Origin of the sequence: uncultured Fibrobacter sp., from assembly GCF_900316465.1 — a bacterium.
Lineage (GTDB): Bacteria > Fibrobacterota > Fibrobacteria > Fibrobacterales > Fibrobacteraceae > Fibrobacter.
Map to the genome: position 1 here is coordinate 57,672 of NZ_ONDD01000002.1, position 57,671 is coordinate 115,342.

The 57,671-nt window shown below is 51.4% G+C and carries 49 protein-coding genes and 1 tRNA gene (2 of these 50 cut by a window edge); 21 read left to right on the plus strand and 29 right to left on the minus strand.

Translation table 11 applies throughout. From position 1 onward, the window contains the following. Window positions 1-71 (minus strand) — tRNA-Thr (locus tag QZN53_RS01130) (it extends 2 nt beyond the left edge of the window). 106 nt (window positions 72-177) lie between these two features. On the opposite strand from QZN53_RS01130, the gene QZN53_RS01135 reads away from it, so the two are divergent. Beyond that, on the plus strand, window positions 178-861 hold the full coding sequence (locus QZN53_RS01135; protein WP_163436866.1) for a tol-pal system YbgF family protein: 684 nt from the start codon (window positions 178-180) through the stop codon (window positions 859-861). A 56-nt stretch (window positions 862-917) separates the two neighbouring features. On the opposite strand, the gene QZN53_RS01140 is transcribed toward QZN53_RS01135, so the two are convergent. The 4 genes from QZN53_RS01140 to QZN53_RS01155 are packed head-to-tail and all read right to left on the minus strand — an operon-like array spanning window position 918 to window position 5,158. Continuing rightward, window positions 918-1,913, minus strand: a complete 996-nt coding sequence (locus QZN53_RS01140; protein WP_163436868.1) for a rhomboid family intramembrane serine protease — start codon at window positions 1,911-1,913, stop codon at window positions 918-920. 8 nt (window positions 1,914-1,921) lie between these two features. Next, a complete protein-coding gene (locus tag QZN53_RS01145; RefSeq protein WP_163436872.1) occupies window positions 1,922-3,460 on the minus strand; it encodes a hypothetical protein in 1,539 nt (512 codons plus the stop codon). Further along, entirely contained in the window at window positions 3,460-4,278 is an 819-nt protein-coding gene (locus QZN53_RS01150) for a hypothetical protein (RefSeq protein ID WP_163436873.1), read from the minus strand. The genes QZN53_RS01145 and QZN53_RS01150 overlap by 1 nt, the downstream gene beginning before the upstream one ends. Window positions 4,279-4,303: 25 nt before the next feature. Continuing rightward, complete coding sequence (locus tag QZN53_RS01155; RefSeq protein WP_088627542.1) at window positions 4,304-5,158, minus strand: outer membrane protein assembly factor BamD; 855 nt, start codon at window positions 5,156-5,158, stop codon at window positions 4,304-4,306. A gap of 64 nt (window positions 5,159-5,222) precedes the next feature. On the opposite strand from QZN53_RS01155, the gene QZN53_RS01160 reads away from it, so the two are divergent. The 10 genes from QZN53_RS01160 to tnpA all read left to right on the plus strand — a co-directional run bounded on the left by QZN53_RS01160 (window position 5,223) and on the right by tnpA (window position 17,449). Continuing rightward, on the plus strand, window positions 5,223-6,635 hold the full coding sequence (locus tag QZN53_RS01160) for an LptF/LptG family permease (RefSeq protein ID WP_163436874.1): 1,413 nt from the start codon (window positions 5,223-5,225) through the stop codon (window positions 6,633-6,635). Next, window positions 6,632-7,771 carry an LptF/LptG family permease gene (locus QZN53_RS01165; RefSeq protein ID WP_163436875.1) on the plus strand — a complete coding sequence of 380 codons (1,140 nt, stop codon included), beginning with the start codon at window positions 6,632-6,634 and terminating at the stop codon, window positions 7,769-7,771. Before QZN53_RS01160 ends, QZN53_RS01165 begins: the two co-directional genes overlap by 4 nt. A gap of 10 nt (window positions 7,772-7,781) precedes the next feature. Then, entirely contained in the window at window positions 7,782-9,617 is a 1,836-nt protein-coding gene (locus tag QZN53_RS01170) for a sensor domain-containing diguanylate cyclase (protein ID WP_163436876.1), read from the plus strand. A 1-nt stretch (window position 9,618) separates the two neighbouring features. Beyond that, window positions 9,619-11,112: a sodium:solute symporter gene (locus QZN53_RS01175; RefSeq protein WP_163436878.1), complete on the plus strand. Its 1,494-nt coding sequence runs from the start codon at window positions 9,619-9,621 to the stop codon at window positions 11,110-11,112. 25 nt (window positions 11,113-11,137) lie between these two features. Beyond that, window positions 11,138-11,908: an SIMPL domain-containing protein gene (locus QZN53_RS01180; RefSeq protein ID WP_163436880.1), complete on the plus strand. Its 771-nt coding sequence runs from the start codon at window positions 11,138-11,140 to the stop codon at window positions 11,906-11,908. Window positions 11,909-12,319: 411 nt separating this feature from the next. Then, a complete protein-coding gene (locus QZN53_RS01185; RefSeq protein WP_163436882.1) occupies window positions 12,320-14,650 on the plus strand; it encodes an anaerobic ribonucleoside triphosphate reductase in 2,331 nt (776 codons plus the stop codon). Window positions 14,651-14,676: 26 nt separating this feature from the next. Beyond that, window positions 14,677-14,823, plus strand: a complete 147-nt coding sequence (gene nrdD / locus QZN53_RS01190) for an anaerobic ribonucleoside-triphosphate reductase (protein WP_163436883.1) — start codon at window positions 14,677-14,679, stop codon at window positions 14,821-14,823. A 1-nt stretch (window position 14,824) separates the two neighbouring features. Then, window positions 14,825-15,382, plus strand: coding sequence for an anaerobic ribonucleoside-triphosphate reductase activating protein (gene nrdG / locus QZN53_RS01195; RefSeq protein WP_163436885.1), 558 nt, complete (start codon window positions 14,825-14,827; stop codon window positions 15,380-15,382). Window positions 15,383-15,505: 123 nt separating this feature from the next. Further along, window positions 15,506-16,825, plus strand: coding sequence for a hypothetical protein (locus QZN53_RS01200; protein ID WP_163436886.1), 1,320 nt, complete (start codon window positions 15,506-15,508; stop codon window positions 16,823-16,825). A gap of 186 nt (window positions 16,826-17,011) precedes the next feature. Further along, entirely contained in the window at window positions 17,012-17,449 is a 438-nt protein-coding gene (gene tnpA / locus QZN53_RS01205) for an IS200/IS605 family transposase (RefSeq protein WP_163436888.1), read from the plus strand. A gap of 160 nt (window positions 17,450-17,609) precedes the next feature. Here the strand turns inward: tnpA and QZN53_RS01210 are convergent, their stop codons facing one another. Next, complete coding sequence (locus QZN53_RS01210; protein WP_163436890.1) at window positions 17,610-18,338, minus strand: hypothetical protein; 729 nt, start codon at window positions 18,336-18,338, stop codon at window positions 17,610-17,612. A 262-nt stretch (window positions 18,339-18,600) separates the two neighbouring features. Here QZN53_RS01210 and QZN53_RS01215 point away from each other — a divergent pair, with 262 nt between their 5' ends. Genes QZN53_RS01215 through QZN53_RS01225 form a run of 3 tightly spaced genes read left to right on the plus strand, consistent with a single transcriptional unit; the run spans window position 18,601 to window position 21,373 of the window. Next, window positions 18,601-19,434, plus strand: a complete 834-nt coding sequence (locus QZN53_RS01215) for a TIGR02147 family protein (RefSeq protein ID WP_163436892.1) — start codon at window positions 18,601-18,603, stop codon at window positions 19,432-19,434. Next, on the plus strand, window positions 19,427-20,218 hold the full coding sequence (locus QZN53_RS01220) for a hypothetical protein (RefSeq protein WP_163436894.1): 792 nt from the start codon (window positions 19,427-19,429) through the stop codon (window positions 20,216-20,218). The genes QZN53_RS01215 and QZN53_RS01220 overlap by 8 nt, the downstream gene beginning before the upstream one ends. A 15-nt stretch (window positions 20,219-20,233) precedes the next feature. Continuing rightward, window positions 20,234-21,373 carry a hypothetical protein gene (locus QZN53_RS01225; protein ID WP_163436896.1) on the plus strand — a complete coding sequence of 380 codons (1,140 nt, stop codon included), beginning with the start codon at window positions 20,234-20,236 and terminating at the stop codon, window positions 21,371-21,373. A gap of 187 nt (window positions 21,374-21,560) precedes the next feature. Here the strand turns inward: QZN53_RS01225 and QZN53_RS01230 are convergent, their stop codons facing one another. From QZN53_RS01230 to QZN53_RS01315, 18 genes are all read right to left on the minus strand, one after another. Beyond that, entirely contained in the window at window positions 21,561-24,698 is a 3,138-nt protein-coding gene (locus QZN53_RS01230) for a GH116 family glycosyl hydrolase (protein ID WP_163436898.1), read from the minus strand. A gap of 140 nt (window positions 24,699-24,838) precedes the next feature. Then, window positions 24,839-26,614, minus strand: a complete 1,776-nt coding sequence (locus QZN53_RS01235) for an FISUMP domain-containing protein (RefSeq protein ID WP_163436900.1) — start codon at window positions 26,612-26,614, stop codon at window positions 24,839-24,841. A gap of 42 nt (window positions 26,615-26,656) precedes the next feature. Then, window positions 26,657-28,093, minus strand: coding sequence for an NADH-quinone oxidoreductase subunit N (locus tag QZN53_RS01240; protein ID WP_163436902.1), 1,437 nt, complete (start codon window positions 28,091-28,093; stop codon window positions 26,657-26,659). Then, the gene (locus QZN53_RS01245) at window positions 28,093-29,598 is read right to left on the minus strand and encodes a NuoM family protein (RefSeq protein ID WP_163436904.1); all 1,506 of its coding nucleotides are present in this window, start codon (window positions 29,596-29,598) and stop codon (window positions 28,093-28,095) included. Before QZN53_RS01245 ends, QZN53_RS01240 begins: the two co-directional genes overlap by 1 nt. A 14-nt stretch (window positions 29,599-29,612) precedes the next feature. Then, window positions 29,613-31,568, minus strand: coding sequence for an NADH-quinone oxidoreductase subunit L (nuoL, locus tag QZN53_RS01250; RefSeq protein ID WP_163436906.1), 1,956 nt, complete (start codon window positions 31,566-31,568; stop codon window positions 29,613-29,615). Continuing rightward, a complete protein-coding gene (gene nuoK / locus QZN53_RS01255) occupies window positions 31,561-31,866 on the minus strand; it encodes an NADH-quinone oxidoreductase subunit NuoK (protein WP_072978262.1) in 306 nt (101 codons plus the stop codon). The genes nuoL and nuoK overlap by 8 nt, the downstream gene beginning before the upstream one ends. After that, window positions 31,863-32,441, minus strand: a complete 579-nt coding sequence (locus QZN53_RS01260) for an NADH-quinone oxidoreductase subunit J (protein ID WP_163436908.1) — start codon at window positions 32,439-32,441, stop codon at window positions 31,863-31,865. The genes nuoK and QZN53_RS01260 overlap by 4 nt, the downstream gene beginning before the upstream one ends. Beyond that, window positions 32,441-32,914 (minus strand): 4Fe-4S binding protein, encoded by a 474-nt coding sequence (locus QZN53_RS01265; protein WP_163436910.1) that lies wholly within the window; start codon window positions 32,912-32,914, stop codon window positions 32,441-32,443. The genes QZN53_RS01260 and QZN53_RS01265 overlap by 1 nt, the downstream gene beginning before the upstream one ends. 1 nt (window position 32,915) lies before the next feature. Continuing rightward, complete coding sequence (locus tag QZN53_RS01270; protein WP_163436912.1) at window positions 32,916-34,037, minus strand: complex I subunit 1 family protein; 1,122 nt, start codon at window positions 34,035-34,037, stop codon at window positions 32,916-32,918. A gap of 3 nt (window positions 34,038-34,040) precedes the next feature. Continuing rightward, window positions 34,041-35,183 (minus strand): NADH-quinone oxidoreductase subunit D, encoded by a 1,143-nt coding sequence (locus tag QZN53_RS01275; RefSeq protein WP_163436914.1) that lies wholly within the window; start codon window positions 35,181-35,183, stop codon window positions 34,041-34,043. Beyond that, a complete protein-coding gene (gene nuoB / locus QZN53_RS01280; protein ID WP_163436916.1) occupies window positions 35,180-36,439 on the minus strand; it encodes an NADH-quinone oxidoreductase subunit NuoB in 1,260 nt (419 codons plus the stop codon). The genes QZN53_RS01275 and nuoB overlap by 4 nt, the downstream gene beginning before the upstream one ends. A 4-nt stretch (window positions 36,440-36,443) precedes the next feature. Continuing rightward, window positions 36,444-36,824, minus strand: a complete 381-nt coding sequence (locus QZN53_RS01285; protein ID WP_163436918.1) for an NADH-quinone oxidoreductase subunit A — start codon at window positions 36,822-36,824, stop codon at window positions 36,444-36,446. A 30-nt stretch (window positions 36,825-36,854) separates the two neighbouring features. Beyond that, on the minus strand, window positions 36,855-37,448 hold the full coding sequence (locus QZN53_RS01290; RefSeq protein WP_163436920.1) for a hypothetical protein: 594 nt from the start codon (window positions 37,446-37,448) through the stop codon (window positions 36,855-36,857). Continuing rightward, entirely contained in the window at window positions 37,445-39,589 is a 2,145-nt protein-coding gene (locus tag QZN53_RS01295; RefSeq protein ID WP_163436989.1) for a bifunctional (p)ppGpp synthetase/guanosine-3',5'-bis(diphosphate) 3'-pyrophosphohydrolase, read from the minus strand. The genes QZN53_RS01290 and QZN53_RS01295 overlap by 4 nt, the downstream gene beginning before the upstream one ends. A 437-nt stretch (window positions 39,590-40,026) precedes the next feature. After that, on the minus strand, window positions 40,027-41,103 hold the full coding sequence (locus QZN53_RS01300) for a TIGR04133 family radical SAM/SPASM protein (RefSeq protein WP_163436922.1): 1,077 nt from the start codon (window positions 41,101-41,103) through the stop codon (window positions 40,027-40,029). Between the two features lie 5 nt (window positions 41,104-41,108). Further along, the gene (locus tag QZN53_RS01305; RefSeq protein WP_205428105.1) at window positions 41,109-42,401 is read right to left on the minus strand and encodes a hypothetical protein; all 1,293 of its coding nucleotides are present in this window, start codon (window positions 42,399-42,401) and stop codon (window positions 41,109-41,111) included. Between the two features lie 3 nt (window positions 42,402-42,404). Further along, window positions 42,405-43,010 (minus strand): hypothetical protein, encoded by a 606-nt coding sequence (locus QZN53_RS01310; protein WP_163436923.1) that lies wholly within the window; start codon window positions 43,008-43,010, stop codon window positions 42,405-42,407. Window positions 43,011-43,041: 31 nt separating this feature from the next. After that, the gene (locus tag QZN53_RS01315) at window positions 43,042-43,677 is read right to left on the minus strand and encodes a hypothetical protein (protein WP_163436925.1); all 636 of its coding nucleotides are present in this window, start codon (window positions 43,675-43,677) and stop codon (window positions 43,042-43,044) included. Between the two features lie 412 nt (window positions 43,678-44,089). On the opposite strand from QZN53_RS01315, the gene QZN53_RS01320 reads away from it, so the two are divergent. The 5 genes from QZN53_RS01320 to QZN53_RS01340 all read left to right on the plus strand — a co-directional run bounded on the left by QZN53_RS01320 (window position 44,090) and on the right by QZN53_RS01340 (window position 50,991). After that, window positions 44,090-45,538: an anthranilate synthase component I family protein gene (locus QZN53_RS01320; RefSeq protein WP_072798624.1), complete on the plus strand. Its 1,449-nt coding sequence runs from the start codon at window positions 44,090-44,092 to the stop codon at window positions 45,536-45,538. A 1-nt stretch (window position 45,539) separates the two neighbouring features. Then, window positions 45,540-47,135, plus strand: coding sequence for a bifunctional anthranilate synthase component II/anthranilate phosphoribosyltransferase (locus tag QZN53_RS01325; protein WP_163436927.1), 1,596 nt, complete (start codon window positions 45,540-45,542; stop codon window positions 47,133-47,135). 139 nt (window positions 47,136-47,274) lie between these two features. Next, on the plus strand, window positions 47,275-48,201 hold the full coding sequence (locus QZN53_RS01330; protein ID WP_072798628.1) for a LysR family transcriptional regulator: 927 nt from the start codon (window positions 47,275-47,277) through the stop codon (window positions 48,199-48,201). 109 nt (window positions 48,202-48,310) lie between these two features. Next, on the plus strand, window positions 48,311-49,501 hold the full coding sequence (locus tag QZN53_RS01335; protein ID WP_163436928.1) for a cytosine permease: 1,191 nt from the start codon (window positions 48,311-48,313) through the stop codon (window positions 49,499-49,501). After that, window positions 49,498-50,991, plus strand: coding sequence for a bifunctional indole-3-glycerol phosphate synthase/phosphoribosylanthranilate isomerase (locus tag QZN53_RS01340; protein ID WP_163436930.1), 1,494 nt, complete (start codon window positions 49,498-49,500; stop codon window positions 50,989-50,991). Before QZN53_RS01335 ends, QZN53_RS01340 begins: the two co-directional genes overlap by 4 nt. An 84-nt stretch (window positions 50,992-51,075) precedes the next feature. On the opposite strand, the gene QZN53_RS01345 is transcribed toward QZN53_RS01340, so the two are convergent. Both QZN53_RS01345 and QZN53_RS01350 read right to left on the minus strand, forming a co-directional pair. Beyond that, entirely contained in the window at window positions 51,076-51,942 is an 867-nt protein-coding gene (locus QZN53_RS01345; protein ID WP_163436931.1) for a hypothetical protein, read from the minus strand. Between the two features lie 9 nt (window positions 51,943-51,951). Next, window positions 51,952-53,016, minus strand: coding sequence for a hypothetical protein (locus QZN53_RS01350; protein ID WP_163436933.1), 1,065 nt, complete (start codon window positions 53,014-53,016; stop codon window positions 51,952-51,954). A gap of 584 nt (window positions 53,017-53,600) precedes the next feature. On the opposite strand from QZN53_RS01350, the gene trpB reads away from it, so the two are divergent. After that, window positions 53,601-54,875 carry a tryptophan synthase subunit beta gene (gene trpB, locus QZN53_RS01355; protein WP_163436935.1) on the plus strand — a complete coding sequence of 425 codons (1,275 nt, stop codon included), beginning with the start codon at window positions 53,601-53,603 and terminating at the stop codon, window positions 54,873-54,875. Between the two features lie 5 nt (window positions 54,876-54,880). Beyond that, on the plus strand, window positions 54,881-55,633 hold the full coding sequence (trpA, locus tag QZN53_RS01360) for a tryptophan synthase subunit alpha (RefSeq protein ID WP_163436936.1): 753 nt from the start codon (window positions 54,881-54,883) through the stop codon (window positions 55,631-55,633). A gap of 37 nt (window positions 55,634-55,670) precedes the next feature. Here trpA and QZN53_RS01365 read toward each other — a convergent pair whose 3' ends face one another. The 3 genes from QZN53_RS01365 to QZN53_RS01375 form a co-directional block, all read right to left on the minus strand. Then, a complete protein-coding gene (locus QZN53_RS01365) occupies window positions 55,671-55,985 on the minus strand; it encodes a YbjQ family protein (RefSeq protein WP_072798645.1) in 315 nt (104 codons plus the stop codon). Between the two features lie 206 nt (window positions 55,986-56,191). Further along, window positions 56,192-56,809: a bifunctional phosphoserine phosphatase/homoserine phosphotransferase ThrH gene (gene thrH, locus QZN53_RS01370; RefSeq protein WP_163436938.1), complete on the minus strand. Its 618-nt coding sequence runs from the start codon at window positions 56,807-56,809 to the stop codon at window positions 56,192-56,194. Window positions 56,810-56,849: 40 nt separating this feature from the next. Then, on the minus strand, window positions 56,850-57,671 hold the 3' portion of the coding sequence (locus QZN53_RS01375) for an Hsp33 family molecular chaperone HslO (RefSeq protein ID WP_163436939.1). Its footprint extends 57 nt past the window's final position; the window shows 822 of its 879 coding nt (coding positions 58-879); the start codon falls outside the window, past its right edge; its stop codon occupies window positions 56,850-56,852.

Sequence of the window (57,671 nt, forward strand, 5' to 3'; positions counted from 1 at the left end):
CCACCCAGCAGATTTGAACTGCCGACCTGCTGATTACGAATCAGCTGCTCTACCAGCTGAGCTAGAGTGGCATGGTAGGCCAAAATTAGCAAAACGGCCCTGTTTTGTCAAGGTGTGCTGACAAGACATAATTTTTTTTCTATGATTGGAGCACGAAATTTAACATGGACGTTTAATATGGCAAACGAATCGAATACCAACAATTCTGAAATTAAGGAATTTTTTGTCGCACACGGCTCCAAGGTCATTGCTGCTATCGTAGTTGTGATGGTCATTGTGGTGGGCGTGGTGCAGTTCCGTGATTATCGTAAGGCTGCTGCTGCCGAACAGGCCGAGCTCCTTGGTCCGGGCATGACGCTCCTTTATGCAGATCAGAAGGACTCTGCCTTCGTGGAATTCGAATCCAAAATCAATTCCGGCAAACTTTCCGGTGTGGCTCTGGCTAAGGCTGCTCTCTATGCAGGCAACATCAAGTACCAGGCTGGCGACTTTGACGCCGCTGCCGTGTTCTTCCAGAAGAGCCTCGACAATGCCGGTTCTGTTGCTCTGGTCCGCTCGGCTGCCATGCACGGTCTTGCCTCTGTGAAGATTGAAAAGGCTGACTACTCTGCCGCTGCCGGTCTGTTGGAAAAGTACATCTCTGAATTTGCCAAGCGCACTGGTGACCAGGAAGATCGCTTCCAGAAGGACGAACCGGTGGACGAGGTCCCGATGGTTGCAGATGCCATGTGGAAGCTCACTCTCGTTTACGACCAGCTCGGCGCAGCCGACAAGGCCAAGCAGACTGCTGAACGCATCCTGACGGTCTATGGTGACAACCAGGCTGTCGCTGACAAGGCAAAGAAGTTCTTAGCTCAGTAATATCTGACTGCGTCATTAAGACTTTAAGAAAGGCGGCTCGTTTGAGTCGCCTTTCTTTAGCCCATCGCAATCTTCCAGGCGATTACGTATAGCGCGTAGTAAACGAGCAGGCCGACTCCGTCGGCGGTAGCAAGCGGCGTTCCCCAGCGGAGCGCTTTTTTGCTCGGAATGAATCCGCAGAATAGTCCGGCGATAAATCCGTAGGCATGTCCGAGAATGTCGGCGTTCTCGCCGAGTCCGAGGAACACGGCGAGCGATGTCGCGCCGCAGAGCGGCGCGAACCTGCGAAGCAGGCCGTGCGTTTCCTTGGGCATGAGCCTGAATTCAATAACAGAAAGACAACCAATCGCGGCGAATACAAAGGTCGAAAACCCGAGCGAACGGAAACTCGTCTGTACGGTCAAGGAAACGCACAGGTTCGCGATTGCTGACGCAATCGCGATAAACGGCGCGAGCCGCAAGAGCGGTATGCGGAAGGTAATCATGTTCATCACGATGTAGCCGCATATTAAATTCGAGGCCAGGTGCCTTACATCGCCATGCAATGTCTGCGCGGTCAGCGAACGCCACCATTCGCCTTTAAGAACCTTGGTCGCGTCTGAAACGCCGGGCGTATGCAGGTTCATGGCGTCTGTAAAATCAATCAGCGTGACAATCAAGGGCGCAAGCAAAACCCAGAGCGGCTGCAGGCTAAAGCTCAAGGGAATGGGCGGGTTTTCTTCTTTGGGCGGATTTTCCTTGCGGTAAAGCGCCAACTGCAGGCGAGCGAATTCTTCGTGCTCGGGCAGGACAAAAATCAGAAACGGGCCTTCAATGCTGCGCAAAAGTCGGTGAGAGATTCCCTGCGACAAAAGCACCAAACTGTCGTCTCGAATCTGGCGGAACGTGCCCTCGGACACGCAGACAATTTCAGGATATTCCGGTTCCTGATTCTCGGGCTCTTGTCCGTTTGAAGAACCTTCGCTTGCGCTTGGCGTTGGCGGTTGTTCAGGCGGAATGTCCGACGGAGAACGCATGTAGCGCGGCCGTAAAGGCGACATAAAGCGTGGCATGGTTCCTCCTAAAGTACGGCGGCCGAGGTCATGGCAAATTTGCCTGTGGCGGTTTCGCATTCGGCGCGCAGGTAGGCAAAGTTGTCGTTGTTGACGGTAAGGTCTGTGTTTGCGCGGGCGGCTACGACGCTTTCGATGCACAAGGATTCTTCTTTGGCGAGCTTGCCATTTGCAGAACGCTTGCGTCCGAAAATGCGGATGTAGCGGAATGCGCCTCCAAAATCTTGCGTATTGCGGGCATGGAATGTCACGGTCTTTTCGCCGCGTTTCCACCAGAGAGCCGGGCCATCGGTAATGTAGCAGTTATCGCCCGCGAACGCCTCGTTAAGCGACTCCAGCGAAACTGCGCCTCTCTCGTCTAACTTTACGACTGTTCTCACTTTTCCGAAAACATGTTCTTGGCTATTCCCGAGCGAAATCAGCGGCATGCTCACGAAGGTCGTTTCGTTCAAGTCGCCATGCGCATCGTTTCCGCCAATCGGGAGCAAGTAATTCCCTTTGCCGAGTTCTTCGATCCACCATTCACGCCCGAGCTTAAAGCCTTCATCGCGAATACCGTTCCAGAACTGGATTCCGCGAATCTTGTGGGCGGCGTCCAGATTCAAGTCCTTATGGCTCCAGTAGCCGCGGCGAAAAATAAATTTCTCGAGGTAGCCCATGGGCTGCATGGGGTGTGCGGCAAAGCAATGCGCCTTTGTCATTTCCAATAGCTTGGGAATCTTGAAGGTCGGCTTGTTGTCGAGCCAGTTGCGCCCGCAGTCGCCGAGCCCGGGCAAATAGCCTTCGGGGCCGAGGGCGGTCATGTGCACGTTTTCGCCCTTGGAATTGCCGGCCGAAACTTCTTCGCCGGCAATCAGGAGCGGCATGCTTGCATTCTGGTTCAGCTTGCGGACTTCTTCGCGGAGCGCATCGAAGCGGGTGAGCGGAGTGTCCGCTTCTTTGGTATAGTCTTCGGTGGTGTAGGCAAAGTCGTAGGCGTGATCGGTACAGCTCACGAAATCGAGCCCGACGGCTTTGGCCGCCTGTTGCATTACTTCGGGCGAGGCGCCGTGTTCCACGTGGTCAGCCGAGTAGTGCGTGTGACAATGCATTTCGCCGGCGACAAATCCCGGCGCCTTAGGAGGCTCTTCGGCAAGCATATGAATCTTGAGCGACTTGGGCTTTAATCCGGGGTAATTCCAGCGGGTAAAAACTTTAGTGGCGGAGCGTTCACCACTTTCGCTGATTCGCTGCGCGTAAATCTTGCAGTCCAGTTCGTGAACGCCTGGCTCCAAGTGTCCGAGCTTGATCGGGTAAAAGCCAAATTGCTCCTTCGCCTGTATCTGTAAGTCAAAGGTCTTGCCGTTGATTTCCGCCTTCTCGATAAGCGTCGGGAACCGATGCGCGTCGCGGACCACCACCCATAAAGTCGGTTCTACGCCCGGCACAAACTGGAACGGGGCGTCGACCAATATTTCGGGCCACGGCTTGTACAGCAGCGACCACGGAAGCTTAAACTTGAAATGCGTCTCGGCGTAATGCAACTTTTCGCCCGGAATAAAGCTCATTATTCCTCCGGCTTGTCATCATCATCGTCGTCTTTATCTTCAACCGGCTCCGGTTCGTTCCAGAGCCCAAAACCGATACGCACTTGCATGGTGAGTCCGCCAATGTTCCACTTGGCCTTTTTATCGGGACCATCGGGGACAATCTTAGAGAATTTCTTATCGGATTCAACCTTGATGCTGCTGAAGCCGATATCGCCGTAAATGTTGAAACTTTTCCAGTTTGCAATCAAGTAGCCGACGCTTACGCCAAAGCCTGCGCCAAGGAGCGGCGTCTTTGCGTCCATTTGGCCCCAGGTCGTATAAATTTCGGTGCCGGGCAATACCCAGTACCAGCGCACGGCAATGCTGAACAGGCTTTCGCCCGAAAGCGTCATGAAGTTGCGGGGAATGCCGAGTCTGTATTCCAAAAAGAGCGGCATGCCCTGAATGGTATAGCTGTAATTGTGCGTGCGGTTCTTGCGGTCGGTCAGCACCACCGATTCGTTGTCGTAAATGAAACTGACGCCCGCGCTAATGAAGTTGTCCTTGAAAAGCTGGTATTGGAGTCCTGCCGAAATCGGGAAACAGAAGTTCACCTTCTGAAAATCCTGCTTGGCGACACTCAGCGATTCGCTTTCGTTAACGGCGTCTTCTCTAAAGCTGCGGTAGAGCGTGTCGATGGCGTTCTGGAAGTATTCACGTTCCGGAAAGTCCAAAAAAGAAACGGCAGGCTGCAAAAAAATCGAAAGCCTAGAACGGTCGCGGGTCGATGTTTCTTCGGCGGCCATCGCAGATGCGGCAAGAATTGCCACAAGGAGGATGTTTAAAAGAACTTTCACCTGTTTGCGACTTCCTCATCCCACATTAGTTCTGCATTTCGCGGTCTTCTTTAAAGAAGCGCTTTTTCTGGGAATCCTTTTTCATGCGCTTGGCAAATGCAATTTCGGCCTTGTCGATTTTCTTTTCGGTCTTTGCAATCTGCTTCTGGATTTTCTTGTCGTCGGGGTTTGCTTCGTTGCGGGCAATGTTCAGGTAGAGCTTGGCGGTTTCAAACTGGTCAAGTTCGTTGTAGGCCTGTGCAATCATGAACAAAGCTTCGGTGCGGCGCTTGCTCTTGGGGTAGGTTTCTAGGAATTCCTTGAAGTAAATCACGGCGGCCTGGTACTTGTCCATGCGCAGGTAAAGTCTTGCGGTCTGGAATTCCTTTTCGGCCAAGCGTTCAACGAGCAGGTCGTAGTAATAGTTCACCGAGTCGCGCAGCGGAGAATCGGGGTAGTTCGACAGGTAACGTTCAAAGTCCTTCATGGCGATCGTCGTGTTCGCTTCGTCGCGGCTCACGCGGAATTCCATGTTGAACGAAGAGATTGCCTTACGGAATTCGGCGGTTTCGATAAACGGCGAACCCGGGAAGTTCAAGATGAAACTACCGTATTCACCGCGGGCTTCAATCCAGTCTTCCATGTTAAAGTAGCTTTCGGCCATCAAGAATTGGGCCTGTTCCATGTAGCCAGTGCCGGCGCAAGTCGAAAGGATTTCTTCGAGCCTGTCTGTTGCACGACCGTACTTTTCTTTCTTGAAAAGTTCCTCTGCACCTTCATAGCGAATTCGGCACCATTCGGTGTGTTTCATCTTGCTTTTACCGCTAGAAGAACAACCGACCAAAAATGCAGTTTCAGCTAAAATACAAAGGAATAAGGGAATCTTTTTGAACAGGTTCATTTTTTTTCTTTGGTTAATTCTAATTTTACCCCCGTAAAGTAGAAAATTTTGTAAGTTCAGAAAAATGATTTTAGTCCGCTACGTGTTGAAAGAGCTCATAGGCCCCTTTTTGGCGGCTCTTTTTGGAATCACGTTCCTGTTCGTGGTGGACTTTTTGGTCAAAATCCTTGATAATGTGCTTTCCAAGGGGCTTCCGGCCTCGACCGTTCTTGAAATCTTCGCGCTGAACCTGGCGTGGATGCTTTCGCTGTCTATTCCGATGGCCGTGCTTGTGGCAAGCCTGATGGCCTTCGGTCGACTTTCGGGCGACCAGGAAATTACGGCCTGCAAGGCGGCGGGTATTTCTCCGCTTTCGCTCATGCGCCCGGTGCTTTTGGTATCGATGTTGATTTCGGTTTTGATGGTGGTGTTCAATAACTGGGTGCTGCCCGAAGCGAACCACCGCTCGGTAGAACTCATGAATGCCGTGTCGCGCAAAAAACCGCATGTGTTCATTGATGCCGGCCGACTCATTACGCAGTTCCCCGACGTGCAATTGTGGGTGAACCGCATTGACCCGGTATCGGGTACTTTGTACGGAATCCAGATTTTCGAAATGGAAAAGAAGGGCGCACCCCGTATTGTGTATGCCGACAGCGCCACCATGGAATACGAAGACAATGGCGCAACGCTGATGCTCCGCCTGCGTAGTGGCGAAACCCACATGACCGATGCCGATAACCCTGAAAACTATTTCCGCATTCGTTATTTCTCGCAAGACCTCGCCATGAAGAACGTGGATGACCGCTTGGAACGCCGTAGCCGCAGTTACCGAAGCGACCGTGAAATGCCTATCGAGATGATGACCGAAGTGGTGGAAGATGCCGAAAAGCGCTATGTGGAATTCAGGGATCAGGCTCTCGAAAAGAGGTTGAATACGCTTGTGACATTGCGTGATGATGTCATGGGTGATTCCATTGTCCCGAAATCGGTCGAAAGCGGAACAAAGATTGATTCTATCCAGCGCAGGCGGTCCTTGCAGCGACTCCGTGTTCAAGAAATTGCGTCGCTCCGCTCGACCGAAAGACTGTATGGCCGCATGGAAACAGAACTCAAGCGCAAGGCGCAGTACACGGTCGAAATTCACAAGAAGTACAGTACCGGTTTTGCCTGCTTTATCTTTATTCTGATTGGAGCCCCTCTTGGAATCATGGCTCGTAAGGGCGGTATCGGTACGGGTATTCTTTATAGCCTTGCGTTCTTCGTGATTTATTGGATTTGCCTGATTGGTGGCGAAAACATGGCGGACAGGCTCTTGATTGATCCGGTGCTTGCCATGTGGGCGTCGAACATTATCATTGGAACCTTCGGCATATTCATTACGGTGGCCATGGTGCGCGACCGTTTCTCGGGCGATTCCAAGTTCTTTAGGGCGATTCGCGCTGTGGGCGGTTTCTTCAAGAAAATATTCGGATTCTTTACCAGGAGGATTGGATGAAATTCTCCCGGTACATGATGTGGAACTTCTTGAAGATGTTCCTGCTGGTGCTCTTGGGCGCAATCCTGATGTTTGCGGTCATTGACTTTGTGGGTAACATCAAGACTTGGCTTGCCCGCGACACCAAGGATGCAATCGATTACTATGTAAGCTACCTGCCTTACATGATTTACTTGATTTCGCCGGTGGCCCTGTTTATTGCGGTCCTTGCCTCGATCGGTAACATGACTCGCCACCTTGAAATGAGCGCCATGCAAAGCTCTGGCCAGGCTCCGTTCAAGACTTTGATTCCGATTTTTGTGTTCGGCGTGATAGTGTCTATTGCCTCTTATGAAATGAGCGAACTCTGGCTCCCTGACGCCAACCACAAGCGTCTAGAGACCATGGAAACGAACGCCCAGAAAAAGAAGAACCCGCGCATCAAGGAAAAGCGAGACTTTACTTTTATCGATAGCGAACACGCGAGCTGGTTCTTTAGGCATTATTCCGGCAAGGGCCGCTTTGGTCGCGACGTGGTTTTGCTCCTTCGCGAAGATGGCCGACTGGTAGAACGCTACGATGCCAAACTGGTCCGCTGGATTGAAGAGCCGCCCAAGGATTCGCTCGATTCTATAGCAAGGCTTTCTAGCATTGACCCGCCGCCGGGCTGCTGGCAGTTTGAACGCGGGCACCGCCGAGAATTCCATAAAGACGGTACGGTGAACGTGTTCCCGATTCATCGTGAAAAAGTCTGTGACAAGATTACGACTCATCCGGGCGACTTGATTAACGAACGCCAGACCGCCGACGAAATGGATTCCAAGATGGTCATGGCTAGAATCAATGTGCTGCGCCGTTCGGGTGAAGACACGCGCGCCATGGAAACCGCACTCCAGTTTAAACGTTCTGCCCATTGGATGAATTTGATTGTACTACTCATCGGTGCAGCTCTTTGCCACCGCTATAGTCGTTCTGGGGGCCTTTCCCAGAAGTTCGGGGTTGGCCTCTTGATAGTTTTTAGCTATTATATTCTTGAAAGAATTGGCTTAAAGATGGGAGAAAATGGTGCGCTTTCGCCTTTTTGGGCGGCATGGATTAGCCACTTTGTATATGGCGGCGTCTCGGTCGTAATGCTGTACCGTTCCTTCCGTTTATAGTGGGATAGATATGTCTGTTGCAGAAATTTTATTCGTGGTCGCTGGCCTTTTGCTTGGCCTTGCATTCCAGGGGGGAATGTTCCTGTTCCTGATTCCCTTCGCCGTCGTTGCGTTTGTGCTTGCCTGCATGAACCGCCCGCGCCTTGCCGGCCCGAATGCCCAGCAGCCTGCAACGGCTCCCATTCCGACGATTTTCAAGAATCGTTCGACGACGAATACCCCGGTGATTACCCCGACTTTGCAGAACGAATTTTCCAATGCGCCTAGGGGTATGGCTAATGAACCCGAAGCCGCTCTTAAGGTAAGCCAGGTCTGGGCTCGTGCCAATGCTGACATTAATCGTTCCATGACGGACATGCTGCTTGCACTCAAGATTGTGGTTCCGCATGTGAATTCTGTCATCGTGTTTACGCAGATGGAAAACCAGAAGGAATGGGGTATCCGCAATTTCGCAAACGACAAGGAAATTTCGGTGAACCTTCGCACGCGCATTACCGAAACGTCTGGCCTTTTGGGCCAGCTGTTCCGCAGCAACGTGAACCGCCTTTTGGAAGGCGACCTTCCGGGTGCCAAGAGCGTGATGTACTATGTGGACAATCCGGCAATCAAGTCGGTGGTGGCCGTGCCAATGATTGACCATGCCTCTGGACTCCGCGTGGGAGCCTTGGTCATGGATTCCGTGTATCCGAATGCGTTTAACGACATGACGGCCAATGCGCTCAAGTTTATCGCAAGCGCTATTTCGATGCTCGACTACAAGGGCTTCTATTCGGCCCAAAAGCACATTGCCCTGCAGCAGTACGGCGGACTTTACAGCTACCTGCGCAAGTTCTTCCAGAATATGTCGGTCAAGGATATCTACAAGCAGATTATCAATTACGTGAAGGCAAACATGGCTTACGACCGCCTCACGATTCTAGCCATGGATCCGGGCGACGACATGAATGGCCGCGTGGTGTACTGCGACGGTGTAGATGCCGAGCAGTTTGCGAACAAGAAGTTTACGCTTTCGGACAAGGGCGTGTTTGTGCTCGCCCTGATGCGCAACCGCCCCATGGAACGTTCGTTCTTGCCGGGCTTTAAGGATTACCTGCCGCGCTTGAACGATTCGGAACGCAAGAACTTGAACCTGCGCCAGATTTTGGTAATGCCTATTGCGGCAGAACATGGCTCCGATACGGCTGAAATTGCGATTTGCCTTGAAAGCAGCAGCTCCATGCCGTACAATGATCACGAAAAGGAACTGCTCAAGGCCTTTGCCGGCGTTGCAGGCTTTGCCTACAATCGCGCCCGCAAGTTTGAACTGGGTTGCGACCAGGCCATGCGCGACGGCCATACGGGCCTCATCAACAAGAAGACCATGTTTGAAAAGTTGCGCTCCGAAAAGATTCGCGCAGACCGCGGCAAGTATAGCATTGGCCTCTTGATGATGGATATTGACCACTTCAAGCATGTGAACGATACTTATGGTCACCCGATTGGTGATGTGGTCATCAAGGGAATTGCCGACACCATCAGTAAAGAAATCCGTAGCGAAATCGACGTGGTGGCACGCTTTGGCGGCGAAGAATTCGTGGTTGCTTTGATTGATACCGATGCCGATGGCATGATCGAAACTGCAGAACGCATTCGCAAGTCGGTCGAAAAGCTCGTGTTCGATGTACACCAGGCAGAACCCTTGCGCGTGACGGTAAGTATCGGCGCGTTCTTGCTGACATTGAACTTTAACGGCGATTTGGAAAAGGCCATCAATAATGCAGACCAGGCGCTGTACCGCGCTAAGGAAGGCGGCCGCAACCAGGTCGTGCAGTTCGAAAAACAAGAATCTGAACCCGTGAGTGTATAGCATGTTTACCGCGCTCGATTGGATTGTCTTAGTCGCATACTTGTTACTCTCAATCGCGATCGGCTTGTTTGTCTCGCGCGGTAATAAGAATCTTAAAGAGTACATGCTGGGCGGCGGCTCCATCCCGTGGGTGGCCGTAGGCATTAGCCTTATTGCAACGTCTGTCAGTGCCACAACGTTCTTGGGCGCGCCTGCCGATGTTTATGGCGACAACATGACGTTCCTCATGTTCCAGATTGGCGCCTTCATTAGCATTGTGGTGGTGGGACTTGTCTTTATTCCCAAGTTCCGGACTTCTGGCATTAACAGCGCCTATGAACTTTTCGAAGTCCGATTCTCCCGCCCGGTGCGCAGGCTTGCCGCCATATTCTATTGCTTGCACTTGCTGCTCCGTACGGGAATCCTCTTGTTTGCACCGTCACTGGTGCTTGCGCAGATTCTGCATATCGACTTGAAACTTGCGATTATCGTGTCGGCGGCGGTGGCCATATTCTACACTTGGTTCGGCGGCATCAAGGCGGTCATTTGGACTGACGTGATGCAGTTCGTGGTGTTCTTTGGTGGTGGCGTGCTGGTGCTGTTTCTCATTTCGAATGCGGTCGGCGGCTTTGGCGAAATGGCGACCCTTGCTAGCGAAGCGGGCAAGACCAAGTGGTGGGATGCCTCGATGGATATTTCGAATGCTCGCACACTTGTGTCGGCGGGCTTTGCCTATGCGATTCTTGAAATTGCGATTCGCGGTTGCGACCAGCAGTTTGTGCAGCGCTACTTGAGCTGTAAAGATGTGAAGGCCGCGAACCGTTCGAGCATTCTTTCGATGGTGCTTGGCTGTGCCGTTTCCATCTTGTTCTACTGGGTGGGCGCCGCTCTCTATGTTTATTACCAGAAGGCCCATGTGGCAGCACTTCCTGAAGGCTTGGGCCAGAACGACGTGTTCCCCTATTTTATTGTCAATGGACTTCCGGTGGGTGTGACGGGCTTGATTGTGGCGGCTATCTGTGCGGCTGCCATGAGTAGCCTTTCGGGTGCTATCAATTCGCTTGGTAATACGTCGGAACGCGACTTCTTGAACTGGGACGAAAACGCCGGAATCGGTGGCCTCAAGCGTGCCAAGATTTGGACGGTGGTCTGGGGCGTGCTGGGTGTTTTCTTTGCCTTGTTTGCCGCAACGCAGCAGGGGAGTCTTCTTAAGAATGCGCTCTTCTTTACAGGCCTTTTCACGGGCCCGCTTCTCGGTATGTTCGTACTTGCGTTCTATGCCGATAAAGTCTTCGGTACAGGGGCAGGTAAACTCCGCGGCTGTGCCGTTGTCGTTGCCGTGATTTGCGGCATGTGCAGTTTGATTCTTGTTCAGGGAATACCGGCTTTTGGAGTGCCGGCTGTATTGGGTGGAATCTTTAGCTGGCCTTGGATGCCCTTTATTAGCATGACGACGACGATTGTAGTCGCCTTGCTTGTGAATGCGGTTACAAACCTGTTGAAGGTCCGAAAATAAGTTTCAAGATAACTAGGGGTAAGTTATGAACAAAGTAACATTGGGGCTTGTCTTGCTAGTCGTATTGCTTGGCTTCTTGCTGCTTACGACCAACAATCAAAATGCAATGCAGAATGCGATGCCGAAATCCTTGAAGGTTCCGTCTGTAGTAAGCGATGCGCAGATGTCTACGGTAAAGGTGTCTGCTTCGGAATCCCGCAAGTATCAGGCGAACGAATTCGTGACGTTTGCCATGCTTGAATTGCGCGGCCGCGACAAGGAACTTCTCTACAAGCAGCTTGAAACCCGTCGCCAGGCGATTTTTGAACAAATGAATAAACTCGATATCCTGAATTCCGATATCGAACAGAATAGTGTCGACATGCGTAAGGAATGGTCCTACGACAAGGGAACTCGCAGCCTTACCGGCTATGTGGTGAGCCAGTCCTTTGCAATCCGTTGTTCTTCAAGATCTGTGGCCGCTGCTGCAGTAGCTGTCCTTTCTGCAGAACTCGATGTTGAAATCGATCGTACTTCGGCACGCCTCCAAAGCGAAGATTCTCTGCGCAAAGAAATTATCCTTTCTGTAGGCAAGAAGGCCTTGAGCAAGGCGGAAAGCTACGCCGAAAGCGTTGGCGGCAAACTTGGCAAGGTAATCTCGGTCAGTGAAAACGGCGGTAGCGACCTTATGCACGGACGGCAAGTCCTGGGGGCAGCCAAGTTCAACGACTATAGCGAAGACGCCCTTCTTTCGTCTATCGCGGACTCCGTAAGCATCTCTGCATCGGTTCATTTGGTGGTAGAATTGCTCCAATAATACGGGCTAGTCACAAGGTCCTTGTTTGTCAAGACGTAGTTTATAAAAAACTTTTATTTTTGTGTTGATAAGTATCCGAAAGGGTAAAATTCGCTAACTGCTTATAAATAAAGGCGTTAGCTTTTATTTTGCTTACTTTGTAGAAAATTGCTTTTAAAGCCCTTTTTCGGGAATGTTGATAAGTTGACTTTTGTAAGCTTAAATTTACATAAAAAGCGTTATTTTTTTGAAAAATGTCTTCCAATGACACATACATTTGTTATATTGTTTTCCATATCTTGTGCTTCGAGCTTCTTTTGAGACACAAGATATAGTAAGTACCGGAATTGAAAGAAAAAAATATGCTCGATACGAGTTTCGCCCGTAAAACCGCTGTTGGGGGCTGATTCGCCGGGCAGCAAGGATTGGTAGATGATAGTTTCTGTAAGGAAGCGCGACGGCCGTGAGATGCCGTTCAACATTGAAAAGATTGTCGACGCCATTGTCAAGGCATTCCGCGCCTCGGGCGAACTTGACGAACAGATCAAGGCCGCTCAAAGTCAGTTGAATTTGTTGGGAAACGATGACGTGCTCACGAGCACGGCCCTCAAGGTGTCTGCCGATGTGGTGGGCCGCCTTGAATCCGAGGGCAAGAATGTTCCCGAAATCGAAGAAATCCAGGACGCTGTCGAAAAGGCTCTTACCGAAGGTGGTTATGCCGATACCGCCAAGAGCTACATCCTGTACCGTGCCGAACGTACCCGCGTGCGCGAAGTCAACACTCGCCTCATGCATACGCTCCGCGACATTACCTTCAGCTCTGCCAAGGAATCCGACCTCAAGCGTGAAAACGCAAACATCGATGGCGATACCGCCATGGGTACCATGCTCAAGTATGGTTCCGAATCCGCAAAGCATTTCTACACCATGATGATGCTCAAGCCTGAGCACAGCCGCGCCCACATGGAAGGCGATATCCATATTCACGATTTGGATTTCTATTCCCTTACCATGACCTGCTGCCAAATCGACCTCAAGAAGCTTTTCAAGAACGGCTTCAATACCGGTCACGGTCATCTGCGTGAACCCAAGGATATCCGTAGCTACGCCGCTTTGGCCGCTATCGCTATTCAGTCTAACCAGAACGACCAGCATGGTGGTCAGTCTATTCCGAACTTTGACTACGCCATGGCTGACGGCGTGCGTATCACTTACCGCAAGGCTTACCTTTCCAACATGGTCAAGGCTCTCATTCTTCTCACGGGCAAGACCGAAGAAGAAATCCAGCCGGTGGTAAAGAAACTTCACACCGAAATGGCCGAAATGGACATGGTGGCAACGCTTGTTCCGAACGAAAAGTTCCAGGAAGCCGAAGCCCGCGAATTGTCCAAGACCTATGGCGAAGAAGTGACCAAGAATGCACAGAAGTTTGCCGAAAAGATGGCCTACGAAGAAACCGACAAGGCTACCTTCCAGGCTATGGAAGCTTTCGTTCACAACCTGAACTCCATGCACAGCCGCGCCGGTGCCCAGACTCCGTTCTCCAGCATCAACTATGGTATGTGCACCGAACCCGAAGCCCGCATGGTCATGAAGAATTTGCTTCTCACGACTGAAGAAGGCCTCGGCGGTGGTGAAACGGCTATCTTCCCGATTCAGATTTTCCGCGTGAAGAGCGGTATCAACTTGAACGAAGGCGAACCGAACTACGACTTGTTCAAGCTCGCTTGCCGCGTGAGTGCAAAGCGTCTGTTCCCGAATTTCAGCTTCCAGGACGCTCCGTACAACCTGCAGTATTACAAGCCGGGGCATCCCGAAACTGAAATTTCGTACATGGGTTGCCGTACCCGCGTGATCGGCAATAATTATGACCCGACTCGCGAAATCTCGTACGGTCGTGGCAACTTGAGCTTTACGTCTATCAACCTGCCGCGTATCGCCATCAAGATGAAGTCTGTGGATTTGTTCTTCAAGGAACTTGACCGCATGATGCAGCTTGTGAGCGACCAGCTCATGGAACGCTTTGCCGTCCAGAGCCGCCGCAAGGTCAAGAACTTCCCGTTCCTCATGGGACAGGGCGTGTGGATCGATTCCGACAAGCTCGGCTGGGAAGATACCGTGGGCGAAGTGATCAAGCATGGTACGCTTTCGATCGGCTTTATCGGTCTTGCGGAAACCTTGGTCATGCTGACTGGCAAACACCACGGTGAATCCGAAGAATCCCAGCAGCTCGGCCTCAAGATTATCGGCCACATGCGCGAATTCTGCGACAACGAATCCAAGCGCCTGGGCCTTAACTTCAGCCTTTTGGCAACCCCTGCCGAAGGCCTGTCTGGCCGCTTCGTGCGCATGGACAAGAAGAAGTTTGGCATTATCCCGGGCGTTACCGACCGCGATTACTACACCAACTCCTTCCATGTTCCGGTGTACTACAAGATTTCGGCATTCAAGAAGCTTTCTTTGGAAGCCCCGTACCACGCACTCACCAATGCCGGCCACATCAGCTATGTCGAACTCGATGGCGACCCGACGCAGAACTTGGACGCATTCGAAAAGATCGTGAAGCACATGGCAAAGGTGGGTATCGGTTATGGTTCCATCAACCACCCGGTGGACCGCGATCCGGTTTGCGGATTCGTAGGTGTGATCGGTGACTGCTGCCCGCGTTGCGGACGTAGCGAAGGCCACGCCATTTCCGAAGAAAAGTTGAAAGAACTGCGTAGACTTTATCCGGGTATGCCTGCATTCAAGGGTATCCGCTAATTAAAATTTCTAGTAAGGAGAATCAAATGTCTGATAAGGAACTGAACAAATACGGTGAAGGAATCGGATTCGAACGTATCCGCCGCATCACGGGTTACCTGGTCGGTACCGTCGATCGCTTCAACAACGCCAAGCGTGCCGAAGTGAACGATCGCGTGAAGCACGGCGTATAATATGGACGAATACCCTCGCTTGCGGATTGCCGGAATCGAACCCGAATCGTTCGTGGACGGTCCCGGAATCCGTATGACAATCTTTACCCAAGGTTGTCACCATAATTGTCCCGGGTGTCAGAATCCGCAGACCCACGATTTCAACGGGGGTCATTTTATTGATATCGATGAAATCCTCGAAATGATCGAGGAAAATCCGCTGCTTGACGGTATCACGTTCAGTGGTGGAGACCCGATGGACCAGGCGGCAGCCTTGATTCCGCTTGCGCGAGAAATCAAGGAACGTGGGCTCAACTTGGTGATTTTCACCGGTTATACCTACGAACGCCTTATGGATCTTGCGCCCGAACGCCCGGACATGTTCGAACTGTTGACTTTTGCCGATATTTTGATCGACGGCCCCTTCATTATGGCGAAAAAATCGCTTGAAATCAAGTTCAGGGGCTCTACGAACCAGCGCATAATCGATGTGCAGCAAAGTTTGGTCGAAGGTCATGTGGTTCTTCACCAGATTCAACTGGACGAAATGAAAGTCCGCCCTGATTTGGTAATGGCTTAAAATCTCTCTTTTTGAATGTGGAAACTGCTCCGGATGGGGCAGTTTTTTTTGTGTAAAGCATTGTTGACATTATATATCTTGTTTGTTATATTTTGTTTGCATTAATTTTATAGAGGAGGACAAATGCAGCTTAAATATGCATTTTCTTTTGCCGCCGTTGCGGCTTTCCTTGCGGCTTGCGATAGCACTGTCACTAACATCAACGACGATGCAAAGGCCGAAGGCACCATTACAATCAAGGTCGTGGACAACCATTCTGGCGCAGCCCTTTCTGGCGTGACCGTTTATTCCGTTGTTGACGACAAGGCTGTTATTGCGGACTCTCTGGGCCTTTCCGTGTGGAAGAATCAGACTCTGGGCGATCACAGCTACCAGATTTCCAAGGATGGCTATGCCACGGTTCATGCTCTCGTGAATCTTGCTGAACAGGGCCAGGGCGACGTTCCTCGCGTGGGCGATGTCATTCAGACTGTTCCGATGTACAAGGCCGGCGTAAAGGCTAAGGGCATCGTTCTGTTCACCGACGACAAGGGCAAGACGAACGGTGCTTCTGGCGTGACGGTCTATGCTAACCTGCCGAAGGAATTCGTTCCGTGCGAACTGACCACCAAGACTAGCGAAAATGGTGAATACTCGTTCGACAAGCTTCCGGAAGGCGTTGAAGTGCAGATCTCCGTGGGCCAGGAACAGATCAAGTCCAAGACCTATGCAGGTAGCGATATCAGACTCGTGGGCGGCGCTTCGATGCGCGCTGGCGACGTCATTAACGTTGCTTCGATCAGCCTCGTGAAGAGCTCCGCTCAGATCGTGAAAATTGATGACAATACGAACAGCGTTGATGTGGGTTCTGACCTCACGTTCACCTTCGCTGCAGAATTGGATGCCGATTCCGTGAACACCTCTCATTGGAGTGTCACCAAGGGTGGTACCAATGTCTTAATCTCTACTTCCTTGAGCAAGGACAAGCGTACGGTTACAGTTTCCCCGTATACGGGCAAGTGGACTAAGGATGCTTCTTACGCTGTGCGTGCAACGGTTTACTCTGTCGATGGCGCTTATGCCCCGGTGAACGCGACCTTCGTGGTGGGCGGTGGTTCTTCTAGCGCTGGCAAGCCCGAAAATGTCAAAGGCCTCATGATTGCCCAGGATCCGGACTACACTTACTATGCACGTCTCTCTTGGGATGAATCCGATGACGCCACTCGTTACAACATCTACTCCAAGACGAACCTCGACAACGACTTCGCCTACCTGACTTACACGAGCTCGACCTACTACAGAGTCGACCTTGACAACTACGGCTCCAAGGTCAAGACGCTCTACTTCATTGTGCTCCCGGTGAACTCCGATGGCGTCGAAGCCGACATCGAAGGTGCAAAGACGGTGAAGTATACCATCGAGTCTGACATTGAACCTGAAGAAGAATTCGAAGACGATCTGTAGTAATCAAGAATTATAGATACAAGAAAACCACCGGAAAATCCGGTGGTTTTTTATTTGTATAACGAAAACCACCTGCTAGGCAGGTGGTTCCAAATAAGCTTTAGCGATACTGAAAAAAAGTCCTTTGGTTATAATTGAGATGCGGCCTGACAACTGCATAACAATAAAACCAAAGGATGAAATTCAATGGAAAATATACAAACATTAGCTCATACGAGTTGGAATTGCAAATACCACATAGTTTTCGCTCCGAAATTCAGGAGGAAGGTCTTTTACGGGGAGAAACGCCAAGAAATAGGGAAAATCCTCCGGTCACTGTGTGAATGGAAGAAAATCACGATAATCGAGGCGGAGGTATGTCCGGACCATGTTCATATGCTGCTGGAAATACCGCCCAAGTTCGCCGTGTCCAGCGTGGTAGGTTTCTTGAAAGGGAAGAGTAGTGTGCAGTTGTACGAACGGTTTCCCGAACTAAAGTTTAAATACAAAAACAGGGAGTTTTGGTGTCGTGGTTACTATGTTGACACGGCAGGAAAAAATGCAGTCAAGATAGCGAACTACATTCGTCATCAACTGGATGAAGACCGATTTGGGGAGCAACTGACCATGATGGGTAAACTGTAGCCCGCTTGCGGGCATGCCGGTAGGGACCGTACGCCAGTGCCAGACCGTCAACGCGTGAGACGCGTTGCTAGTATCCTAGGGCTATGCCCGTATATGAAGAACCGCCGGCTACGCCGGCGGGTCACTTTTTAAGAACTTGCAGAAAAAAAATTAGGCGAAATTAATTGTCGTCAATTTCAAACGAAGAAGAACTTTCTCCTTCATCTTCTTCGCTAGAGCTGGAGAGTTCTTCCTCGGAGGAGGAGCTTTCTTCTTCTTCGCTGGAGCTGGAGAGCTCTTCGTCTTCGGAAGAAGAGCTTTCTTCTTCCTCTTCGCTGGAGCTGGAGAGTTCTTCGGCTTCGGAAGAAGAGCTTTCTTCTTCTTCGCTGGAGCTGGAGAGCTCTTCGTCTTCGGAAGAGGAACTTTCGATTTCTTCTTCGCTGGAGCTAGATTCTTCTTCGGCTTCGGAAGAGGAACTTTCTATTTCTTCGCTGGAACTGGATTCTTCTTCTATTTCGGAAGAAGAACTTTCCTCTTCTTCGCTGGAGCTGGATTCTTCGATTGAAGAGGAACTCTTGGGCGTTTCGATGGCATCGTCTTCATTGAAGATGGGCTTTTTCGAACTGGAGCTTACGTCTTTGGAAGAGGTGCTGCTGGAGGATTTCGTGAGTTCCTTTTCCCAGCCGAGGGAAATCCATTCGCCATCCACGCAACGGTAGAAGCTGCCGTCGGCGAGCACCTGCATAATGTCGTCCTTTGTAGAAGAGTTGCATTTTCCTAATTCGGCAATGGTCTTTACGACGCCGTCGGGCATCGGTGCAGAAGAGGTAGCGGATCCAGAATCGGAATCGCCGCAACCGCCCAAAATGGCCATGGAAATCATGGATGCGCTTAAGAACGCTTTTTTCATCCTGTTCTCTCCTTTTTAAGTTCCCAAATATTAATTTGTAACGAACAATATACAAATTTTAGGACGATTTTTAAAGATTTCATTGTCTTTTTAAACAAAAATGCTTCATTATACGTTTTCGGGGGTGTATTATACGGTTTGTATAATTTATGTGATTTTAGATTGTTGATTATTGTGAAAATTGCCTATTTTGTGTAAAATTCCGTATTTTTGTATAATAAAATTGTTGACTGTAACCCAGAAAAAAGATATATTCCTTAGTATGAAATCGGTACTTGAATACAAAGACTATCACCTCTTTATGCAGGACTATTACGACGAACGCAAGCGTCTCGGTGCGTTTTCGTGGCGCGAGTTCTGCAAGAGTGCTGGTTTTACCTCGCCGAATTTCTTGAAGCTCGTGTGCATGGGCCAGAGTAAGCTCAGCAAGGTCAAAATAGACGATGTGGCGAAGGCGATGGGGCTTGTCGGCTACGAGGCGGATTATTTCCGCGAAATGGTCTTGTTCTGCAACGCGGATAAAGACGAGGCCAAGAAGGCGGCTCTCCTCGAAATGCAGAGGATTGCGTTGGAACACAAGGTGCGCGTGGTCGATGGTGATGCCTTCCAGTATTATGAATCCTGGAAGTATCCGGTTTTGAGGGAACTCATTCCGATGATGCCGGGAGCGACCCCTCGCGACATCGCTGATGTATGCAAGGAACATGTGTCCGCCGAAGAAGTGCGCGATGTATTGAATTTCTTGGTGAAGGCCGGGTTCCTGAAAAAGGACGGCGAAAAGGTCTATTCGCAGACGGAGCAGACCGTAATCGGTTCGCAAGAGGCGCTGCCTATAGCAATACGTGCCATGCATAAAGAGATGGCGAGCATGGCCGCCCGCGCCGTAGACCGCTATTCCGTAAACGAGCGCCATTTTACGGGCGTCACGCTCAGCGTGAATCAGGAGGCTCGTGAAAGGATTGCAAAAGAGCTTGACGCCTGCTGCAGAAAAGTGCTTGCGATTGCGAACGAATACAACGACCAGGATCAGGTTTGTAGAATCAATTTCCAGTTTTTCCCGGTAACGGACAAAGTTAAAGAGGTGCACCATGCTTAAGAAGTTTGCACTAGCCGTCAGTTTCATATTCTCCATTTTCATGGAGGCCTGTTCCAGCGATAACGTGGCCGGCGGGACGATTGATCCAAATTCCATTGCCGAGGTTAGCAGCTCTTCCGAAAGCGTTCCGGATGTGAATCCGATAGTAACAAGTTCGTCCGCAGGTGAAAAGAATGTGGGCGGGTCCAGTTCGTCCGAAGCCATTGAGGATTCCGTTGCCAAATCCAGCTCGTCTCAAAAATCTGTCTTGTCAAGTTCTAGTTCCTCACAGGTGGGGCCGAAGAACATGAGCAGCAGTTCGATTGAAGATAAAGACCTTGTGCCGGATCCGATACCTGTGTCTTCTTCGTCGGAAGAAGTTGATGGCCGAAGCTCTTCGTCGGAATACCATAATCTTCGCGTCCATACAGAGGATTTCAGTTTGCAGTGCAAGGATTATTCACTCTATAATAAAAACGATATTCCCGTTGTCGACCCCGAAATCGAACCTCCTTCGGCTCGCTTCTACATGGATGGAAATTCAGAAGTGATTCAGTTTGAAAATGTCCAATTCGATGTTCCTTGCGACGAAGAACAACGGACTTCATTCTTGAATGATGTCAACGAATCTGGCGCAATAGTAGGCCTTGATGGGAATACGTTGTATGCTGCTTTTAGTCGGAGCAAGGGCTTGGATTATGGCTGTTTCTGTGTGGTAGATGCCGGATTCAAAATGGACCAGTTCTACCCTGGCATTGATTCTGCAGTCTTCGATAATCAAAGGGCAATTCCGCTAGGAAAATAATTAAAGGAGGAAATCATGAAAAAGAATTCGATTTTTGCAACAGTCGTCTCTGTTGCGGCTGCGATGACACTCTCGTTTGGCTTACTTGCTTGCGGCGATGATTCGTCTTCGGGCACGGCGCCTGAAGCGCCCGTGACAGGGAACAATAGTTCCGCGGTGGAGGAGTCTTCCTCTAGCGAGGAGCAGGGACCTTCTTCTAACGAGGAACAGAGTTCGTCTTCGGAGTTGTCGTCTTCGAGCTTTGATATTCACATGTCGAGCCAGACTTGTTGTATCGATCGTTCGTCTTCTTCGCAAGAAGAAACCGTACAGCAGATTAACGATATCTTTGGAACGTGCCTCGATAAAAAGGTGGACCCTATGATGGATGCGACCTTGCCTCCTGTAGCCTATTTGGGTTATGAAGACGGAGACGATTCGGCGACGGTCGTTGTCGAGAATGTTTCGATGAATTGTAGGTCTATTAGCGGAACAAAAAGTATAATTCGCCAACCGATTGTCGGAAACATCTACCTTTCGGCGTCCGGTGATACCCTTTATATGGAACAGGCTGCGCTTGATACAGTCAATGCCGAACCGGATTGCATGTGTGATTCCCGACTGATTTTTAAGGTGAAGGCTGATCCTGCATTCATCAATGCCACGATATTAGTTGCCGTTAAAGGCGGTGATTATGGCTACAGAATGGAAATTGTTAAGGCGTTTCCACCTGATGAACAGGAACCGCGGGATTCTATTCCTGTCACACAAGATAGTGTTCCTGAATCGACCCCGACGGATTTGGAATTGAAGGGGTTTGAAAGAGGTAAATGCATGAATGATGATCTTGCCGCCAAGCCAGTTGCAAAGTCTGCCGCTACCGAACGCCTCGAAGCAAGGCAGATTACTTACATGAACGGCGAAACTGTCTTGACTTTGGAAAATGTGACGGACTATTGCGGAATTGACGCGAAGGTTTCTCAGAAGATGGTCGGCGATACCTTGATGCTTGACTATTACGATGCAACCAGTGTAACCAAGTGCATTTGCAACTTTGATAAAATCGAATTCCTGATTGAACCGGAAAATGCAACTGCCCGATACGTCAAGTTCAAGGATGTTCTGTACTGGGTCAATGAGATCCGGTATGTGGTTGATCCTAATTGGAAAGGGTAATTACTCCTTGCTACTCACGAAAAACAGGTGCTCCCATTGGAGCACTTGTTTTAATTTCTTTTATTCCCGGAAAAACGGGGCTTATTAGTATAGCGTAGGCGAAAGAGGTAAGTCGTTGAGCGAACATTCGTTGGCCAAAGGCCAAGGCCATGTGAGCGAGACGAGCTCACCTCTGGAGCGGAGCATACTAATATAGAAGAGCGAACACCATGCCGGGGCGGAAGTACTTACCGGCGGTGTACTTCAGTGCTGTGCTGTGGAGCAGCATGAACAGCGCACTTGCTTCAACCTTGTTGGCCTTGGCGATGCTGCCGAAAGCCTTCGTAAAGGCGGGCAGGTTGCGCGGGAGCTTCGGGCTGATGCGGCTGTCGGCAAGGAGGGCGCCCTTCTTCAGGAGTTCCTTGTGCATCTTCTCGGCGGCGGTAGCGCTGAGGCCAAATGCCTTCACCAGAGCTTCCGGGTGCAGGCGGCAGGAGCCGTTGAATCCTTCCGGTGCGGCGAACGGGATGCGGGCTTCTTCGTAGAGGTTGCGAATCATGGAATCGCCCATGTCGGCAGCCTGCTTTTCGAGGCCGTGGTGCATCATGGCGCACATAATGCTGTACTGAATGCCAATCCACACGTCGTGAGCCTGGAAGTTGAATTCGTCGAGCGGAGAGCCGTCCTTGCGTACAAGGTTTGCGGCACCGATGAGCGGGCTGTTGGCCTTGTAGTTCGTGTTGAAAACGCGGAGCAGGTTGGCCTTGGCCTTCTTCTCGTCGCTGATGGGCTTGAGGCCGAGCAGGCGCAGGTACGTGTCGGCGAGCATCGTGTCGGCGAATACGTCGTCGCAGTCGTTTGCAATCTTTGCGTTCCAGCTGGCGGTAAAGGCGTCCTTGCACTGGGCGGTGAGCCATGCCTTCTTGAGACCGCGGAGTTCATTCTTCGAAAGTTCCACGTCGCTCGGGATTTCGCCTGCGTTCAGCCATTCGTTGATGGTCTTGAGAGCTGTCTTCACGTTGGTGCCGTCGATAACGAGCGTTTCCTTGATGGCGTCGGCGAGCTGCGGGAGCTTGTCGGCCACAACGTCCTTCGCTTCCATCGGAGTCACGAAGAAGTGGTAGTAGCCTTCGGCTTCGTCCCAAAGGGCTTCGTCGAATTCCTTATTGGCAGCGTCGGCCTTGGCGTTCCAAGTGTCGGCCTGAGCCTTGTCGCCGAGGATTTCGGCAATCTTTGCTGCAGCGCGGAGTCCTGCAATCCAGAGGCTGCCGCAGTACACGGAAATGCCGTGGCTGGAGAGGTTGTCGAACGTGTCGTCGGTACCGTGGGTGAGCGGGAAGTTTTCGCCTTCGTTCACCATCTTTTCGAGGTACTGCATGGCGGCATAGACAGCTTCCTTGCAATCCTGCAAGTTCTGCTTGTCCTGCGTCTTCACGTAATGACGGAGAACCATCAGCACATACTTCGGGGCGAGATCCTTCCATTCCTTCACGTTGTGCCAGTCGTAGGCATCGGGTTCAGCGTCGAAGGGGCTCCCGAGGTCGTGAATCACGGCGCCACGTACGGCGCGCGGGCCTTCGAGTTTCGGGTCCGGAAGGTCGGCGAACGGGTGGTTCACATATTCGTGGTGACGGCGACGGTTGTCGTTTACGGCGAGAATTGCGTCACCGAAGCGCTTCATCACCACACCGTCGAGGCGCGGCATCAAAGCCATCAGGCTGAAGCTACCGTAGAAGTAAACGTCCAGAGAGTTGAAGAACGGATAGTCGGCGCATTCGCGGACGAGGAAACGGTCATCCTTGTCCCACACGGTGGCTTCGGCGAGGAAGCTGAGGGTGTTGATAGCGAGGCTCTTGAATTCGTCCTGCTTGGCAGCAGTCTTGTAGAGCTTGGCCACGGCCTTCTTCGGGACGAGGGCTTCGAATGCCTTGAGGCGAGCGTCGAAGTTCTTGTCGGCGGCGAGAGCTTCTTCGAGGATGGCGCCCACGCGTCCATAAGCTTCGGGGAAGAATGCGGTGTATTTCTTGGCGGAAGTAAGCTTGTTCAGCTTGATTTCGGGGAAGTCGAGCACCAGGTTGAATTGGAAGCTGACCTTCTGCTTCGGCTTGAGAACTGCGGTAACAGCTACCGCACCGGCCATCGTTTCGCGGCCGCTGTAAACGTTCTTGACCCAGGCTTCGCAAACGCGACCGCTACGGAGTGCGCACTTCAGCACGCTGGCAGCGTCATCCTGGTAGAACATCGGCTTCACGGAAACGTTCAGGTTGTCCTTCTTGTTCCAAGCGACAGACACGCCCATGCAACCGTTGAAGTCGCTTTCGGCCAGCGGCTTTTCGTTGTAGAATTCGAGACCGCGGACTTCGCGACCGTCGTTAGCCTGTTTGCTAAACTTGACGCCCTTCGGGAAACGTGCAGACGGCACGAGCACAAAGCTGGAGTCCTGAACGCCCTGGCGGTCCTTCTTGGCCATGTAACCGGCGATGCAGTCCTGCACCTGCACGATGGTGATTTCGCGGGTTTCCTTGGTGGTATTTTCGAGAGTGAACACGGTAGCGTTCACCGGGAGGCTAGAAAGGCGTTCGTCACCCGGAGTCACGTAGCTGGACTGGGTCTTGGTAATCTGCACGCCCTTGCCTTCATACTTGGTTTCGCTCACCGGATAGAGTGCGGCGTACTGCATCTTGGCGGCATCGTAACCGGCCTGGCCCAAGAATTCGCTGTCGTTTGCCCATGCGGCGGTGAGGGCGCCCTGGCGCACAACCTTTTCACCAACGACACCGTTGAAAAAGTCGATGACGGCGCTGCGGTTGAGTTCGGCACCAGCCTTGTTCAAGAGAGCTGCGGTGCGGTCGCTCCATTCAATGTGCCAGCGTTCAAAGCCGGCAGCGTTGTTCTTGAAGAAATCCTTTTCGGCAATAGCCTTGTTGAGCTTGGCTTCGGCCTTCTTCTGGTTAGCAAGTTCAGCGGCGCTGAAGAGTGCTTCGCCCTTGGCGTCCACCAGCGGGTACTTGGCAAGCATCTGCGTAAAGCCGGCGAAGTCGGCAATTTCGAGAGCTGCCTTTGCGTCGATTACGGATTCGCGGAAGAAGAAGTTGTTGAAACGGAGGTCAGAGGGCTTTTCGGTGCGAACCTGCACGCCCGGCATCACGTTCATTACGGGGGTGGTGCCAGCAGGTGTTGCGGTGAATGTCGAGCCGATACCGCCGACAGCAATACCCGTGGTAGAAGGGGTCGTAGAAAGCGGGGTGTACCAGGGCTGGATAAATTCCACGGCGAGGCCCGGGGTCATCAGCTTCTGGACGGAACCGGCCTGTTTGGCGCCGGCGAGGTAATCTTTAATGCTCATAGTCAATTCCATGAATTGGGGTTAAATTTTTACGGGTATAAAATTAAAAAATGTAAGGGCTGAAAGCCGAAAAGAATATCTAAAATGTGTACACAAAATGAAATAAAAATCCCCGGCTGAGCCAGGGATTAAAAACGGGATTATTCTGACGGGGAATCGTCCATGACGCATCGTACGGATTCCATGCCGCCCCAGTACCATTCTGAAACCATACTTGCAAATAAATTGCTGTTTGTTATTTGTACGCTGCTAAAGGAGATAACTAGTGCCGCAGGCATCAATGCGCCATTCATGCTCCAGTATTTGGCGATTGCGTTTAGACCCTTGAACGGTCCGTATTGTTCTTTTGAACCTCCGGGAATAGCATGAAATCCATATATGTCAGTTCCGTAATCAGAGGTTACAAGCCATTCTGTGGGCGCTCTCATATATCGGGAGAGGTCTTCTATATACATCGAAGAATCTATGATGAATTGTTTTACAAGTGCCTGAATTTCAAATGTGTCGGGCATGTGCCAACCGCTTGGGCAAATGCCTTGAATCGGGGCCTTTAGACTTTGGCAATAGTTCCTGTCGGATCCGGCACCTCCTCCGCGGCATTCGTTATAGGTCTTTCCGACTGCATCGTACCAAAAATAAAGTCGTCCGTATTTTTTGCAGTTTTCCTCTTTGTATGCATAGCAGGCACTCTGGGGAGATTCGTAGTTCAAGTTTTCGGCCATCCATACTTTATCGCCGATTTTGACAGTCTTGTAACTTTGTCCGTCTCGCTCGTCAATGAGGGTTCCGTAGGTTCCGCTGTATTGCGATTTCGGAAAAACGATAGGTTCAGGTGCTGGGCTTGGATTTTCGGCGTCTTCAATGCAACGTACATTAATAAAGTAGTCCGATGCTTTATTGTAGGCGATGTCGATCTTTTTTTCGGAATCAAACAGGATCATATTGCCATCGGCTGTCATTAAACCGGCTCGATAACTTGAAGGATTGGATGGGTACAAACGGCTGCTCTGTGAATAGAGGTATTCACCTCTTGTTAGCGAAAATCCCGACGTATTATGGGCACTGTATATGTCATTGTATGCGCCGCCGATAACGTTTTGGAGATCCCAGCCGCAATAGCATTCTTTAAGGCTTACTCGTGCGGCGATAGATGAGAAAAATGAAGCGCTGTCTGTAATTCCAGTGTAATCAAATAGTTCCTGGTATTCCTTGCGGGTGGGAATGTGGAACCCTTCGGGGCATATACCCTGCCTATGTTCTATGGAATCAGGGCAATTTTCCGGATTGTCGCAATCCGTGAGTTTCATGGCCGCTTGCCATTGGTAATGCCTGCCGACAGCGCCGCATTTGTCAAATACGGCTTGCGCGCTGCTGTCTACAACGCCCGTTTTATCGCTGTTTTGGTAGTAGTTCAGGTTCTGAGCCATCCAGGTCTGGTTTCCGATTCGGATGGTCTTGTACTTTTGTCCGTCACGCTTGTCTGTAATTTCGCCGTAGGGAAGGGTCGGGTTCAGAAATTCCCATGCGTCTTCGGTGAAGCATTTTTCGACATATTCGGAACTTGATGATGTGGCGGAAGAAGACGATACTACTTTTTGAGAAGAACTAGATAAGCTTACGGAAGAACTGTATAGGTATATTGACGAACTGCTCCATAAAGAAGAACTGGACTCGGCCTTGTTGCTCGAAGAACTGTTTTTGGAACTAATGGAGTCGTCGCCTTTTTGACTGCTGCTGGAACCTTTAGAAGAACTGGACTTTGATGAGTCTTCCGAAGAATCCGACTCGGAGGAACAGGAGAAAATCGATGAATCTTCGTCAAAAAGTTCATCGGCTCCCGAACTGCCTGTGCCTTCACAAGCGGCCAAATAAAATGTGGCCGCAAGAGAAAACGTGAAAAATGCAAGTTTTTTCATTAGAATCTCCTAATTGCCCCCAAAATAGGCGCTGGAATTTTGCTAGAAGGTAAATCCAGCAAAAATGTTGTCGCTCAAGAACGGCAGTACACCCAGCACAATCACGGCAACCGTCAAAAGTCCAATCACACCGCGCTGACGCTTGGTCATGCGGAGCGGATTCAGGTGGTCGTCGGTCTCGTCAATCCAAGCGCTCTTGATCAGCTGCAAGTAGTAATACAGCGCGAGCACGTTGTTGAGGACAGCAAACGCCACGATGCCGTAATGTCCGGTAGAAGCTCCGCTGAAGAACAGGTGGAACTTACCGAAGAAACCAGCAAGCGGCGGAATACCTGCCAAGCTGAACATGGCAACAGCAAGAGCGATTGCAAGCATTGGCTTTTGCTTGGAAAGCCCACGCAGAGAATTGAACGTTTCTTCGCGGTGATGCCCGATAATGCCGAAGATAAAGAAGGCGAGGTAGTTCGAAACCGCATACACGAACAGGTAGTAAATGATAGCGGTCTTTGCCGTAGCTGCCGGGCCAAGGAGTGCTACCATGATGTAGCCGGCCTGGGCAATCGAACTGTAGGCCATAAAGCGGCGGAGTCTGAACTGCTTTAAAGCGCCCAGGTTACCGACAAAGAGCGTGGTACCTGCAAGCAATGCTATGAACGGGGCGACCTGTTCCTGAATCGGAGCCAACGGGCCGTAAACGAGAACCACGAGGAATGCGATGGCGGTAGCCTTCGAGGTCACCGAGAGAATGGCGGTTACCGGAGTCGGAGCGCCTTCGTAAACATCGGGTGCCCAAGTGTAGAACGGGAACAGCGTGAGCTTAAAGCCAATGCCTGCGAACAGGAACAGCACTGCGATCCACAGCAGGGGAGAGGTGCCTGCGGCGACGGCTTGCTGAATCGCTTCAAAGTGAATGGATCCGGCAAAACCGTAAAGGTAGCTGAATCCGAACAGTTCGAAGGCGGTCGCGACAGAGCCCATCAGAATGTACTTGGTCGCGGCTTCAGAACCGTATTGGTCGCGCTTGTTCCAGGCGGCAAGAGCGTACATCGGAATGGTTGCGATTTCGAGGCCCAAGAAGAACGTGAGCATGTCGCAGGCCGAAACCACCGTGAATCCGCCGAAGGTGGCGAATGCGACGGTACCGATGAATTCTGCAATCTGGTGCATAGCGGGTTTGCCGTCACCGCTGTGGTCAAAGTAGTCCTTGGCAAGCCAGATGCCGAGAATGGCCGACACCATCAACACTTCGCGCATTAAAACGCCAAAGTCGTCGATATGCCAGTTGGTAATGAAGAACCTGCCGGCGCCGCTAGCAAGCGGAATCAGATTCAGCAGAATGAAAATCAGGATGAATCCGATGTTTCCGATTCTCCAAGGAACCTTGGAACGGTCTGTACAGAATAGCCTGCTTCCAATCACGATGAACGGGAAGAGCAGAAGCAGCAAATCGGGAATGACAAAATTGGGAATGCTGAACATTATAAACCTATCTTGGTAAAGATGGGGGCAATGCTTTGATCAAGCATGTCTGCAATCCATCCGGGGAAAACGCCGATCAAAAGTAAACATGCTACAAGAACAACCACCACGAGTTTTTCGCGGAAACAAGCGTCGGTAAGTGTTTCGTACTTGGCGGGCATATTGCCGTGCAACATGCGGTTTGCCGTCTGCAGAATGTAAACGGCAGTCGTCGTAATCGAAAGGATTGCAAGCACGGTCACCACGCGTGTCAGCGTGGAATCTTGCTGGAATGCTCCGATAAAGATATTGCTTTCGGCAATGAATCCGCTGAAGCCAGGCAGGCCAAGGCCTGCAAAGCCGGCAATTACGAATCCTACGCCGAGGAACGGGAGCTTGCGCATGATACCGCCCATTTCAGTAATGTCGCGGGTATGCGTGCGTTCGTAAATCATACCGATTGTGGCGAAGAAGAGTCCCGTCAAGAATCCGTGAGAAATCATCTGGAGGGATGCTCCGCGAAGACCCACCGGAGTAAGCGCTGCAAGGCCGAGGAATATCAGGCCCAAGTGGCTAATAGAACTGTAGGCTGTAATGTACTTGAGGTCTTTGTGGCGAAGCGCAATGAAAGGACCAAGCACCACGTTAAAGATCAAGAGAGCCACCACATAGGGGAGCCAAATCTTGGCGGCTTCTGGCATCAGGAACATGGCGACGCGCAAGCATCCGTAGGCGCCCATTTTCATCATGACGCCGGCGGCAAGCATCGATACCGCTGTCGGAGCAGCCGAGTGACCATCCGGGCTCCAGAAGTGGAACGGGAACAAGGAACTCGAAACGGCAAAGCCCATGAACATGAGCGGGAATGCCCACATCTGGTAATCCATCGGGAGCGTAATCTTGGAAAGTTCTACAATGCTCCAGCTGTTGATTCCGCTTTCGAAATAGAGACCGAAAAGCGTTGCCAGAATCATCGAAGAACCAAACGCAAGTGTCAACGTCAGTTTTTTACCGCCGTAGTCCTTGCGGCCGGAACCGTAGCCTGCAATCATCAAGTACATGCAGAGTGCTTCCATTTCGTAGAATACGAAGAACAGCACCAGGTCCATGCTCATGAACACGCCGTAAACGCTTGTGGCAAGCAACTGGATGAGTGCGAAGAATACCTTCTGGTTACCCTTGATATTCCAGCTGACCAAAATGCCGGTCCAAACGATGACTGCCGTGAGGAACAAGAGGAACATGTTCAGGCCGTCGGCGCCAACAGAATAGTGGGCGTTGAGCGTGTGGATCCAAGGAATGTCCATGTAGTAATGCAATAGGAGCGGGGCTGAATCTGCACTTGCCGAATTCACGCCGAGCGTGTAGAGTCGGTAAGTCAAATAACCGACTAGCAGCAGCACCAGGGTGCCCGAGAATGCATGGATTGTCTTGAGGAGCGATTCTTTCTGTGAAGGAATCGGAGCGCAGACAAGCACTGTAAACAGCGGGATGATCCAGATTAAGTTAAAAAGCAAAGAATCCATATTCAAACCTTACCTTACAGCGGAAGCTGCCCCAAAAAACGCCACAATATAACGCCAACAATCAGGGTGCCCAGGTAGAAACTCAAATTGCCTCCCTGCGCGTAACGTACGAGGTCGCCCAACTTGTGGATAAACCAGACGCAGAACGCGAGGATACCTTCAATAATGTAGTCTTGAATAAAGCGTGCTACGCGGGCGATACCGCCAATCACGAACTGGCGAACTACGGCGTAGTACATTTCGTCGAAGTAGAACTTGTGATAAATCACTTTGTAAATCGAGCTGCGGTTGGTGGCGTCGAGGGCGCGTTCGATTTTTGCCTTCGGACTTGCATAGAAGAACCAGGCAATTAAAAGCGCAACGGCGGCAACGGCCACCGCCACATACGGAATCCATTCGGCGTGGGGGAGCATCACGAGCTGCGGCACGCGGAGCCTACCCGGCACAAAGTAGTGTTCGAAGAGTCCCTTGCCCAAGATACCGCTCAACAGGGCGGGCACGGCAAGAATCACAATCGGGAGCGTCATGAAGAAGTCTTCGTGCACATGGCCTTCGGCAACGGACTTGCAGCGCGGAGTACCATGGAAGGCGAGGAAGAACATGCGGAACATGTAGAAGGTGGTAAGACCGCTCGTGAAAATGGCCAGGCCAAATACCACGTAATGGTGGCCCTGGAAGGCGACCAAGATGATTTCGTCCTTCGAGAAGAATCCGGAGAACGGCGGAATGCCTGCAATGGCGAGTACGCAAATGAGGCTGCACCAATAGGTGAGCGGCATTTTCTTGCGGAGGCCGCCCATGGCGTCCAAATCGTTGGTATGCACCTGGTGAATCAGGCTACCTGCAATCAAGAACAGGGCGCACTTGAAGAAGGCGTGCGTAAAGATGTGGAAGGTAGATGCGGTCCAGCCGGTGGTAATGACGGCGTCGCCGATTTTGCAAGCGCCAAGCGCAAACATCATGTAACCTAGCTGCGAGAGCGTCGAGTAGGCGAGAATGCGCTTGATGTCTTTCTGCGTGCAGGCGATAACGGCTGCAAAAACCATCGTGAAGGCGCCCACCCACATAATCAGCGTGAGCGAGTTGCCACAGACGGCGAAGAACGGGAAGAGTCTTGCTACCAGGTAAACGCCCGCGACCACCATGGTGGCACTGTGGATGATGGAAGATACGGGAGTCGGACCTTCCATGGCGTTCGGAAGCCAGATATGCATCGGGAACATGGCCGACTTGCCCCAGCCACCCGTAAAGATGAGAATAGAACCGATGACGAGCGCGTCAGCCTTGCTGACTACCATCAGGCCCAAGTCAATGGTTTGATCCTTGAAAGCGCTCAAGGTAAGACCATTGAGGGCAAAGAAGTCAAAACTCTGCACCACATAGCTCACAATCACGATGCCGAGCAAGAAGAAACTGTCGGCAAAGCGGGTGAGAATGAAGGCCTGCTTCGAAGCACTTACGGCTGTGGGCTTGTGATACCAGAAACCAATGAGCAAGTAGCTGGATACACCCACGAGTTCCCAGAAAATGAACATCTGGAAAATGTTGGTGGCGGCAACGAGGCCCAGCATGCTGAAACTGAATAGAGAAAGGATCGAGAAGAATCGGCCGGCACTGCGGTCGCCCTTCATGTAGCCAATGCTGTAGATGTTCACGAGGAACGAAATCACCGTGACCACGACGAGCATCATAACCGAAAGCGGGTCAATCAAAAGTCCGATGTTTGCGGCGAAATGATCTGCAAACTTGAGGAACGGAATATTGAAAAGAACCGCTTTTTGCGGGGCAAAGGTCGAACTGAAGTAGTGAACCGCCACAATCAGGGCGGCAATCATCGCGATTCCGTTGCCGATGACGGCGAAGCCTGCGGCAGCCTTGTCCGATTTGCGACCCAGGAAGAGTCCGTTAACCGCAAATACCAAAAGCGGCATCAAGAAGATTAAATAGCTGATGGAAACGTCGTTAATCATGGAGGTCCCTCAACTGTTCTACGTCCAGACTCTTATAGCGGCGGTACATCGACACGATAATGGCAAGTGCAATTGCCATTTCGCAGGCGGTTACAGCAATCACGAAAATGCTGAACAGGGCGCCTGCGGTCGAGTCGCTCGCGCTAAAGTAGGCAAACGAAATAAAGTTAATGTTCGCTGCATTCAGCATGAGTTCAATCGAAATCAGCATGCCAATCAAGTGACGGCGGCGCATTAAGCCCCACACGCCAATGCCAAACAGCAAGAATGCGAGAATAAGGCAATTCATTAAAGTCATTCTTCGTCCTCCTTGCCTTTGCGGGCAATCGTGATGGCACAAATCAGGGTCATCAAGAGAAGGATACTCACGACTTCGAACGGAATCACGAATCCGTCTTCGCCGTAGCCGAGCAATCTAAAGGCGAAAGCCTTGAGCGAGGCGTAGCCTTCGGGGGCAGCAACTGCACCGCTCGAAAGTCCTTCGATGGGCAACAGGCACTTGACCATCACGAGTACAAAGATAATCGAGAGCGCGAATGCGGCAAAGATTCTCGGGATTTTGACCGAGAAGGCGTCTTCGCCGAGGCGGCTTGTCAAGAGAATCGTGAACACCACAAAAATCACGACGCCGCCCACATAGACCATCACCTGGGCAAGTGCGGTAAATTCCGCATGCAAGAGCAGGTAAAGGATTGCGGTGGCGACGAAAGAGAAAATCAGGAACACGGCGCTCTGCAGAATGTTCTTGACTGCAACCGTGCAAACTGCCGTCACGAGGATAATGAAGGCGACCGCGTAGAACGCGATGTCCATCCCCCCGACAGGGAAAGCGATATTCTGTGGGATAAGCCCAGCCAACAGATTCTGGATCATTAGCCTTGGCCCTCCTTTTTATTAAGAATCATTTCGAGCGTATTCGGGTCGGTCGTGGCGACTTCGAATGCCTGGCTCATGCGGATTGCGCCAAACGGGCAGGCTTCTACGCAGAGCCCGCACTGGGTGCAGCTCGCAAAGTGGTAAACGTAACGGCCGAGCACTTTCTTGCCGGCGATGTTCTTGGTCGAAAGCACGTTGATCGAAGCGTTCGGGCAAGCGCGTTCGCACATGCCGCAAGCGGTGCAGTGGTTGTTGCCGTCTGCATCTTCGATCATTTCGAGGCGACCGCGGTAACGTTCGTGCATCTTGAGCGTCTTCCTGTTTTCAGGATACTGCTCGGTCACGATGCGTCTGGGGTCAAAGAAATACTTGAGCGAAACGGAAAGGCCGCAAATCAGGCTCCAGGGGCCCGTAATGCAGCGCTTCAGGTAGCGCTTGATGTATCGGCGTGTTGAAAGTTTTTCTTGCATATTATCCTACAAAAATCATCCACACGGCGCCGGCGGCGAGGAGCACCAGGTTCACCGGCAAAAGGAATTTCCATTCAAAGTCCATGAGCTGGTCTACACGCGGGCGGACAAAAGTCCAGCGCACCATCATGTAGCACCAAATCATAAAGTAAATCTTCGCGAAGAGCCACACGACTCCGGGCACCATCTGCAGAACGCCATCGATAGCGGCAACGCCAATGCAGGGTGCATGGAATCCACCCAAGAAGCAGGTGGCGGCAAGTGCCGAGTTCGTGACCAGGGCGATGTATTCGGCCAGGTAGAACATGGCAAACGGAGTGCCGTTGTATTCGGTGTGGTAACCACCGGTCAGTTCCTGTTCTGCTTCGGCAATGTCGAAGGGAGCGCGGTTCATTTCGGCGGTACTAGAAATAAAGAAGAGAATGAAGGCGATAAAGCCGAGCACCGGAATCTTGAAGATAAACCAGTCAAGAACCGTGCCGTCCTGGGCCTGGGCGATATCCATCAGGCTTGTAGAACCCGAAATCATCACGACGAACAAAAGAATCATCGCAAAGGAGATTTCATAACTGATCATCTGGGCGCCGCTACGGAGAGCACCAAGCAAGGAATACTTGTTGTTACTGCTCCAGCCGCCAAGCAAAATGCCCAGCACGCCAAAGCCGTTCACCGCGATAATCATCGGAATGCCCATGTCGATGTCGGCGACAATCAGGTTGTGGTCGAACGGAATCAGGGCGGCGATAATGAACGGGGCAATCAGCACAATCAGCGGTGCTACATAGAACATCAACTTGTCGGCGCCGCTCGGGGAATAGACTTCCTTGAAGAGCATCTTGATCACATCGGCGATGGTCTGCAGAGTACCATGCCAACCGAGACGCATGGGGCCCAAGCGGCATTGCACGTGGGCGCAAACCTTGCGTTCCATGTAAATCAGAATCGGGGCAGAACCGATATTCACAGCGCAGACTGCGATAATGCAGAGGAGCGCGTTAATCAAGAAGGCGGCAATGCTATCGAGCGTCTGGGACTGCAGCTGTTCGGGCAAGTAAGCCGAAAGCTTCGGAACCCATTCGCGAATAAAGTCGCCTACAGGATGTGTAATAGAAGGTACAAACATATATTACCTGTCAATTTCGGGAATCACCGGGTCAAGCGTTGCCATGATGGTCACAAGGTCCGAAATCTTGTGGCCCTGCGCCATCTTGTTAAGGGCGGCAATGTGCGGGAAACTCGGCCCACGCGTGTGAATACGGTAAGGCTTCTCGCCGGTTGTGGCGGCCACCACGTAAGTGGCATACAGACCCTTTGCGGTTTCAATCTCGCTATAGTAGCGACCGACCGGAAGGCGCACCGGCTTTTCCTTGGAGCGCCAGGGGCCTTCTTTCGGGAACTTTTCGATGCACTGGTACAGAATGCGCATGGATTCGTGAATTTCGGCGATACGCACCGTGTAGCGGTCGTAGCAGTCGCCGGTGTAAGTCACGGGCACGTCAAACTGCAATTGGTCATAAATGCTGTAGGGGTTTGCCTTGCGAACGTCGAAGTCGACGCCGCTGGCGCGAAGTACCGGGCCGGAGCATCCGTAAGCGATGGCGTCTTCGGCGGAGAGAATGCCGATGCCCTTGCTTCGTTCGAGCACGATGATGTTCTTCGAAAGGAATCTTTCGTAGTCCTTCATCGCACCTTCCAAGTGCTTGAGGAAAGCCTTGACGCGGTCGATAAAGTTTTCGGGAACGTCAAAGCGGCTGCCACCCGGTCTAAAGAAGTTGGTGGTCAGGCGCGATCCGGTGACTTCTTCTAGAATGTCGTGGATCATTTCGCGTTCCTTGAAGCCGAACAGCAAGCAGGTCTGGCCGCCCAAATCGCCGCCGAAGCAGCCGAAGAACACCAGGTGGCTTGCAATACGTCCGAGCTCCGAAAGCATTACGCGGATGTATTCGCCTTTTTCGGGTACGCCAATGTTCATGCCTTTTTCAAGAGCGATGACGACACCTAGGTTGTTCTGGATGGCGGTCAAATAGTCTTGACGGTCAGACATGGCAATGTACTGCAGGTAGCTCATGGATTCGGCCTGCTTTTCCATGCCGCGGTGGATGTAGCCAAAGTGCGGCACGACTTCCACAATGTTTTCGCCGTCCATACGCAGCGCCAAGCGGAGAGCACCGTGGGTACTCGGGTGCTGCGGACCCATGTTGATAAAGAATTCTTCGGTATTGGTGTCGCGGGTAATCTTGAATCCCGGCGGGAGTCTCGTTATACTCATACGGGCCTCCTAATCATTTCGGGGTGCGTAAAGTCTTTGCGCAGCGGGTAGCCTACAAAGTCCTTGTCCAAGAAAATGCGGCGCAGGTCCGGGTGGCCTTCAAAGTTGATGCCGAACATGTCGTAGACTTCGCGTTCCTTGACTTCGGCGCCCGGGTACAAGTGACTAATCGTCGGAACAGATCCAAGCAGCGATGTCGGGCGATCTTCTTCGGGAATGTTGAAGTTTTTCTTGATTTGCACGCAGAAGAATACCTTGTGGCCCTTTTCGAGGCTGCGCAGCTGCGTCACCATGTCAAAGTGGTCGTCGTAGTCAATTGCCGTGACATCGATCAGGTAATTCATCTTGAATTCGGGATCGTTCTTCACGTATTCGACGGCAGGCAAGTAGTCTTCCACATCAATCATCACTTCGAGCGGACGGTCCGCAGGCATAGCGGCGACCACGTCTTCAATCGGGTCTTCGCTGTGCGTGTGCACGGTAATGCCGGGGAACTTTGCCTTGAGTTTCTTGTAAATGTCGAGCTGGCTCAAACCAAAGCGCTTGCAGGCGACACGTTCCACTTCGGGGAAGTCTTCCTTTTTCACGCGTACGGGCTTGAAGCTGCTCTTGTAATCCGGATTTTCTTCCTTGAACTTGGCGCGGGCTTCGGCCATTTCCTCGTCCTTGATTCGTTCGAGGGCGGCCCAGGCCTTGGCGGCTTCACGGTAGCGGTCCATGGTCGACACGTTACGCACGTCGCCTTCGTGCCAAGGATCGCGGCAGGTTTCTTTCAAAATCTTTTCGCGCAGAGTCAAAAGTCCGTGGAACAAGGCTTCGGGGCGAGGCGGGCAACCAGGGACGAATACATCGACCGGAATCAGGTTCTGCGCCCCGCGCACCACAGCGTAGTTATCGTAAATGAACGGGCCACCGCTGATGGTGCAGGCGCCCATGGCGAGCACGTACTTGGGGCCGGGCATTTGTTCCCAGAGCATCTGGAGAGCGGGCGCCATACGGCGGGTAATGGTTCCTGCGATAATGAAAAGGTCCGCCTGGCGGGGCGAAGCGCGGAACACTTCGGAGCCAAAGCGGGCGATATCGTAGCGGGCCATAGAGCTACTCATCATTTCGATGGCGCAGCAGCTGGTGCCGTAGGTGAGGGGCCAAATCGAGTTTGCTCGGGCCCAGTTTACAACGTAGTCTATCGCGTTGACGACATACTTGCCGCCCGGGATAGGATCTAAAATCTTAGGAGCTAGGTTGATAATTCCCATAGGGTTATTCCCACTTAAGGATTCCTTTCTTCCATGCGTAGGCAAGGCCCGAAACGAGGATTGCCATGAAAATCACAAGGTCAATGACAACGACTTGGGGGGGCAGTGGAGTGTTGCCTGCCATAATTTCCTTGAAGTTCGCCATGACGGGGAACAGGAAAAGGGCTTCGATGTCAAACACCAGGAACAGAAGCGCAAACAGGTAGTAACCCACCTTGAACTGGATTCGCGCGTTTCCGATGGTTTCCATACCGCATTCGTAGGGTGCCATCTTGTTCTTGGAATTCTTGGTGCGGTAACCGAGCAGTAACCCCGTAACGGTAGCAGCTGCCGCGATAAACGCGCCCAGGAAAAGGAAGATTGAAAGGATGATGTACTCTGACATTTTTTGTGTCTCTTGTCTTTCTTCTTTCGTTTAGTAAAAGTTCTGTAGCTCCTGAACCGTACCAAACAGCGTGTTTCCTATCTGGAATCGGTCTAGCACGTGTTTCAGCAAGTCCTTGAATTCATCTAGCGTCGCCGCATTCATTTCATTCAATTTTTCTTGAATGGTGTTCACGTAACCCGAGGCGACCGGTTTGGTCTTTAGGTCTTGCATTTCGCCGGCCCAGTGTTGTAGCATCTGGTCGGTTTCGATTCGGGCAATCACGTAGCGTGTGGTAGATAGTAGCTCTTGCAAAAAGTGAACCAAGAAGATTTCTTCTTGCAATATACCCCAGCGCTTGTCCTTGGAATACATGGCCTTGTTTTCGGCTTTGCCGTAAAAGATGGCGGCTTGCGCGTATTCCAGGCATGTCTTGATTAACCTTTCGTAGCGCTTGATTTCTTTGCTCAGGTTCTGGAACCAGATGGTGTCGGCCACCGGATTCTTTTCGCTCCGCTCAGCGACTTCGTTTGGGAAAATGGCTCTGAACGCGTAGTACACTTCTTCGTAGTAGCGGTTGCGCATACGGCAGTTGAAGGCACGGTTCTTAAGCGTGTAGTCGCTGTGGTGGAGCTTTGAAATCATGATTTTACCACCTGTTTTACGCCCGGAATATTCTTGATGGCGTTAATGATTGTGTCGACTTGTTCCTTACGGAAGGCCTTGAACACCAGTCGGATTCTGCCCGAGTAGTGCTGGCTTGCCGCAGTCACGCGATCGAGGAATACATTGGCTCGCTTGAGTTCCTGCAGCACGTCGAACGTAATGTTCTTGCGGTTCTCGGTGTCGATGGTGAGGTGGGTTTCGAACGAATGCTTGATATCTTCGCTCCATTCCACCGCAATGCGCTGTTCCATCGGCAGGTTCTTGAGCTGCGGACAGTCCGTATTGTGGACTTCAATACCAATCTTGGGCCTTAGAACGCCTACCACCGGATCGCCCGGAATCGGACTACAGCACTTGGCAAAATGTACCACCAAACTGGTTTCTTGCCCAATTTGCAGGGGCATTTCGTCCTTGCGTTCGGCCTTTACGTCCTTGTTGAACATCGGGAAGAACCGGAGTGCGGTTGATTCCTTTTGCGTGGTTTCGCCACCGTTCAAAAAACGCTGGATGTCCGCGAGCGGAAGTTCGCCCTGGCCAATGCGTTCATAAAAGTCGTCGATGGTGGGCGTGCCAAAGTATTTGCAAATGCTTTCTTCGGTGGGGCGCTTGTCCTTTTCGATTTTCTGGAGTCTAAGTTCGCGTACCCAGATTTCCTTACCCAGGTCCAGGGCCTGCTTCATGATGCTGTTTTTCATCCAGCGGCGCAGTTCCTGCTTGGCCTTCACTGTTTTTACCATGTCGAGCCATTCGGGGCTGGGTTCCTGATTGGGGCTCTTGAGCACCTGGATAGTGGCGCCATGTTCCACAACCGTATCGAGGTTCACCACCTCGTCGTTGATTTTGGCGCCGATGCAGTGCAGGCCGAGTTCGGTATGTACGGCAAACGCGAAGTCGAGGACAATCGACCCTTGCGGAAGTTCGATGGAGGTTCCCTTGGGCGTGAACACGGTCATGCCCGTGGGCTTCAAGTCCACCTTCAAAAAGTCAAGGTATTCCTTGGAGTCCGAAATTTCGGACTGCAACTTCACCATGTGGTTCAGCCAGGCGAGTTCTTCGCCTTCGTGCTGGGTCTCAAGCTTGTAGGCCCAGTGCGCGGCGAATCCCTTTTCGGCGGTCAGGTCCATATCCTTGGTGCGGATCTGGACTTCGACCATCTTGTTTTCGGGGCCGATCACGGTGGTGTGAATGCTCTGGTAAAGGTTCGGTTTCGGGGTCGCGATATAGTCTTTAAAGCGACTCTGCAAGGGCGTCCACAGGTTGTGGACGTAGCCCAAAGCCAGGTAGCATTCGGGAATCGTTTCTACAATAATGCGAATCGCGAAAATATCGAAGATGTCTTCGAACTGGCATCCGCGGCTAAGCATCTTGTTGTAGATACTGTAAATGTTCTTGGTACGGCCCTGGATGGTGCAGTCGAAATCTTCGAGTGCCATCTTGATCTGCAAAGGGCCAATCACTGACTGGATGTACTTTTCGCGGGATTCCTTGTTCTCGATGAGCAAGTTCACCAGCTTCTGGTATTCGTCGGGGTTTACGTACTTGAAACTTAAATCTTCGAGTTCGTTCTTGAGCTTATAAAGACCGAACCTGTGCGTGAGCGGAATGTAGATGTCGAGCGTTTCTTGCGCGATTGCCTGGCGCTTTTCGGGCTTCATGTACCGCATGGTGCGCATGTTGTGGATGCGGTCTGCGATTTTGATCATGATGACCCGAGGGTCTTTCGCCATGGCGACAATCAGCTTTCGGTAGGTTTCCGCTTTTTGGGCGGTCTTGCTCGATTCCTGGGCGGCTGTAATCTTGGTAACGGCATCCACCATGAAGGCGGTGTCATCACCAAATTTTTCGGCAATTTCTTCGAGGGAGTGGTCGGTATCTTCGACCACGTCGTGTAGCAACCCGGCAAGGACCGTCGATTGGTCCTGTTTGAGGTCGGCTAGAATCTTGGCGACTTCGTAGGGGTGTTCCGTGTAAGGCATTCCGCTTTTGCGGTACTGCCCCTCGTGAGCCTCTGCAATAAACGCTACAGCCTTCTCAAGAATCTCACGTTCCAACTTGGGATTCTTCTTTATAAGCACATCAACAATGTGCGTTTGGTTCGATGTGAGGCTCGCTTGTAACATCACTATAAATAATATCTAAAAATTTGGACTTTGATTTGTTCTTTTTTGCGAAATAAGCGAAAAATAAGGGTTTTTGCAGGTTTCGCTGTTGTTTTTTTGTACAACGCTTTGTTTGAAGAAGATATTGTATTTCGGGGTGAAAAACCTATCTTACGCCCAAGCAAAAAATACATGGCTAGGTATTGGTTTGGAGACTAAAAAACTAGCCCCTCCGACAGCAAGCTTGTCGGAAAAAGCCGCACCCAGGGGGTGCGGCTCTTGCTTTTTTTAGGTGATTGAAATCTTTTTTGCCTATGCGCCGGCGTCTTCCAAGCGTTTTACATGACAGTAGGCCAATTCCTTCGTTTTTTGTACTTTCGCTTCGCTCAAGTACCAAATGCTAGGCTCGGTCATGACCAAGTACACTTGGCCGCGACTCTCGCCTTACGCATTTGTCGTCACGCACCTGCTGCTTCTAATCTTTTTACATGGCAATAAGCCAATTCCTTCGTTTTTTCATCACGTAAATGCAGGCTGGAGCCTTCGCAATAGCGCCAGTATTTACAGGTCTTGCAGTCGCCAATCTTGGCCCAGCTGCGGTCGCGCATCACCTGGTAACGCTTCTGCCAGACTTCCCACAGGTCGTCCTTGTAAATGTTGCCCTGAATGTAGTCTCCGCGCAGGCTCGGGCAAGCCGAAATGCTGCCGTCGCAGAGTACAGAAGACACGTTCACGCCGGCACGGCAGAAGAACGGGTAGTTGCGGGCATCTTTTTCGTAGCTGCCGAGGAATCCTTCGCAGCCGTAATTCACGTTGATCACGTTCAATTTCTTGACTTCGCGAATAAAGTCGAATACCTGGCGAAATTCCTGGTTCGTAAGCTGGAATAGCGGATTATCCTTGGCACGGCCCTTCGGGAACACGGTTGCGATTCTCCAGCGCTTGACGCCTATTTTCAAGAGCATGTCGAGAATCTTCGGAAGTTCCTTAAGGTTCTGGCGGTTCACGCAGGTCATCACATCGAAGGTGAGACCTTCGGTGTGAGCGGCCATGTCAATGGCCCGCAACGCTCGCTCAAAGCTATGCGGGTCGCCGCGAAAATGGTTGTGGCTCTCTTGCAGGCCGTCGAGGCTGATCGTGAGCGAGCGTAGACCTGCGTTCAGCAGGCGCGTGTAACGGTCGGGCGTCATCGCAAGCGCGTTAGAAACCATGCCCCAGGGGTAGCCGCGCTTCTTGATTTCCATACCGCATTCTTCGAGGTCCGGGCGCATCAGGGGTTCGCCGCCGGTAATCACCACGATAAAGTGCTTCGGGTCAATGTGCGGGGCCAATTTGTCCAGCACGTTCATAAAGTCTTCGCGGGGCATGTCCGGGATAGCGTCCTTGACGCAGTCGCTACCGCAGTGCAGACAGTGCAGGTTGCAGCGCAGGGTACATTCCCAGAAAAAGTAAGTAAGCGGGTGTGCCTTGATTTCGTTGTGACGGTAAAGGCGGTAAGCTTCAAGAGCGAGTTTCTTTTTAAGAGAGAGTTTCATAAATTCTAATAACGTTCTTTGGAGTGATATTTCTTGTTGAATTCGTTTCTGGTGTAGGTGACGCTTTCACCCTGTTTGTCAATGCATTTGATATCTGTTTCGCCATCGTTTCTAGTGCAAGTAACACCATCTTTGCATCGATACATGTTGGTGCATGTTGAGGTTACTCCGTATACAGGGCACATGGCTTCAAGATCACAAACCGTCAGATTGGTGTTGGGGTTTGATGTTGCCAGGCATTGGTTGATTTGATCTTCGATATCCTTTAGCTTGTCTTCATAAATCTTTTGACATTCTTTGTCCAGGGCGGGTTTGTTCTTTTCCCATTCCTCTTTCATCGTCAGGTAATCGAGATATTCCTGCGTCGGACGCGTGATTCCGTCGCTGCAAACTTCATTTGTGTGAATTTGGATCGGAGCGCCATATAGTGCGACAAACGAGTCAAGTTCTTGCTGCAAATCGGCGATGCACTGTGGAACCGAATTCAATGTATTTACAATGCTGTCGATTTTGCGACTGCTTTCGTACTTAGCTTTTTCTTCAGCGTCCATTTTAGCGACATCGGCTGAATAGGAGGGCGGGTAATACGCTATGACCGAATCACCGGGCACGCAAGTGTCTTCGCCTGAACTGGAGTTTGCCGCTACGGAGGAACTGGAACTGTTGCGGAACTTGGCGGCGTATTCGTCCCAAGTATAGAGCATCTGACCTTCTTGCAGCAGTTTTCCGTCTTCTTTATTTACAAGGGGGTTCTCGACGGGATCGTGTACTATACGGGTCTTGCCGTCGGAACAGTCGTATTTCAGGTTGATTTCAGGCCTTACGCAAGAAGGTGTCCCATAGAGAGGGACTCCGTAGAGGGGGGCAAACTCATCGTCGTTAGCAGCCCCTTTTTTTGAATAGTTGTCATAGAGAAGGCAATTGCCCGGGAATACCCTTTCGTCGGTGTATTTGCAGGTGATGTTTGTGTCGCTAGCGAGCTTGTAACGGTCCGTTGCCTCCTCGCTGGAACTGGATTCTTCGGATAATTCACTGCTGGAGCTGGATTCTCCGAATACGGGCTCATCTCCGTAAACCGGAGGGTTGAAGAATTCGCTGCTGGACGAATCTCCATTCTCGGTTCCGTTTGTCTCGCTAGAACTAGATTCTTCGTTGTTCGAATTGCTGCTTTCGGGTTCGTCGTAGCAACCGTCCGGAGGGCATCCGTAAAGCGGAGTGTCCTCGGTTGTTTCGCTACAGCTGGCCCAGAAGAATGCGGTCAGCGTGAGAGCAATTTTTTTCCAGTGATTGTAAAACATACTTTATTCCCCCTTAATAGATGTTGTATCCACCTTAATAAAGATTTCACCATCTAGCTTTGCGGGGCAATCGATAATGGGGTGGCAACCTGCAAGTGAATCTTGTTCAATCGGCTTGAAGGGGTTGCGTTCAATGCAGATATCCTGGTCGCTGGTGCAGTTGGGTGCTTTTTCGCTACCAGCCTTCGGGGCAAAAACCTGGACTCCTTCGGGGAGCTCAACGCCCTCGAAACCGGCATCAGACGGATCTCGAAGGTATTTGTTGCCGTCGATACAGTCAATAATCTTGAACACCCTGCCTTCGACATTTTGCACAGAATCGTTAAAACAGAGTGTTTGGTCAGTGTATATAGTGTCTCTATCGTCAGGATCGTACGGAACGCCATAGTCGAGAGCCATCTCAATGAACTCGCTGCTGGAACTTTCTTCTGCCGAACTGGAAGAGAATGTAATAACACTGGGATCATTCTCTATGGGTTCTATTATCCCATAAAGACTGGGGTTTGCCTGAATTGAGGAAATGTCTTCACTGGAGCCATCGCCTCCACAGCTGGCCCAGAAAAAACTGGCCAGAGCAAGAGCGATCTTTTTCCAGTGCTTGTAAAACATGGCTGATTCCCTGACGGTCGACTAACGACTTCTATTCCTTTTCGTCGTTGCAAGTGCCGTCAAATACGCAGGGAGGTCCATAAAGGACTGGCTGCATATCCTTAAACGAGGTGTCCTGTGCCGGATCGTCGACAATGGTCATCTTTTCGTAGCGAGCATGGAATTCGGCTTCGCTGTAAACCTTGCCGTCGCATTCGTAGGTGTTTTCGGAAATCTGCACCACGCCGTAATCAGGGCAGATGTCGTTGCTGCAGGGGAGTCCACCCCAACGCTCTTCGGTTTTTTGCGTACAGGTGGCGCCGTCAGCGCATGTCATCGTGGATTCGCCCTTTACCTGGGTGCAAATGTATTTGTCCATGACAACGCCGTATAAAGGTTGGGCTTCGACTAGTGTGTCGCCGCTGCTGCTGGAATTCAAAATGGGATCGTCCGGAACTCCATAAGCGGGCATAATCTGTTCGAAGCTGCTGGAACTAGCTTCGGTCGCTTCGCTAGAACTGGATGTCGTTTCGTTTCCGGTTGCTATGCTGGAACTAGATTCGGGTGTCGCGACGCTACTGGAACTGGGTTCTTCAGCGCCATTTGCAGAGGTGGTATCGCTGTCACAACTGGCCCAGAAAAAACCGGCCAGGGCAAGCGCAATCTTTTTCCAATGTTTGTAGAACATACTGTTCTCCCTTCTTAATATCTCTCGATAACGAATATATATAAATGATTATTACCCTGCAATGTAGGGGCAAAATAGTGTGATAACAGGGGCTGTTTTTTGCCTTTTTGGGCTGATGATTTCAATTTTTTTACGAAAAAATGTCGCGAACCCCTTGCCAATGGAAATTTTGTTAGGTATTTTTGGGCCATGATGATTTACGCAACAAGTGCAACCCTTAACCGTCGTTGGTGGCGCGGACTCTGACATAGAGCCCGGTATTTGTCGCAAATCACCCAAGATTTTAAAGCAAAGGCTTCCGGACTCACGGAGGCCTTTCTCTTTTACCAAAATCGTTGAAATCCTCCGGGACCTAAGCCTTTGCAGAACCTGAAACGAAAAGGCTAATGAATTTTTAAACCAGAGGATCAAAATGACAACGAACATAAGGCACATCACTGAAAGCCCTAACTTCGAACCCCGTACCGACAGTATCTACGTGGCACTGCCCGGTGAACGTTACACCCCGTTTTCGCTCGGCAAGAAGCTCGGTGCGAAGGCTATTTTCGAATCCGCAAGCTTCTCCCACGGTCGTAGCCGCTATTCGACTCTGATGGTGGACGAAGGCTTCCGTCTGCGCCAGAACGACAAAGACGTAAGCATCGTTGTCGACGGCAAGGAAAGCGTGTTCCTCAAGGAAGGCGAGGGCGACATTCTCGACGCTCTTACACTGATTTCTGCCGAAAATACGGTGCCGCCCAACCAGATCCCGATTCCCTCTTCGGGCGTGGGCTACCTCGGTTACGAATTCTGCGCCCGTTGCGATACCATTCGCCTTGCCCCGCAGGTCGATGAACTCAACATTCCCGAAGCCGAATTCTTGGTCGGTCACATCTACATCGTGTTTGACCACTTTACCGAAAAACTTCACCTGTTCGCCCTGAACTACGAAGAACACCAGATTGATTTGAAGGCTGCGATTGAAAAGGTGAAGGCCCGCCTCGCAGACCTGGACTTCAGCTACCTCGCTCCGGAAAAGCAGTACGGCAAGGGCATCACGATGACTGACCTGGAACAGTCCCGCAAGGAATACACCGAAAAGGTCGAAGCTCTGCAGAAGCATATCATCGCCGGTAACATCGTGCAGGCAGTGCCTTCTCGCCGCATCCAGTTTGCAAGCGATATCGAAGCTCTCGACATTTACCGTCGCCTTCGCACGGTGAACCCGTCTCCGTACATGTTCTTCCTCGATTACGGAACGCATCAGTTTATCGGTGCATCGCCGGAAAGCCTCGTGCGCGTGCGTGACGGCATCGCCACCATCCACCCGATTGCAGGCACTCGCCGCCGCGGTAAGGACGACGTGGAAGACGAAGCCCTGATGAAGAACTTGAAGGGCGACCCGAAGGAACGTGCCGAACACTTGATGCTCGTGGACTTGGCCCGTAACGACCTTGGCCGCGTTTGCGAAGCCGGTACGGTGGAAACCACCAAGTACATGGAATGCGAAAAGTTCAGCCACGTGATTCACCTGGTCTCTGACGTGCAGGGCCGTGTGGCAAAGAACAAGAAGGCCATCGAAGTGCTTCGCTCCAGCTTCCCGGCTGGTACGGTGAGCGGCGCTCCGAAAATCAGCGCTATCGAAATCCTTTCTGGCCTCGAAAAGGTTAAGCGTCGTTTCTACGCCGGTGCAGTGGGCTACATGGAATCCGACGGTGACTTGGATTTCTGCATCGCCATCCGTTGCTGCTTAAAGCAGGGTAAGACCATCAGCCTGCAGGCCGGTGGTGGCATTGTCGCGGCCTCGAATGCCGACCGCGAATTTGAAGAAACGAATGAAAAATTGGGTGCCATCCGCGCCGTGCTCGAAGGAGAAAACTAAGATGATCGTCATTATTGATAACTACGACTCTTTTACTTACAACGTTTACCAGGCGTTGGCCAAGATTACTACTGAAGAAATCCGCGTGCTCCGTAGCCGCGAATGCACCATTGCAGACATTGAAAAGCTGAATCCGAGCCGCCTCATCGTGAGCCCGGGCCCGGGCCGCCCCGAAGATGCAGGCGTCTCTGTGGAAGCCATCAAGCATTTTGCTGGCAAGCTCCCGATTCTCGGCGTGTGCCTCGGCCACCAGGCTATCGGTTACGCCTTTGGCGCCAAGATTGTGCAGGCCAAGTTCATCAAGCACGGCATCGCCGAAGAAATCGACCTCGACGGCAAGGGTCTCTTCCGCACCATTGGCAAGAAGAACATCTTCACGCGTTACCACAGCCTCGTCATTGACGAATCGACGCTCTCTTCTGACTTCGAAGTGACCGCCCGCGCTACCGACGGTGACATCATGGGTATTCGCCACAAGACGCTCCCGATTGAAGGCGTGCAGTTCCACCCGGAATCCATCGCCAGCGGCCGTGCCGACGAATTCTTCAAGGCATTCCTCAACTACCGTCGTGAACCGCTCGACATCCGCGGAATCTTGAACACGCTTACCGCAGGCAAGGACCTGAGCCGCGAAACCGCCGAAATGTTCATGGAAGACCTGACCGACGGTATCATGGACGAACGCCAGATGGCCGCAATCCTTACCGCACTTTCTAGCAAGGGCCCCGTGACCGAAGAAATCGCAGGTTGCGCCAAGGTTTTGAGCAGCAAGAAACGCAACTTCCCGTACAGCGGCGACGAACTCACCGATATCGTGGGTACCGGTGGCGACGGCAAGGGTAGCTTCAACGTGAGCTCGCTCTCCGGTCTTATCGCTGCAAGCTGTGGCGCCAAGATTGCCAAGCACGGCAACCGCGCTGTTTCCAGCAAGTCCGGTGCCGCAGACTTCTATACCGCAGCCGGCTTCAAGCTGGACATGACTCCGGAAAAAGCCGCCAGCGTCATCGACAAGACGAACTTCGTGTTCCTCATGGCTCCGGTCTACCACAGCGCCATGCGCTTTGCTGGCCCGGTTCGCGGTGCCCTCGGCGTCAAAACCATCATGAACCTGCTCGGCCCCCTCACGAACCCGGCCGAAGCCAAGTACCTCATGCTCGGCGTTTACAGCAAGTCGATTCTGGAACCGTTTACCAAGGCTGCTAAGTCCCTTGGTGCCAAGCGCGTGATGGTCGCCATCTCCGACGACGGCTACGACGAAATCTCTCCGTGCGTCCCGACGACCATTGCCGAAATCCTCGAAGACGGTGAATATCGCGAATACCGCATCGACCCGAAGGACTTCGGCGTCCCGGCCGTGGACCCCGAAGATCTCGCCGGCGGTACGGGCGTGGATAACTTCAACCTCGCTCTCGACGTGCTGAACGGCAAGGGCCGCCCGGGCATCAAGTATGCCTGCGCCCTGAACGCTGGAGCCGCCCTCTACATCAGCAATAAGGCTGCCAGCATCAAGGAAGGCTTCGACAAGGCCATGAAGGCTATGGAAGACGGCTCCGTTCTCAAGAAGATCGAAGAAGTGAAGGCCGCCACCAACGCATAATGAAATTAAGGCTGGCAAAGGGTTTTATAACCCCTTGCCAGTCTAATAGTTTTTAGCTATATTTTTATTCCTACTAAAAAACTAGGAAATAAAATCACAACGAAAAAACGCAACGATTTTCATCAGGAGGCCGATCCACATGACTCTACAACAATTACGTTATGCCATCGGCATTGCAGAAACCGGTTCCTTTAACAAGGCCGCCGAAAAACTTTATATTTCGCAGCCGTCGCTGACTGCTGCTATTAAAGATCTTGAAGATGAACTGAACATCCTCATCTTCAACCGTACCAGTCGTGGTGTCAAGCTCACTAATGAAGGCGAAGAATTCATTGCCTACGCCCGCGAACTTTACCACCATTACGAATCGGTGCTCGACAAGTACGGCAAAATCGGCAAGCGCAAAAAGAAGTTTGGCGTCTCGACGCAGCATTATTCCTTTGCGGTCAAGAGCTTTGTGGAAACCGTCAAGCTCTTCGATACCGACAAGTACGAATTCGCTATCCGCGAAACCCGCACCAAAGAAGTCATCGAAGATGTGGCCTCTTTCAAGAGCGACATCGGTATCCTTTACCTGAGCGATTTCAACCGCAAGATTATCATGAACTTGCTGAACGCCCGTGATCTCGCTTTCCATAAGCTCATCGACTGTAAGGCGTATGTGTACCTGTGGAAGGGCCACCCGCTTGCCAACAACAAGTTCATTACGCTCGATGAACTGGCCGAATACCCGTGCCTTTCTTTTGAACAGGGTGACAACAGCTCGTTCTATTTTGCCGAAGAAATCCTGAGTACGAACGAATACAAGCGTACCATCAAGGCAAACGACCGTGCCACCATGCTGAACTTGATGATTGGCCTGAACGGTTACACGCTTTGCTCCGGCATTATCTGCGAAGAATTGAACGGCTCCGATTACTTGGCTGTGCCCTTCAAGGACAAGAGCGAAGAATCCCGCCGTGTCATGGAAATCGGCTACATCGCAAAGCGCAACATGCTGCTTGGCTTGGTGGGCGAACGCTATGTTGAAGAACTGCAGCGTTACCTGGCGACCTGTTCGTCGTAATAGCTACGAACTATAACAGAACATCAAAAAGAAGTATTAAACTATTCCTTGAGTTCTAAGACGGGCTTTACTATTATTGGCTTGTCTTTAGAATTTATGGAGGTGCATTGTGGAAAAGCGCACGAATCTTTTAACGAATGGAGTCATCTGGTTTGGGGTGGCTATCTCGGTTTCTGAAATCGAAGCCGGTATTGAAATTGGGGCCGCCTCCTCTTACGATTCTGTTTGGCTCCCGCTGATTTTGGGCCATATTCTGGGCGGCATTTTGCTGTTCTTCGTGGGCCTTATCGGCGCCCGCGTCCGCCTGAATGCCATGGAAACGACCGCATCTGTCTACGGCTCTTACGGTTCTAAGTTCTTCGCCTCGCTGAACTTGTTCCAGTTGATTGCTTGGATTGCTGTGCTGAATGCGCAAGGGGCGTCTGTCTTGGCGGGTCTCAATCTCCCGATTTCTTTCCCGCTGACTTGCGTGATTCTTGCGGTGCTGATTGCCATTTGGGTCTTTGTGGGGCTTCGCCGTTTTGCGAAAGTCACGACGGTGGTGATGGCGGTTCTGACGGTGCTCTTGATTGTGCTGACAGCCAAGTTGTTCAGTGTCGGAACATCGAGTGCGCCTGCTGCAGAACATGCGCTGAGCTTCTGGAATATCTTTGAAATTTCGATGGCGCTTCCGCTTTCTTGGTTGCCGGTGATTTCGGACTACACCAAGGATGTCGAAAAGCCGACGCGCGCTACGGCGGTCTCTGCGATTGCCTACTCGGTGGCAAGTTTCTGGATGTACTTTATTGGGCTTCAGATTGCGGCAGCCGGAGTCGGTAACGATATCGCCCGCGCCATTTTGCTTGCGGGCCTTGGAATCCCGGGAATCATTATCGTTGTGCTTTCGACTGTGACCACCAACTTCTTGGCGGCTAACTCTGCTGGCGAATCGGCCAAGGCCATTGTCCATAAGTTGAATCCGAAAATCACGGGTGTCGTGGTGAGCGGTATCAGCGCAGTCCTTGCCATTTCGGGCATTATGGATCATTACATCGGATTCCTTTACCTGATTGCCTCGGTGTTTGCCCCGATGGCTGCCGTACTCCTGGTTTCGTTCTTCTTGGCGAAAAATCACCAGGTGGGCCACAAGTACTGGATTTTGAACTTGTTCGCATGGCTGGTGGGCTTTGCCGTTTACCAAGTCACGTCGCACCTGGATTCTGTAATACTCGGCCCCACGCTTCTTTCTATCCTGGCGTCGGCCTTAATTTCCTATCTTTTCTCTAAAGCCTTGACTTTGAAGCCTAAGGGAAATTCATGAGCGAAGACATTTTAGCCAAAATCGTACGTATGCGCCGCGAAGATATTTCGCGGTTGGGTTTGAATTTCGGAATTGAAATTCCCGAAAAACGCCGTGGCGGTCATACCGAATTTCTCGGGAACGCCGGTGCGATTCTTGAAGTCAAGCGAGCATCGCCTTCTAAGGGCGATATTGCGCCGGACTTGGACCCCGTAGCGCTGGCGACGACTTATGCCGAGGCCCATGCGCAGGCAGTTTCGGTGCTTACCGAAAGCAATTTCTTTAAGGGTTCGCTCCGCGACTTGATTGCGGTTGCCGACTTGATGGAACGCCGCCGTCAGCAGGGCTTGCATGCGTGTGCCGTACTTCGCAAAGATTTCCTCTTGTTCGAGGATGAAATCGATATTGCTTACCGCTGCGGTGCCGATGCGGTGCTCTTGATTGCCCGCATTCTGGATGATGCCCAACTGGTAAAGATGGCAAAGCGTGCCCAGAGTTTTGATATGCAGGCCTTTGTGGAAGTCCGCGAAACTGATGACCTGCGCAAGCTGAAATTGGTGACCGAAGCCTTGGGCGATGCTGCCGCCAAGACGGTGGTGGCGGGCGTCAATTCCCGCGACTTGGCTACATTCCATACGGACCCTTTGGTTCCCGCGTCTATCCGTAGCAAGCTCCCGGCCAAGGCTGTTTTTGAATCGGGGATTTTATGCCCGGCCGATGCGACTTATGCCCGCAACCTTGGCTTCACGGGAATCCTGGTGGGCGAGGCCGTTGCCAAGAATCCGCCGCTTGCTAAAGAAGTGGTAGGCGCATTTGAATCGGGCTCCGAAAATGCCCGCGGCAAGTTCTGGAAAAAGTTTGCAGAACGCAAGGCTGCCCAAAAGGCGGGCCCGCTCGTTAAAATTTGTGGCATTACTCGCGACGAAGATGGTAAGCTTGCCGCTGAACTCGGCGCCGATATGCTCGGCTTTGTATTCAGCACTACCAAGCGCTTGACTACCGAAGAGTTCGTACGCAGCTTTGCTGAAAAGATTGGTTCGAACCGTCCGATTCTCGTTGGCGTCATCACCGATCCCGAATCCGTTGAAGGCAAAACCGCTATCAAGCTTGCCAAAGAAGGCGTGCTCGATGCAGTTCAGTTCCACGGTGTAGCTCCCGAAGCCGAATACAGCGGCTTGCCGCATTACTGTGCCGCCCGCGTGGGCGAGGAATCCGATTTCGACAAGGTTGTTGCTCTCCGCAAGAATGGTGAACCACGCATTCTCTTAGATGCCAAGGTCGAAGGAATCCCTGGCGGTACGGGCAAGACCATTCCCGAAAACCTGCTTCGCGAAAAAGCGGGTGAGTTACCGCTCTGGCTTGCCGGCGGCATCACGCCTGAAAATGTGGGCGCGATTGTCCAAAAGTTCCACCCGGAACTCGTCGATGTCTCCAGCGGTGTCGAAGACGCCCTCGGAATCAAGAATGCAAAAAAAATAAGCGCGTTGTTTGACGCGCTAAAATCCGTTTAATTGCGAATTCACAAAAAAAAAGAAACCGTCGGCTTTAAGTGAACCGGCGGTTTAGATGACATTTTTTTATATGACTTCTTTCGGCTAATTGTAGCTGATTCGAACAGTCCATTCTAGCTCAAAATCAGTTGCTTCTGTATCCGATTGCTTAATGGCCTTATTGATATTTTTTCCTGCATCGCGAATGATGTAGCAATAATAGGATGAGTGGTCAACATTGAGTTCGATTTTGTTACGTTCAAAAACCAACGGACAAATGTAAATTTCGTTGGCGCCACCGCTGAATTTTTTTGTGAAATACTCGTGTCCACTCCATGTGCCGGCATCTTCTAGCTTAAATACGTCTGTTCTGACAGAATCTTTTCGGTTATAGTCAGAGTATGTCTTTATTACGAATGAAATGCTTGGATCTCCGTCGCTGTAGTCGCCCTCGTGCTTCTTTTGCTTTTCCCAGTTGTCTGTAAGTTGCTTGAACCAAGTCAAGTCTATTTCAACTGTGTAATCCTTGTACAGGTAGGATTGTGCTTCGTCATCATAAGAGATATCGTTTTCTGTGCTAGAACTGTAACGATAACTTGATGAATAGTAGTCGTACTCATAATTATAAGCAGAGGAACTGGAACTTTTGCGGGAGCTGGACGATGTGTTATAGCACTGGTATCCGTAATTTGAACAACACCAGGAATCAGTGTGCGAACTTATTCCGTAGCGGCAATCATATTCATCGTCATTGTCATCGTAATCGTCGTTGTCGTTGTAATCTTCATCGCGATGACGATCGTAATCATCCTCGTTTTCGTTGAACTTAGTTGCAGCCTCGCCGCGAATGTCTTCCATGTTGCCTTCTGCGTTGCTAAACGGATTGTCGTCGGAACATGCGAAGAAAAGGGGTAGGCTAGCAAGGAGCAGAATGTGGCCTGCAATATTTTTTTTGTTCTTGAAAAAGTTCATAAATGCTCCTTAGAATGCAATGTCAAGATTGAGACGCCAGGTGTCAGCCAAAAGTTTGTAGTTCAGAATTTCGTTAGAGTAGGTAACGGCGTTGATCAAAAGCATTTGCCATTGAATGGAAAGGTGTCTGGTGAGTTCAATGCCAAAACCGAGATAGCCCAAGAATTCCCAGTCGTTTTCGGTAAAAGCACCGCTGTTGCTTCCATAATCATCATAGTCGTAAGAGCGACTGCTGTAATTATAATCTTCACTAAATTGCCATTCGTAGTCAAAATCGTAATCAATCCAGGCGTAAAGGGGCTTGCGAACGTGAATGCTCAAGCTGACATAGGGACTGATGACAAACGGAATTCCGAACCGGAACGTTAATGGAATTTCAGCCATAAGGTTGTGGTATTCAATAGAAATATCATGGCTATAATGGTAAGCACCCCATCCGACTTCAAGTTCTGAATCCTTAATGTCGCTGTATCCGTGATGATAGACCATGTTTAGCCCAGTTTGGAAGCTGATTGATTTCAACATATACCAACGGAGTAAAAAGCCAAGGTTGGCTCCGATGTTGTCAAAGTCTCGGTCGCCCCCATGCACATCGTAATCTGCTACTGTGAACTCATCGAATTTTTCAAATGCGAGCGATATGCCGAAATAGAAGGTTCTGTCTTTGGGTTTGTTTTCGGGGACCAGAGCGGTTTGCTCGTTACTGGTTGTATCAATGAGCTCTGGTTGCTTGATAGAGTCGGCAACGATCGTGTCTTGTGGAACCTCGGCTACAGAATCTTTGGTGATGCTGTCTGTTGCTAAGGAGTCTGTTTGTAAAGCTGTTGAGTCCGTGGAGGCTGTTGTGTCAGAAGAAACCTCGTTTTGCACCGTGTCGGTGGACGTTGAACTTGTTGCTTGGAGTTCCTGACTTAAGCTTTCAAGAATGTCTGAACATTTGCAAAGGGTTTCGACCTTGGCGCATACATCTTGTTTGTCGTTGTTCATGCATGATGCACAAAGGTCAAGGCACTTATCCTGGGCAAAAGCGAATGATGCCATAATGGATAGCGCGATTAGTAGAGGCTTTTTCATATTGTCTCCGATTGTCTATACAAGATCTTTGTAAATATAATTAAATGTTTGCTTGGCTCCAAATTTTGTGGAGAATCAAAATTTATGACATGATTTTAATCACTAAGGCCTTTGTTTGTGTTTTTTTGCCCCAAATGGCCGAATTTAGGCCTTTTTGTACAAATTATGAAAGAATTTTTTACAAAAATCTTACGCTAACCTATTGACAGACAACGAATTAGTATATATATTGAAGACATAAAGATGAAATTGGCAATCCGCTTTGACGCTAGCGCCGCTATCGACGAGGTTCTCAAAGAAGGGATTTAGGCATTGCCATTTCATCAAGTGTTTAACAGAAGACTCTCGATCGTCGAGAGTCTTCACTTTTTTTGAGCTGTACCCCTTGCCATGTTAAGGAGACATTCCTAAATTAGGGCGCATGAAGATGAATTCAGCAATCCGTTTCAACCGTTGGTGGTGGGGCTCTACTAAATAGAGTCCGTTTTGCTGATTTCATCAAGTGTTTTGTAAAAGGCTTTCGGACTCCCGAAGGCCTTTAATTTTTTACCCCGAGATTTTAAACCTAAACCCCAGAACCCAATATGACAATTTCTTCAAATAACGGTTTCTTTGACAAGTTCGGCGGCAAGTATGTTGCTGAAATCATCCGCCGTCCGCTCGACGACCTCGAAGCGGCCTTCAACAAGTACATCCATGATCCGGAATTCCTCGAAGAGCTCCGAATCATCCAGCGTGACTACATTGGCCGCGAAACGCCGCTGTATTACGCTCCGACGGCAACGGAACTGTTGGGTGGCGCTCAGATCTACATCAAGCTTGAAGGCCTTGCCAACACGGGTGCCCACAAGATCAACAACGCCATCGGTCAGTGCCTCTTGGCCAAGAAAATGGGCAAGACCCGCATCATCGCCGAAACGGGTGCCGGTCAGCACGGCCTTGCGACGGCTGCCGCTTGCGCCAAGCTCGGCCTCGAATGCGTGGTGTACATGGGTGAAGTCGATGTGCGCCGCCAGCAACCGAACGTGGCGACCATGGAAATGTATGGTGCCAAGGTCGTGCCGGTCACGAGCGGTGCCCGCACCCTTAAGGATGCCGTGAACGAAGCTATGCGCGACTGGGCTACGAATTTCAAGAACACGCACTATGTGCTCGGTTCTGCTCTCGGTCCGGCTCCGTTCCCGGATATCGTTCGTACTTTCCAGTCCATTATCGGTGAAGAAGTCAAGCGTCAGGCCGCTGAACGTAACATTGATATCGCAGCCGTTGTCGCTTGCGTGGGTGGCGGTAGCAACTCTATCGGCGTGTTCACTCCGTTTATCGAAGACAAAAAGGTGCGCTTGATTGGTGCCGAAGCCGGTGGTATCGGCCCGAACAAGGGTGAAAACGCCGCTCGCATGACGGGTAACGCCAGCCGCGAAGGCATTCTGCAGGGTTACAAGAGCCGCTTCCTCATCGATGAAGACGGTCAGTCGCTGCCGACCCGTTCTATTTCGGCAGGCCTTGACTACATGGGAATCGGCCCGCAGCTCGCTGCCCTCGGCGAATCGGGCCGCGTGGAATTCACGGCAATTCTTGACAAGGAGGCTCTCGAAGCGGTGAAGTTCTTTGCCCGCAACGAAGGCATTCTCTTTGCTCTCGAAAGCGCTCATGCTGGCGCCGCCGCCATGAAGATTGCGAAGGAACTTCCGAAGGACAAGGCGCTCGTCATCAATATGAGTGGCCGCGGCGACAAGGACATCTTTATCACGAGTCCGGTGTTCCGCCCCGAAAAGTGGAAGGAATTCCTGAAGGCGGAACTTGTTCGCCTCGAAAACAACGAAGATATCCACGACGCCGAAATTATGACAAGGAAGTAATCACCATGAATTTAATGTCTCATCTTATTGCGGGTTTTCCTGACGCAGAAACTTCTATCGCCATCGCCGACGCACTTGTGAAGGGTGGCGCAAATATCCTTGAAATTCAGCTTGCCTTCAGTGATCCGAGCGCCGACGGTCCGGCTATTCAGACGGCATCGACCATTGCTCTTGACAAGGGGTACTCCACCAAGCAGGGCCTCGAAATCGTGAAGAAGATTCACGATCGTCACCCTGAAACGCCAATCTACATCATGACTTATGGCTCGCTCGCCTTTACCCCCGGCGTCGAAAATTTCGTCAAGATGTGCAAGGACGTGGGCGTTTCCGCTTGCATCATTCCGGACTTGCCGTTCGACGGCGACGAAGGCCTGACCGAAGCTTGCAAGAAGCACGGCCTCGAAAACATTCCGGTGGCAGCACCTAGCATGACCAAGGAACGCCTCGAAACGATGGCTTCCAAGGGTTTCAAGTACATCTACGCAGCACTCCGTGCGGGTACGACCGGTAGCGAAACGACGATTGACCAGGCAACGCTTGACTTTATCGATACTGTCGGTAAGGGTGGCGCCAAGGTACTCGGCGGCTTCGGTATCCGTAACGGCGAACAGTCCAAGGTGCTCAGCAAGCATGTGTACGCCGTGGTCGCGGGCTCCGTGTTCGTGAACCTCGTGCTCTCTAACGAAGACTCCGCCGAAGGCCGCAAAAAAGCCATCGCCGAAATCGAGGCGAAGGCTAAAGAAATTGCGGGGAAGTAATCCGAGTGTCATCCCGGACTTGGTCCGGGATCATCCCTTATTTCTTGAACTTAACGGCGGTTCCGTAGGCAATGATTTCTGCGGAGCCTGCCATCACCGAGGCGGTTGCGAAGCGCACGTTCACGATGGCGTCTGCCCCAATCATTCCGGCCTGATTTTCCATACGTTCAATAGCAATGTTCCGAGCGTCGTTCAGCATTTCGGTATAACCGGCGATTTCGCCACCTACAAGTGTCTTGAGTCCTGCAAATACGTCGCGTACCACGTTCTTGCTAAAGACAACGCTCCCGCGCACCATCTGAAGAGTTTCGATTTCCTTGCCGGTGATAAAGTCTGTTGTGTAGAGTTTCATATGTTCTCCTTTTTTTTGTAATCGCGAATTTCGGCGTCGCTTCAAAATTACATAAATAAAACACCTAGCCAAAATAAAAGTGTCACTGATAAAAGCGAAAAAACAATTATCTAGGGACTTGAAAAAAGAAATGCCCCGTCAAGCGGGGCATGACAACAGGGCTAGGCTGCAGGCAGGGGATGCTTCCCCCTTTTTCTTTTTGATAATTACAGCGTTGCCTGGAACTGGTGGAACTTTTCCAGGAGTTCGGCGTAGGTCTTGGTGGCTTCGAGCTGCGGGAACTGGGCGACGATGGAATCCGGGGCGCAGAAGAAGCAGCCCTTGTCGGCCTGCTTGAGCATGCCCGTGTCGTTGAAGGAATCGCCCGAGGCAAACACCTTGAAGTTCAGGTCCTGCAGGTGCTTCACGACTTTTGTCTTCTGGTCGTTAAGGCGCAGGTGGTAGCCCTTGATCATGTCGTTTTCGACTTCCAGGTTGTGGCAGAAGATCGTCGGGAATCCGAGATTCTTCATGATGGGGTAGGCGAATTCCTGGAAAGTGTCCGAAAGAATGATCACCTGGGCTTCGTCGCGGAGTTTGTCCATAAAGTCGCGGGCGCCGTCGAGGAGTCCGAGGTTTGCGATCACGTTCTGGATGTCCGAAAGCTTGATGTTTTCGCGTTCCAAAATCTTGATGCGGCCCTTCATGAGCACGTCGTAGTCGGGAATGTCGCGCGTAGTCAGGCGCAGGTCCTTGATGCCGGTCTTTTCGGCGACGGCGATCCAGATTTCAGGGGCGAGGACACCTTCAAGGTCCAGGGTAACGACACATTGCTTTGTGAACATACTAATGTCATCCCCGCGAAGGCGGGGATCTCCTTAACGTTTATTTCTTTCGTTCCTTAATAATTTCTCTTAAATCCGCAATCGTAATCTGGTACGGGGTGCGGCAGAAGTCGCAAATCACTTCGAGGTCCTTGCCTTCTTTTTCGAGATCCTGCAAGTCCTTGAGCGGGAGTGTGGCAAGCGTTGCCACGGTGCGTTCGCGGCTGCAGGGGCAGTAGGCCTTCGGGTCGATTTCTTTCACGATATCGATTTCGTAGGGGCCGCGCAGCTGGTCCAGGAGCTCGTCCAGGTCAAAGCCTTCGGGCGTGTTCATGTCGCAGAACTTCGGCAAGTTCTGGATGATGACTTCGATTAGGTTGATGTCCTTGTCTTCGAGGTCGGGGAAGGCTTCGATGTAGAAACCGGCGGCGTAGTCGAGCTTGCTCGGGTCTTCTTTGTTGAAGGCGGCTTCGATGCCCACGGCCGAGCGGATCTGTTCGGACTGCAAAAGGTAGGTGGCGAGGTTCTGGCCCATCGATACGGCGGGAGCCTCGATAATGCTTTCATGGACGCGCTTGCCCTGTTCGTTCAGTTTGACGACGCGGACGCTCTGCGGAATCAGGGCGGGTTCGTTACCGCCAACAGCCTGGAGTTCCGGCTGCGGAATCATGGCGCGCACCAGGCCTTGCGGCGTGGAGTCCGACTGCACCAGCGTGATTTCGCCCGAGAAACGGGTGGTAAAGCTCACTGTGCCTGGGAACTTGAGCGAAGCGCTCAAGAAAATGCTTGCGATGGAGTTTTCGGCCAAGAGCTTGAGGGCGAAACCCTGTGCGTTATGCTTTTTGCCGATTTCGTTCATCGTCGCGGTCAAGTCGACGACAAT

Bases quoted from the DNA above. Each gene is read 5' to 3' on its own strand.
- QZN53_RS01325 (WP_163436927.1), top strand. From the start codon at position 45,540: ATGATCGTCATTATTGATAACTACGACTCTTTTACTTACAACGTTTAC.
- QZN53_RS01145 (WP_163436872.1), bottom strand. From the start codon at position 3,460: ATGAGCTTTATTCCGGGCGAAAAGTTGCATTACGCCGAGACGCATTTC.
- QZN53_RS01305 (WP_205428105.1), bottom strand. From the start codon at position 42,401: ATGTTTTACAATCACTGGAAAAAAATTGCTCTCACGCTGACCGCATTC.
- QZN53_RS01235 (WP_163436900.1), bottom strand. From the start codon at position 26,614: ATGAAAAAACTTGCATTTTTCACGTTTTCTCTTGCGGCCACATTTTAT.
- thrH (WP_163436938.1), bottom strand. From the start codon at position 56,809: ATGTTCACAAAGCAATGTGTCGTTACCCTGGACCTTGAAGGTGTCCTC.
- QZN53_RS01315 (WP_163436925.1), bottom strand. From the start codon at position 43,677: ATGTTCTACAAACATTGGAAAAAGATTGCGCTTGCCCTGGCCGGTTTT.
- nuoL (WP_163436906.1), bottom strand. From the start codon at position 31,568: ATGATTAACGACGTTTCCATCAGCTATTTAATCTTCTTGATGCCGCTT.
- QZN53_RS01320 (WP_072798624.1), top strand. From the start codon at position 44,090: ATGACAACGAACATAAGGCACATCACTGAAAGCCCTAACTTCGAACCC.
- trpB (WP_163436935.1), top strand. From the start codon at position 53,601: ATGACAATTTCTTCAAATAACGGTTTCTTTGACAAGTTCGGCGGCAAG.
- QZN53_RS01295 (WP_163436989.1), bottom strand. From the start codon at position 39,589: ATGTTACAAGCGAGCCTCACATCGAACCAAACGCACATTGTTGATGTG.
- QZN53_RS01270 (WP_163436912.1), bottom strand. From the start codon at position 34,037: ATGTTTGTACCTTCTATTACACATCCTGTAGGCGACTTTATTCGCGAA.
- QZN53_RS01135 (WP_163436866.1), top strand. From the start codon at position 178: ATGGCAAACGAATCGAATACCAACAATTCTGAAATTAAGGAATTTTTT.
- trpA (WP_163436936.1), top strand. From the start codon at position 54,881: ATGAATTTAATGTCTCATCTTATTGCGGGTTTTCCTGACGCAGAAACT.
- QZN53_RS01155 (WP_088627542.1), bottom strand. From the start codon at position 5,158: ATGAACCTGTTCAAAAAGATTCCCTTATTCCTTTGTATTTTAGCTGAA.
- QZN53_RS01220 (WP_163436894.1), top strand. From the start codon at position 19,427: ATGCTTAAGAAGTTTGCACTAGCCGTCAGTTTCATATTCTCCATTTTC.
- QZN53_RS01275 (WP_163436914.1), bottom strand. From the start codon at position 35,183: ATGAGTATAACGAGACTCCCGCCGGGATTCAAGATTACCCGCGACACC.
- QZN53_RS01160 (WP_163436874.1), top strand. From the start codon at position 5,223: ATGATTTTAGTCCGCTACGTGTTGAAAGAGCTCATAGGCCCCTTTTTG.
- nrdG (WP_163436885.1), top strand. From the start codon at position 14,825: ATGGACGAATACCCTCGCTTGCGGATTGCCGGAATCGAACCCGAATCG.
- QZN53_RS01350 (WP_163436933.1), bottom strand. From the start codon at position 53,016: ATGAAAAAGCCTCTACTAATCGCGCTATCCATTATGGCATCATTCGCT.
- QZN53_RS01215 (WP_163436892.1), top strand. From the start codon at position 18,601: ATGAAATCGGTACTTGAATACAAAGACTATCACCTCTTTATGCAGGAC.
- QZN53_RS01340 (WP_163436930.1), top strand. From the start codon at position 49,498: ATGAGCGAAGACATTTTAGCCAAAATCGTACGTATGCGCCGCGAAGAT.
- QZN53_RS01245 (WP_163436904.1), bottom strand. From the start codon at position 29,598: ATGGATTCTTTGCTTTTTAACTTAATCTGGATCATCCCGCTGTTTACA.
- QZN53_RS01140 (WP_163436868.1), bottom strand. From the start codon at position 1,913: ATGCCACGCTTTATGTCGCCTTTACGGCCGCGCTACATGCGTTCTCCG.
- QZN53_RS01175 (WP_163436878.1), top strand. From the start codon at position 9,619: ATGTTTACCGCGCTCGATTGGATTGTCTTAGTCGCATACTTGTTACTC.
- QZN53_RS01225 (WP_163436896.1), top strand. From the start codon at position 20,234: ATGAAAAAGAATTCGATTTTTGCAACAGTCGTCTCTGTTGCGGCTGCG.
- QZN53_RS01165 (WP_163436875.1), top strand. From the start codon at position 6,632: ATGAAATTCTCCCGGTACATGATGTGGAACTTCTTGAAGATGTTCCTG.
- QZN53_RS01260 (WP_163436908.1), bottom strand. From the start codon at position 32,441: ATGATCCAGAATCTGTTGGCTGGGCTTATCCCACAGAATATCGCTTTC.
- QZN53_RS01185 (WP_163436882.1), top strand. From the start codon at position 12,320: ATGATAGTTTCTGTAAGGAAGCGCGACGGCCGTGAGATGCCGTTCAAC.
- QZN53_RS01180 (WP_163436880.1), top strand. From the start codon at position 11,138: ATGAACAAAGTAACATTGGGGCTTGTCTTGCTAGTCGTATTGCTTGGC.
- nuoB (WP_163436916.1), bottom strand. From the start codon at position 36,439: ATGGGAATTATCAACCTAGCTCCTAAGATTTTAGATCCTATCCCGGGC.
- QZN53_RS01210 (WP_163436890.1), bottom strand. From the start codon at position 18,338: ATGAAAAAAGCGTTCTTAAGCGCATCCATGATTTCCATGGCCATTTTG.
- nrdD (WP_163436883.1), top strand. From the start codon at position 14,677: ATGTCTGATAAGGAACTGAACAAATACGGTGAAGGAATCGGATTCGAA.
- QZN53_RS01285 (WP_163436918.1), bottom strand. From the start codon at position 36,824: ATGTCAGAGTACATCATCCTTTCAATCTTCCTTTTCCTGGGCGCGTTT.
- QZN53_RS01290 (WP_163436920.1), bottom strand. From the start codon at position 37,448: ATGATTTCAAAGCTCCACCACAGCGACTACACGCTTAAGAACCGTGCC.
- QZN53_RS01365 (WP_072798645.1), bottom strand. From the start codon at position 55,985: ATGAAACTCTACACAACAGACTTTATCACCGGCAAGGAAATCGAAACT.
- QZN53_RS01300 (WP_163436922.1), bottom strand. From the start codon at position 41,103: ATGAAACTCTCTCTTAAAAAGAAACTCGCTCTTGAAGCTTACCGCCTT.
- tnpA (WP_163436888.1), top strand. From the start codon at position 17,012: ATGGAAAATATACAAACATTAGCTCATACGAGTTGGAATTGCAAATAC.
- QZN53_RS01230 (WP_163436898.1), bottom strand. From the start codon at position 24,698: ATGAGCATTAAAGATTACCTCGCCGGCGCCAAACAGGCCGGTTCCGTC.
- QZN53_RS01330 (WP_072798628.1), top strand. From the start codon at position 47,275: ATGACTCTACAACAATTACGTTATGCCATCGGCATTGCAGAAACCGGT.
- QZN53_RS01240 (WP_163436902.1), bottom strand. From the start codon at position 28,093: ATGTTCAGCATTCCCAATTTTGTCATTCCCGATTTGCTGCTTCTGCTC.
- QZN53_RS01310 (WP_163436923.1), bottom strand. From the start codon at position 43,010: ATGTTTTACAAGCACTGGAAAAAGATCGCTCTTGCTCTGGCCAGTTTT.
- nuoK (WP_072978262.1), bottom strand. From the start codon at position 31,866: ATGACTTTAATGAATTGCCTTATTCTCGCATTCTTGCTGTTTGGCATT.
- QZN53_RS01265 (WP_163436910.1), bottom strand. From the start codon at position 32,914: ATGCAAGAAAAACTTTCAACACGCCGATACATCAAGCGCTACCTGAAG.
- QZN53_RS01200 (WP_163436886.1), top strand. From the start codon at position 15,506: ATGCAGCTTAAATATGCATTTTCTTTTGCCGCCGTTGCGGCTTTCCTT.
- QZN53_RS01170 (WP_163436876.1), top strand. From the start codon at position 7,782: ATGTCTGTTGCAGAAATTTTATTCGTGGTCGCTGGCCTTTTGCTTGGC.
- QZN53_RS01345 (WP_163436931.1), bottom strand. From the start codon at position 51,942: ATGAACTTTTTCAAGAACAAAAAAAATATTGCAGGCCACATTCTGCTC.